General features: G+C 43.1%; 48 protein-coding genes and 1 pseudogene (1 of these 49 cut by a window edge). 25 read left to right on the forward strand and 24 right to left on the reverse strand.

The window, feature by feature from the left end:
- The 3 genes and pseudogenes from DWX33_RS02700 to DWX33_RS22695 all read right to left on the reverse strand — a co-directional run.
- A protein-coding gene (locus tag DWX33_RS02700; RefSeq protein ID WP_087343578.1) for a transcriptional regulator crosses the window boundary here: on the reverse strand, positions 1–76 show its 5' end (the start). 578 nt of this gene lie to the left of the window's left edge; 76 of the gene's 654 nt are visible here — the first part of the coding sequence; it begins with the start codon at positions 74–76; its stop codon lies beyond the left edge, outside the window.
- Between the two features lie 15 nt (positions 77–91).
- Positions 92–361, reverse strand: coding sequence for a hypothetical protein (locus DWX33_RS02705; RefSeq protein WP_005861164.1), 270 nt, complete (start codon positions 359–361; stop codon positions 92–94).
- Positions 362–1102: 741 nt separating this feature from the next.
- Positions 1103–1231: pseudogene (locus DWX33_RS22695) on the reverse strand (KilA-N domain-containing protein); the annotation flags it as partial.
- A gap of 143 nt (positions 1232–1374) precedes the next feature.
- Here DWX33_RS22695 and DWX33_RS02720 point away from each other — a divergent pair.
- From DWX33_RS02720 to DWX33_RS02740, 5 genes are all read left to right on the forward strand, one after another.
- A complete protein-coding gene (locus DWX33_RS02720; protein ID WP_121962008.1) occupies positions 1375–1602 on the forward strand; it encodes a helix-turn-helix transcriptional regulator in 228 nt (75 codons plus the stop codon).
- Positions 1603–1680: 78 nt separating this feature from the next.
- Positions 1681–2703, forward strand: a complete 1023-nt coding sequence (locus DWX33_RS02725; protein WP_122379797.1) for a virulence RhuM family protein — start codon at positions 1681–1683, stop codon at positions 2701–2703.
- 720 nt (positions 2704–3423) lie between these two features.
- A complete protein-coding gene (locus DWX33_RS02730) occupies positions 3424–4971 on the forward strand; it encodes an arylsulfatase (protein ID WP_122379798.1) in 1548 nt (515 codons plus the stop codon).
- Between the two features lie 311 nt (positions 4972–5282).
- On the forward strand, positions 5283–5942 hold the full coding sequence (locus tag DWX33_RS02735) for a LysE family translocator (protein WP_122379799.1): 660 nt from the start codon (positions 5283–5285) through the stop codon (positions 5940–5942).
- Between the two features lies 1 nt (position 5943).
- Entirely contained in the window at positions 5944–6585 is a 642-nt protein-coding gene (locus DWX33_RS02740) for a carbohydrate-binding family 9-like protein (protein ID WP_005861151.1), read from the forward strand.
- Between the two features lie 55 nt (positions 6586–6640).
- On the opposite strand, the gene DWX33_RS02745 is transcribed toward DWX33_RS02740, so the two are convergent.
- On the reverse strand, positions 6641–7048 hold the full coding sequence (locus DWX33_RS02745; RefSeq protein ID WP_022192544.1) for a DUF6249 domain-containing protein: 408 nt from the start codon (positions 7046–7048) through the stop codon (positions 6641–6643).
- Positions 7049–7197: 149 nt separating this feature from the next.
- Between DWX33_RS02745 and DWX33_RS02750 the strand changes: the two genes are divergently transcribed.
- Entirely contained in the window at positions 7198–7755 is a 558-nt protein-coding gene (locus tag DWX33_RS02750) for an RNA polymerase sigma factor (RefSeq protein WP_036615402.1), read from the forward strand.
- Positions 7748–8104, forward strand: a complete 357-nt coding sequence (locus tag DWX33_RS02755; protein WP_005866723.1) for a hypothetical protein — start codon at positions 7748–7750, stop codon at positions 8102–8104. The genes DWX33_RS02750 and DWX33_RS02755 overlap by 8 nt, the downstream gene beginning before the upstream one ends.
- Here the strand turns inward: DWX33_RS02755 and DWX33_RS02760 are convergent.
- Together DWX33_RS02760 and DWX33_RS22700 are read right to left on the reverse strand one after the other, a co-directional pair.
- Positions 8049–10190, reverse strand: coding sequence for a sensor histidine kinase KdpD (locus DWX33_RS02760; RefSeq protein ID WP_122379800.1), 2142 nt, complete (start codon positions 10188–10190; stop codon positions 8049–8051). The genes DWX33_RS02755 and DWX33_RS02760 overlap by 56 nt on opposite strands.
- Entirely contained in the window at positions 10187–12274 is a 2088-nt protein-coding gene (locus tag DWX33_RS22700) for a HAMP domain-containing sensor histidine kinase (RefSeq protein ID WP_233570105.1), read from the reverse strand. The genes DWX33_RS02760 and DWX33_RS22700 overlap by 4 nt, the downstream gene beginning before the upstream one ends.
- 217 nt (positions 12275–12491) lie before the next feature.
- Here DWX33_RS22700 and rpsA point away from each other — a divergent pair, with 217 nt between their 5' ends.
- Positions 12492–14282 (forward strand): 30S ribosomal protein S1, encoded by a 1791-nt coding sequence (gene rpsA, locus DWX33_RS02775; protein ID WP_005861137.1) that lies wholly within the window; start codon positions 12492–12494, stop codon positions 14280–14282.
- 82 nt (positions 14283–14364) lie between these two features.
- Here the strand turns inward: rpsA and DWX33_RS02780 are convergent, their stop codons facing one another.
- A complete protein-coding gene (locus DWX33_RS02780) occupies positions 14365–14607 on the reverse strand; it encodes a hypothetical protein (RefSeq protein WP_005861135.1) in 243 nt (80 codons plus the stop codon).
- A 178-nt stretch (positions 14608–14785) separates the two neighbouring features.
- Between DWX33_RS02780 and DWX33_RS02785 the strand changes: the two genes are divergently transcribed.
- The 3 genes from DWX33_RS02785 to DWX33_RS02795 all read left to right on the forward strand — a co-directional run bounded on the left by DWX33_RS02785 (position 14786) and on the right by DWX33_RS02795 (position 16971).
- Positions 14786–15433, forward strand: coding sequence for an HAD family hydrolase (locus tag DWX33_RS02785; protein WP_036615292.1), 648 nt, complete (start codon positions 14786–14788; stop codon positions 15431–15433).
- A 345-nt stretch (positions 15434–15778) separates the two neighbouring features.
- Positions 15779–16699 carry a helix-turn-helix domain-containing protein gene (locus DWX33_RS02790; RefSeq protein WP_005866714.1) on the forward strand — a complete coding sequence of 307 codons (921 nt, stop codon included), beginning with the start codon at positions 15779–15781 and terminating at the stop codon, positions 16697–16699.
- On the forward strand, positions 16696–16971 hold the full coding sequence (locus DWX33_RS02795) for an HU family DNA-binding protein (RefSeq protein ID WP_005866712.1): 276 nt from the start codon (positions 16696–16698) through the stop codon (positions 16969–16971). The genes DWX33_RS02790 and DWX33_RS02795 overlap by 4 nt, the downstream gene beginning before the upstream one ends.
- Before the next feature lie 80 nt (positions 16972–17051).
- Here the strand turns inward: DWX33_RS02795 and DWX33_RS02800 are convergent, their stop codons facing one another.
- A complete protein-coding gene (locus DWX33_RS02800; RefSeq protein ID WP_121962105.1) occupies positions 17052–18146 on the reverse strand; it encodes a sugar phosphate isomerase/epimerase in 1095 nt (364 codons plus the stop codon).
- Positions 18147–18644: 498 nt separating this feature from the next.
- The gene (locus DWX33_RS02805) at positions 18645–21335 is read right to left on the reverse strand and encodes a LamG-like jellyroll fold domain-containing protein (protein WP_057326073.1); all 2691 of its coding nucleotides are present in this window, start codon (positions 21333–21335) and stop codon (positions 18645–18647) included.
- Between the two features lie 71 nt (positions 21336–21406).
- Here DWX33_RS02805 and DWX33_RS02810 point away from each other — a divergent pair, with 71 nt between their 5' ends.
- Entirely contained in the window at positions 21407–21931 is a 525-nt protein-coding gene (locus DWX33_RS02810) for a GNAT family N-acetyltransferase (protein ID WP_048927923.1), read from the forward strand.
- 75 nt (positions 21932–22006) lie between these two features.
- On the opposite strand, the gene DWX33_RS02815 is transcribed toward DWX33_RS02810, so the two are convergent.
- The 6 genes from DWX33_RS02815 to DWX33_RS02840 form a co-directional block, all read right to left on the reverse strand.
- Positions 22007–22489 (reverse strand): hypothetical protein, encoded by a 483-nt coding sequence (locus DWX33_RS02815; protein ID WP_005861117.1) that lies wholly within the window; start codon positions 22487–22489, stop codon positions 22007–22009.
- Positions 22490–22495: 6 nt separating this feature from the next.
- Positions 22496–23191: a histidine phosphatase family protein gene (locus DWX33_RS02820; protein ID WP_121772845.1), complete on the reverse strand. Its 696-nt coding sequence runs from the start codon at positions 23189–23191 to the stop codon at positions 22496–22498.
- Positions 23167–23835, reverse strand: a complete 669-nt coding sequence (locus DWX33_RS02825; RefSeq protein WP_122378470.1) for an AAA family ATPase — start codon at positions 23833–23835, stop codon at positions 23167–23169. Before DWX33_RS02825 ends, DWX33_RS02820 begins: the two co-directional genes overlap by 25 nt.
- The gene (locus DWX33_RS02830) at positions 23813–24634 is read right to left on the reverse strand and encodes a manno-octulosonate cytidylyltransferase (RefSeq protein WP_034527660.1); all 822 of its coding nucleotides are present in this window, start codon (positions 24632–24634) and stop codon (positions 23813–23815) included. The genes DWX33_RS02825 and DWX33_RS02830 overlap by 23 nt, the downstream gene beginning before the upstream one ends.
- An 11-nt stretch (positions 24635–24645) precedes the next feature.
- Positions 24646–25905 carry a sialidase family protein gene (locus tag DWX33_RS02835; protein WP_122378502.1) on the reverse strand — a complete coding sequence of 420 codons (1260 nt, stop codon included), beginning with the start codon at positions 25903–25905 and terminating at the stop codon, positions 24646–24648.
- A gap of 223 nt (positions 25906–26128) precedes the next feature.
- The gene (locus DWX33_RS02840; protein ID WP_122379801.1) at positions 26129–29695 is read right to left on the reverse strand and encodes a DUF6383 domain-containing protein; all 3567 of its coding nucleotides are present in this window, start codon (positions 29693–29695) and stop codon (positions 26129–26131) included.
- A gap of 1020 nt (positions 29696–30715) precedes the next feature.
- Here DWX33_RS02840 and DWX33_RS02845 point away from each other — a divergent pair.
- The 7 genes from DWX33_RS02845 to DWX33_RS02875 all read left to right on the forward strand — a co-directional run bounded on the left by DWX33_RS02845 (position 30716) and on the right by DWX33_RS02875 (position 36845).
- Entirely contained in the window at positions 30716–31633 is a 918-nt protein-coding gene (locus DWX33_RS02845; protein WP_122379802.1) for an Rpn family recombination-promoting nuclease/putative transposase, read from the forward strand.
- Between the two features lie 125 nt (positions 31634–31758).
- Positions 31759–32526 carry a 5'/3'-nucleotidase SurE gene (gene surE, locus DWX33_RS02850; protein ID WP_122379803.1) on the forward strand — a complete coding sequence of 256 codons (768 nt, stop codon included), beginning with the start codon at positions 31759–31761 and terminating at the stop codon, positions 32524–32526.
- Between the two features lie 17 nt (positions 32527–32543).
- Positions 32544–33677 (forward strand): lipid-A-disaccharide synthase, encoded by a 1134-nt coding sequence (gene lpxB, locus DWX33_RS02855; RefSeq protein ID WP_121961253.1) that lies wholly within the window; start codon positions 32544–32546, stop codon positions 33675–33677.
- A gap of 94 nt (positions 33678–33771) precedes the next feature.
- Positions 33772–34533 carry a NigD-like protein gene (locus DWX33_RS02860; RefSeq protein ID WP_005866685.1) on the forward strand — a complete coding sequence of 254 codons (762 nt, stop codon included), beginning with the start codon at positions 33772–33774 and terminating at the stop codon, positions 34531–34533.
- 131 nt (positions 34534–34664) lie between these two features.
- Entirely contained in the window at positions 34665–35195 is a 531-nt protein-coding gene (locus DWX33_RS02865; RefSeq protein WP_005861098.1) for an RNA polymerase sigma factor, read from the forward strand.
- A 2-nt stretch (positions 35196–35197) separates the two neighbouring features.
- The gene (locus DWX33_RS02870) at positions 35198–35734 is read left to right on the forward strand and encodes a hypothetical protein (protein WP_009018380.1); all 537 of its coding nucleotides are present in this window, start codon (positions 35198–35200) and stop codon (positions 35732–35734) included.
- A gap of 25 nt (positions 35735–35759) precedes the next feature.
- Positions 35760–36845, forward strand: a complete 1086-nt coding sequence (locus DWX33_RS02875) for a DUF4097 family beta strand repeat-containing protein (protein ID WP_122379804.1) — start codon at positions 35760–35762, stop codon at positions 36843–36845.
- Between the two features lie 46 nt (positions 36846–36891).
- Here the strand turns inward: DWX33_RS02875 and DWX33_RS02880 are convergent, their stop codons facing one another.
- From DWX33_RS02880 to DWX33_RS02910, 7 genes are all read right to left on the reverse strand, one after another.
- On the reverse strand, positions 36892–37269 hold the full coding sequence (locus DWX33_RS02880) for a hypothetical protein (RefSeq protein WP_226769929.1): 378 nt from the start codon (positions 37267–37269) through the stop codon (positions 36892–36894).
- 2 nt (positions 37270–37271) lie between these two features.
- Positions 37272–37835 (reverse strand): RNA polymerase sigma factor, encoded by a 564-nt coding sequence (locus tag DWX33_RS02885; protein ID WP_122379805.1) that lies wholly within the window; start codon positions 37833–37835, stop codon positions 37272–37274.
- Positions 37836–37845: 10 nt separating this feature from the next.
- The gene (locus DWX33_RS02890; protein WP_008773927.1) at positions 37846–38253 is read right to left on the reverse strand and encodes a DUF6249 domain-containing protein; all 408 of its coding nucleotides are present in this window, start codon (positions 38251–38253) and stop codon (positions 37846–37848) included.
- Between the two features lie 177 nt (positions 38254–38430).
- On the reverse strand, positions 38431–40089 hold the full coding sequence (locus DWX33_RS02895; RefSeq protein ID WP_005861085.1) for a Gfo/Idh/MocA family protein: 1659 nt from the start codon (positions 40087–40089) through the stop codon (positions 38431–38433).
- Positions 40090–40094: 5 nt separating this feature from the next.
- Positions 40095–40601 (reverse strand): DoxX family membrane protein, encoded by a 507-nt coding sequence (locus tag DWX33_RS02900; protein WP_048927913.1) that lies wholly within the window; start codon positions 40599–40601, stop codon positions 40095–40097.
- 117 nt (positions 40602–40718) lie between these two features.
- Positions 40719–41573, reverse strand: coding sequence for a DUF1080 domain-containing protein (locus tag DWX33_RS02905; protein WP_005861081.1), 855 nt, complete (start codon positions 41571–41573; stop codon positions 40719–40721).
- Between the two features lie 22 nt (positions 41574–41595).
- Positions 41596–43086 (reverse strand): Gfo/Idh/MocA family protein, encoded by a 1491-nt coding sequence (locus DWX33_RS02910; protein ID WP_122379806.1) that lies wholly within the window; start codon positions 43084–43086, stop codon positions 41596–41598.
- A gap of 291 nt (positions 43087–43377) precedes the next feature.
- Here DWX33_RS02910 and DWX33_RS02915 point away from each other — a divergent pair, with 291 nt between their 5' ends.
- From DWX33_RS02915 to DWX33_RS02925, 3 genes are read left to right on the forward strand one after another with little or no spacing between them, the layout of a single operon-like run.
- Positions 43378–43605 carry a DUF4492 domain-containing protein gene (locus DWX33_RS02915; protein WP_005861078.1) on the forward strand — a complete coding sequence of 76 codons (228 nt, stop codon included), beginning with the start codon at positions 43378–43380 and terminating at the stop codon, positions 43603–43605.
- Positions 43606–43618: 13 nt separating this feature from the next.
- Positions 43619–45175 carry a cytochrome ubiquinol oxidase subunit I gene (locus DWX33_RS02920; RefSeq protein ID WP_048927911.1) on the forward strand — a complete coding sequence of 519 codons (1557 nt, stop codon included), beginning with the start codon at positions 43619–43621 and terminating at the stop codon, positions 45173–45175.
- Between the two features lie 40 nt (positions 45176–45215).
- The gene (locus DWX33_RS02925; RefSeq protein WP_005861074.1) at positions 45216–46367 is read left to right on the forward strand and encodes a cytochrome d ubiquinol oxidase subunit II; all 1152 of its coding nucleotides are present in this window, start codon (positions 45216–45218) and stop codon (positions 46365–46367) included.
- Between the two features lie 123 nt (positions 46368–46490).
- Here the strand turns inward: DWX33_RS02925 and DWX33_RS02930 are convergent, their stop codons facing one another.
- Complete coding sequence (locus DWX33_RS02930) at positions 46491–48086, reverse strand: M28 family peptidase (RefSeq protein WP_005866675.1); 1596 nt, start codon at positions 48084–48086, stop codon at positions 46491–46493.
- Between the two features lie 324 nt (positions 48087–48410).
- Between DWX33_RS02930 and DWX33_RS02935 the strand changes: the two genes are divergently transcribed.
- A complete protein-coding gene (locus DWX33_RS02935) occupies positions 48411–49325 on the forward strand; it encodes a ribonuclease Z (RefSeq protein ID WP_122379807.1) in 915 nt (304 codons plus the stop codon).
- 86 nt (positions 49326–49411) lie between these two features.
- Positions 49412–49732 (forward strand): T9SS type A sorting domain-containing protein, encoded by a 321-nt coding sequence (locus DWX33_RS02940; protein ID WP_005861068.1) that lies wholly within the window; start codon positions 49412–49414, stop codon positions 49730–49732.
- Between the two features lie 217 nt (positions 49733–49949).
- Here the strand turns inward: DWX33_RS02940 and DWX33_RS02945 are convergent, their stop codons facing one another.
- Positions 49950–52817 carry a DUF6383 domain-containing protein gene (locus tag DWX33_RS02945; protein ID WP_122379808.1) on the reverse strand — a complete coding sequence of 956 codons (2868 nt, stop codon included), beginning with the start codon at positions 52815–52817 and terminating at the stop codon, positions 49950–49952.
- Between the two features lie 900 nt (positions 52818–53717).
- Between DWX33_RS02945 and DWX33_RS22705 the strand changes: the two genes are divergently transcribed.
- Positions 53718–54006, forward strand: a 289-nt coding sequence (locus tag DWX33_RS22705) for an Rpn family recombination-promoting nuclease/putative transposase (protein WP_233570107.1), incomplete at its 3' end; no start/stop codon positions are given.

Raw genomic sequence — 54006 nt, forward strand, 5'->3', positions numbered from 1 at the left:
TTACCCAATCTTCAATCTCCTCGTACGGGAAACCGGTAATACGGGCGGCTTCTTCTATGGATATGAGTTCTGGCATAAGCATAAGATTGTATTACGAATAAAGTTGTTTTTGTTTAGTTAAAATGCGGAATTTGGAACCGACCAATAACGGTAAGTAGATCAGGTATTCTTTTCGCATCTCAATTAAGAAATAAGAGCCATCATGGGACACTCCCGTAATGTCACTATATCTCCGCACGATACCATGTATCTGGAATTCCCTCTCATTACAATAAAACCCTAACTCTGGAAAATACTTGCTGAAACAAGCGGAGTAGTAAATAAAGAGATTCTGGATCTCATCAATATTACAAGCGTCCATAAGCCATTCACTTTACATGATTAATTATTAGATTTACAAGATCCGGACATGTTTTAGAAAAGATGTCCTTCGTAAAGACGAGCGCTATATGGCTTTTGTTAAGTAGTGGTCCTTTCATTAAGATATAAGGAAAGGGCGCAGACTGAACATTTACATGATTGAAGGTTCGGCAAAGACCCAACTCCCAGTAAAGTCAGCCACACGCCCCCTTTATCTATATACAATAACATACCTCTACTACCTACGGCAGCATAGATAACACGTATAGTCGGTAAAGGGTTGCGGGGCCTTCTTTGTCCATTGGGAATTGTAAGAAAATTTTGCCGATTTTCAATCAATGGAACAAATATCACTCGCAACACGAGGCTCTTAACTTAAAAGCCTTTTCTTGTCGCAAATATACGTATTAATAATATTTCAACCTAAGATAATCCATATGTTTTTTAGTTTATCATTGTTTGATACCTATTATTTGCTTTGACTTATCCAGTCATGCAAATGTATAATATTTTATTTGATTTCCAACCCCCAATGCCTCACTTTCAAAGTAAGCTAGCTTCGTTGGCAAAGTAAGTTAACTTACTTCGGTATTTTAATTAACTTACTTTGCCAACGAAGTTAACTTACTTTTTTCGCCCAATTTTGTCTCCAGTTGTAGAGACGCAGCGTGCTGCGTCTCATCCCCTCAAAATGGTAACCATATAATCGTAAACCTTGTTTTGAACCATAATTCATCATCCTTCATTTCAGCAACTTTCGGTTCTTATTGCCACCGCTTTCCAATATGCTCATTTGGTGAATGGCTATTTGGTTGAGTTTGACAAGCCGCTCACCCTGCGGCATACCCTGTTCAATGAAAATAGCATTCAAAAAGACGGCAGTCCCGCACTTATTCTAAAGTGGTCAAATTCTACCACTTTGAAATTTAGATTGTGGATAACTGTATATAAGAACTAACTTATCTGTTTCTCACTAAAGATTGTGCCATTATCGGGAATAATCAATATCTTTGCATGAAATATCAAGTTAAATCAGTTAGAATGAAGCATATCAATAGATTAAAAGTCGTTTTAGTAGAGAAGCAAAAGACAGGAAAATGGCTTGCCGAACAATTGGGAAAAGATCCTGCTACAGTATCAAGATGGTGCTCCAATTCTATCCAACCATCCGTTGAAACTTTCGCTAAAATAGCTGATTTACTGAATGTTGATATAAAAGAATTGTTTAATAGTAGCAAGTAGGACACATTATGCAAAGTAAAGATATAGAATAAATAACAACCAAGGAATGAAGGGTAATTCCAATATTTAGAAGTATACATGGAACAACAAAATGAAATTATCATATATCAGTCTCAGGATGGTACGATAAAAGTCGATGTACTATTCTCGGAGGAGACGGTTTGGCTGACGCAGACACAGATTGGGTCTCTGTTTGGAAAGGCTAAATCTACTATAAGTGAGCATATCAAAAACATCTTCGAGGAAGGAGAGCTGAATGAGAATATGGTTGTTCGGAAATTCCGAACAACCACTCAGCATGGTGCGATTGAAGATAAGACACAGAGCCACGAGGTTAATTATTACAACTTGGATGTAATAATCTCAGTCGGCTACAGGGTGAAATCTATGCAAGGTACACAGTTCCGTATCTGGGCAACGCAACGTTTGAGGGATTATATCATCAAAGGATTTACTCTGAACGATGAGCGATTCAAGAGCGGCTCATCCATGAACTACTTCCGAGAACTGTTAGACAGGATTCGAGAGATTCGCTTGTCTGAACGGCTCTTCTATCAACAAATCAAGGATATTTACGCCACTAGTATTGATTATGACCCGTCCGATGAAATGACCCTTGCCTTTTACAAAGAGATACAAAACAAACTTCTTTGGGCGGTTAGTGGTAAAACTGCAGCGGAATTGATCTATTATCGGGCAAATGCCGCATTGCCGCAAATGGGACTGACATCAACATCTCTGCCTAACAAGGTTCGTAAAGCAGATGTGGAAATTGGGAAGAACTACCTGAATGAGGAGGAAATTGGGATTTTGAAATTAATCGTAGAACAATTCCTCGCTTATGCAGAGACTCAAGCAATACAACACAAACCAATGTATATGCGGGATTGGATTGAGAAACTGAAGCAGGTGCTTACGATGAATGACAAAAATATACTGGAACACGCTGGGTCCATTTCTCATAAATTGGCACTGCAAAAAGCCGCTGATGAGTATGACAAATACAAGGAGGTTCAAAAACAGTTGGAGCGATTGGAAAGCATCAAAGAGTTGGAGAAAGATATTCAAAAACTGAATACAAATAAGAGAAAAAAGAAATAGTCTAAATCTTAAATTATAGCAGAGACAGAAAAGGATTCTTGGTCTCTGTTATAATACTTCTGAATATTTTGGTTATTAACAAAATCTCTTCTATATTTGCATAGAGTGTGTTTGAATGTAAGCAAAGCATAGATTATTAGTGCAACTTGACTTTCACCAAATCATTACCAACAACTTATTACTTCTCAATTACAACCTGTCAGTCAAATAAATACAAGAAATTTTCTTATAGGTAGCAAAGATAGCTATAATCAATGAGATTATATCCTTTTTGATGAACCATTTACAAAGATGAAAAGCGGATTTTCTAATGAAAGAACACACTGTATTCCAAGACAAATTCAATACAATAAGTACATAAATGGAACGAATATATAAACAATTGAACATTAATGCTTTAAAAACGTGATTATCTTTTTCGCAAAACACGTACGTGTTTCTGTAAAAAGTCGTACATGTTTTTCGGGAAACACGTACGACTTTTTACAGCATCATACGATAAGGAGCAAGAGCGTACATGAAAATATACGATAAGCCCCCCTTTTAACCAGAACCAAAAAGCATTTCTTCCTAAGCTCCATCTCATAGATATTTTGGTGTGGTTACCCTTATTCTGAAATAATTTGGTTATTTTTGTATATAATTCAATTAATGTCCATAGAACATGCCATGAATAAGAAATCGCAGATACACAACAAGAACATCTAAATAATAAACAACATGAAATCAACACTTATCGTAGGGATCGGTGCCTCGCTTCTTACAGCCGGTATCGCAAAAGCCCAACAGAGACAAGACATTACACCTAGAACGCCAAACGTATTGTTCATCTACGCGGATGACTTGGGATATGGAGACTTGGAATGCTACGACGGCACACAAGTGAAAACCCCGAATATCAACCGGCTCGCCAAGAACGGTATCCGCTTCACCAACGCTCACGCGACCGCCTCTACCAGTACGCCCTCCCGATATTCCATGCTAACCGGAGAGTACGCATGGCGCCGCCCGGGAACGGACATCGCCGCGGGAAACGCCGGAATGATCATACGACCGGAGCGTTATACGATAGCCGATATGTTCAAGAACGCGGGATACGCCACGGCCGCTATCGGCAAATGGCACCTTGGCCTAGGAGACAAAGCGGGCGAGCAAGACTGGAACGCCCCACTCCCCACCGCCCTTGGCGATCTGGGATTTGATTATTCCTATATCATGGCGGCGACGGCAGACCGCGTACCCTGCGTATTCATCGAGAACGGGCAGGTGGCGAACTACGATCCGGATGCCCCGATCTATGTCAGTTACCAGAAGAACTTTCCCGGAGAGCCGACCGGAAAAGATAATCCGGAATTATTATACAACCAGAAGCCTAGTTTCGGGCACGACCAATCCATCGTAAACGGAATCAGCCGTATCGGTTACATGAAAGGTGGCGGCAAGGCGCTTTGGAAAGACGAGAATATCGCCGATTCTATCGTGACACACGCCATCGATTTTATTAAGGAGAATAAAGAGAAGCCTTTCTTCATGTATTTCGCCACGAACGACGTGCATGTACCCCGCTTCCCGCACGACCGTTTCCGGGGAAAGAACCCGATGGGCGTGAGGGGCGACGCTATCGAGCAATTCGACTGGAGCGTAGGCCAATTGATGAAAACATTGGATGAGATGGGATTGACGGAAAACACCTTGATCATCTTGTCAAGCGACAACGGACCTGTCGTAGACGATGGTTACGCGGACCGGGCCGTGGAGCTATTAGGCGATCATAAACCCGCCGGACCGCTTAGAGGTAATAAATACAGTGCCTTCGAAGGGGGAACGCGTATCTCGGCTATCGTACATTGGCCAAAGGAGATCAAGCAAGCCGCCGTATCAGATGCGCTAGTGAGCCAGATCGACTGGTTCGCCTCCCTTGCCTCACTGACGAATTCCCGTCTTCCGGAAGGAAGCGCGCCGGATAGCTATGATTATCTGGATACTTGGATCGGGAAAAGCAAGGAAGACCGCCCGTGGGTAATCGAGCAAGCGCTTAATAAGGCACTTTCCGTCCGTACGAAAGATTGGAAATATATCGAGCCGAGCGTAGGTTCCGCTATCATGGAATATGAGAAGATTGAGACCGGATATTCCCCCGAGCCTCAGTTATACGACATGACGAAGGTCTACGAGGAAGGAAACAAGGCCTTGCAACATCCGGAGATCGTTTTCCAATTGCAGGGAATCTTAAAAGGAGTTCGGGATCACACAATCAAGGCTAAATAATGGAAAGAAGAAACTTCATTAAGTCATCCCTCGGAATCGGTCTGGGTGCGACACTTCCGGGGATGACGCAGCCTATCAGAATAAGTTGTCCGAACTACGCGAGGCGATGGCAGAACACCTGTCCGAGCGAGGAGACTCATTCGTGAAAGACGGTAAATTGATGACTCTCGATACGACCCTATTGTACAGTCCCAATCTCCCGAAATAAGGGACGAGCGAGCCTCGTCCCTACAGTCTCTTACGTTTTTTACCTTTTTTTTATCGCAGAATGGATGTATCTTTGCCCGAGAAACTAGAAGAGACTCAACTTAATGCTAGGAATCGTTAGTAAAGGAATCATTATAGGCGTATTGGTTTCGGCCCCCATGGGCCCCATCGGTATGCTCTGTATACAAAGAACACTAAATAAAGGACGTTGGCACGGGTTCGTCACCGGATTAGGGGCCGCACTATCCGACGTGATTTATGCGGCACTGACTTGTCTGGGCATGGGAGTTGTGGTCAATTTCGTGGAAGCGAACCAAGCGCCCCTGCAATTGATCGGAAGTATCGTTCTCGGCATTTTCGGGTATTATATCTTCCAAAGCAACCCGGTACGGAACCTAAAGAAACAACGGGAAAAAAAATTATCCTTCACGCAAGACTTTATTACAGCTTTTCTACTTACCTTTAGCAACGTGTTAATCGTCTTGCTCTATATCGGATTATTCGCCCGGTTTGGTTTCGTGCTGCCTGAACATTCGTTTTGGCTGCTGGTATTGGGCATTGTTTGCATAGGGTTAGGGGCCGTTCTTTGGTGGTTCGGCATAACATATATTATTGGAAAACTGAGAAAATGGTTCAACGTTAGAGGCATTTGGTTACTGAACCGGATCGTGGGCTCTGTCATTATCGTATTGTCTATTATCGGTGCCCTATCGGTTTTATTGACCTCCTACTTACAATGGCCTTTACTTCAAATCTATAGTTAAAATGAAAAGACTGAAAGTTCCTGTTATCCCCGTTCTGGATGTACTCGATATAACATCCATAGAACCGATTCTTGAGGTGCAATCCCAACGTGAGTTCCTCACCCATGCCAATTGGCATGAGTATCCATATAAGCCGATCACCGCTTTTAATATAGCTCGGACAGAGAAAAATCTATATATACGATATAGCGTGCAGGGTAATTCGCTAAAGGCGTCTTATGAGATGGACAATTCCTCGGTCCATAAGGATAGTTGCGTGGAGTTTTTCATGAAAAAGGAAGGTGACTCGCATTATATGAATTTCGAGTTTAATTGTATCGGGACTTGCGATGCCGCCCGCCGTACCTCACGGGATATCAAGACGTCGCTTTCGCAAGAAGAGTATAAAAGCATCATAAGACTCCCATCCGTGAGAAGAAGGGCATTCGAGGAGATTAAAGGTATTCATACATGGAACTTGATCGTAGTCATACCACTCAAGTTGATGGGGTTAGATCCTAGTAATCTGCCGGAGAAAATACTAGGGAACTTCTATAAATGCGCCGATGAGACAATGAATCCGCATTTCGTAAGTTGGAGTCCGATCGACCTTCCCGAGCCTAATTTCCATTGTCCTGAATTCTTCGGGGAGATCTACCTGTAGTATAGACGTAGCGTGCTGCATGCAGCACGCTACGTCTATACAGGCAAGCCTATGGCTATTTATTATTCTTACCTAGTTTCAGCTCAATGACGAAGGCTATTATCAAGCCGATTCCCCCGAACAAAAGAACCGAAGCCCCATAAGCCGTACCCGCTACCTCATGCCTGTACCAACCATCATCATAATAAGAATTTGTCGCCATACACATATTAATAATAAAGCCTACCAACAAACCTAATCCGATTCCCGCCAAAAGGCACCCGGCCTTTAAGCTACTGAACGAGAAGTTTCGCATGTAGTTAGGCAGTCCCAATTTGCCATCGAAAGCAGAGGCATCCAGTTTATCACCGATCTTCTCGATAATCGCCAAACGTTCTCTCCTACGAACAAACAACTCAAATAATCCGTAAATACCTGCACAAACGATTCCGACAACTAGCGGAACAGAAATAAAATCCATCATAACTGTATAATTTTAATTGATTCATTCATCTTGTTTGCTAATTTGACGCAACAGTTTCCCATAGGTTACACCTCCGGGCTGAAAAATATTTTTTATTTTTGTTACCGCAAGTTGTAACCTATTTGCCCGGCTTGCGTCCATTAAGTACAATGGAATTGTATACCGATACATATTACATACAAAGGATACAAGCAGGGGACGTGGCATGTTTCGCTTGCCTTTTGGACAAGTATAGCCGTCCGATTCACTCGTTGATCCTCAAAGTGGTACGAAGCCAAGAGGAGGCTGAGGAGTTGGCGCAAGATACGTTTATGAAGGTATTCAAAAACCTAGCCTCATTCAAAGGGGATTGTAGTTTCTCCACATGGATTTACCGGATTGCCTATAACACGGCGATATCATCGGTCAGGAAGAAGAGATATGAGTTTCTAGCGATTGAGGAGACTACACTTGAAAACGTATCGGAGGAGGAGGTCACGAACCTGTTCGGACAAACCGAATCCACGGAACAGGTTCAAAGATTGGAAGTCGCCCTTGAACAACTTCTACCGGACGAACGGGCCTTGATCTTGCTCTTTTATTGGAAAGAAAAGACAATAGAAGAACTGGTCTCTATCACCGGCTTGACCGCCTCGAATATTAAAGTCAAGCTACATCGCATCCGAAAAAAATTGTTTGTATTATTAAAAGGAATGGATCATGAGTAAGATAAACACAAATAAGGAACAACCCGATTTATTGGGGGATTTATTCAAACGCATACCGGAGGAGGAGCTTCCCGCCTCGTTCCGTTCGAACGTAATGCGACAAATCATGCTTGAGTCCGCAAAGGCGAAGAAACGTGACGAACGGTTCAGCCTGTTAGCGGCGATCGTGGCCTCGCTTATCATGATTTCCCTTGCGATCGTATCTTTCGTATATATGGAGATACCCAAGATAGCCGTCCCCACGATAAGCACATCGGCCTTGGCTTTCTATTTATACATAGGGGCCATCACGCTCATACTTCTATTGGCGGATTATAAATTGAGGAATCTATTTCACAAGAAAGGATAAGCACGAAGCGAGCTCCGTCCGTATACGAGGAATCTATGGACAAGGAACCATTCAGCCGCTCGGCGATCAAAAGACAGATAGAAAGCCCTAAACCCGCACCGGGTTTGTAATCATCCAGCTTCTCAAAGCGATTGAATACCGCAGCTTGTTTTTCAAGGGGAATACCGGCACCCGTATCCGTAACGGCTATGCATACCTTTTCCCGATCCGGCGCAAGTTGGAACGATAGGTTAATCTCACCTTTCTCCGTAAATTTAGCGGCGTTTGTCAACAGGTTTGTCAACAGTTGTTGCAGGCGCAGATTATCTACATGTACCACGATTGGTTCCCCAGCGGGAGAAAAAGTCAATTTAACCCTATCCGGCATCCGGTAGCGCACACTCTCCAATGCCATTTGGCAACACTCCAAAAGCGGATAATCCTTGATATTGAAATGAAGGTCTCCGGTCTCCATCCGGGATAAATCCAATACGTCGTTTACCAGATTCAACATCAAATCCGTATTATTCCGGATGATAGACGAATATTCCTCCCGCTCTTTCGCATCGGTAGAAGGTTCCACCAGCAAACTGGAGAAACCTACGATCGCATTTAACGGGGTCCGGATCTCATGGCTCATATTAGCGAGAAAAGCACTTTTCATCAGGCTGGCCTCTTCCGCACGGGTTTTCTCCTTCATCAATCGTCTTTGGGATTCCAAAAGCAAGTCTTTCTCTCGCTGTAATTGGTTTTTCAAGGATCGTAGATGGCGGTAGTATAAAAACGAGATATAGAGGAGGATCGATAACACGACCGATATGGATAGGATAAAGATCAACAAATCTTGTTTCCGGGCGATACGTTGCCCGGCCTCCTCCAACTCTGTTTCTTTCAATTCCTTTTCGTGCAACTCATGCAAGGCCCGCAATTGATTTACCTGCCGAAGAAAAGAAGTTCCCCGCCTTTTCGTCAGCGTTCTATAAAGTTCATCATATAGAGCCATAACCTCCTCGAGTCGGCCCTGCTCCTTTAAGATATCCGCCTTGAACTGAATATCTTCGGGTAATCGCTCTGTCTCCAACACTTCATTTATATAACGCAGTGCCAACGGGATATCTCCAGCCGCCTTATAATAACGAGCCTTAACCGCTAGATAAGTATTGATCGCATAGTCCTCCTCTACCAAACTATTGCCGACATAGGAAGAGGCTTTATCCAACGCTTTCTTGGCATTTGCCAAATTTCCTTTCGAAAGATAAAAGCTCGTGTAAAAAGAATAAAGCAGCCAATACTCCCGCTCTAGTAGCAAAACATCACCTTTTTCTTGATTAATCTCATATTGCTCATCCAGCAGGGCTTTATATTGTTCCAAGATTCGTTCCGTCAACGTATATTGTTTCGTTCGGACACTACTTTCCAATTGATAAGAAGTTAACCGGATTTTAGTATCCATGATATCGGGAACATCTTTTATATCCTTCAATAAATCCAAACCTTCCTGAAAAGAGACTACGGCATCGCTATCCCTACGGATACGTTGGTAAATCAGCCCTAAAGTCTCCGAACAGCGAAGCAAGCCGTATTTATGATTCAGATTGCTCGCCAACCGATACAGATCCATCGCCTCACTCATTGCCAACTCATAATTCCCTAGCCAAAGGAGATCTTGACTGGAATAACTCTTCACCTCAAACAAGACATACGGATATTCATGGCGGGCCTTCGCCATAGAATCTACGATATTACAGCAATAGACCAAACTATCACGCTTAGACTGATTGTAATAATACTCGGCCATACCTTTCAATCCTCTATATGCGATAGATATGGAATCCACCGCCATTGCGTTCTCATAAAGACGTTGATAATAATCTTTCATTTTGGGCTCTTGCCGATAAAGCAAAGCCAACCGCTGCAATATGGGTAAAGTAGACGCTATCGTCGGGCAGCCCGGTAATACCTTCTCCAAGCTGTCGATCTCTGTTAAACGATCCTTGCCGGGAGGAGGCGTGGAAGATTTCATCGAGCCGCAAAATACAAGGGAGATCATAATAACCACCCCTATACGTATGGATATCCCGTTATCGAATAGATTCATCAGCCTCATATAGGGGTTTCAATTAAATTCGTTGGATGTATAAAGACAAACCGGGCACCGCCCTTATAAGAGACATCTACGGATAAAGAACCTTTAAGCTGTTCCGAGATGATCTGGCAAACAGAAAGTCCCAAACCGGTACCTTGAACAAAGTCGTCTAATTTCTCAAAACGCTCGAATATCTTCTTACACTTATCCTCAGGGATTCCACAGCCCGTATCCGTAACGAAGAAACGAACCTCACCTTTGCTCTCATCCACGGCAAATGAGAGATTAATCTCTCCCTCGGAAGTGAATTTAGCGGCATTCGACAACAAATTTGTCAACAACTGCTGCAAACGCAAGGCATCCGTATTCAAGGTATAAGATTCAAGCGAGGGAGTAAACGTCAATCGGACCCCGGGCTTCACCCGATGGCGAATCGAATCCAACGCCCTCTGGCAACAGGCGACCAGATCGTTTGGCTTCACGCTGAACTTGATCTTGCCGGATTCCAAACGGGATAAATCCAGGACATCGTTCACCAGATTCAATAGCAGCTCGGAACTATGGTTCACCTCCCCGGCAAACCGGATCTTCTCCTCCTCGCTATACTCGCTACTCGCCAATAATTCCGAGAACCCGACAATGGCGTTCAACGGCGTACGCACCTCATGGCTGATATTGGCGATAAAGGCGCTTTTCTTCTTGTTCGCCGCCTCCGCCTCTTTCGTCACGACCCGCAGTTGCTTCTCCGAAGCGATCAAGGAGTCTTTCTCCTGAAGCAACTCATTTCTCAACCTCTTAGTATGCATATAAATACGCCACAACATATAGAGTAGGCCCATCAAGACCAATAGAAGACCGATAGATACGACAATCTGCTTCTGCTTCAAAGCTTCTTGCTCCGATTTCAGCTTCAACTCCCGATCTTGCTTTTCCAGGTCATTCAAGTCATTCAATACACGGAGTTGCTCGATTTGCCGGTCGAAGGCATCCGTGTTGATCGTCTCCGTCTTATTGATGATCTCCTCATAGATAGTGACCGCCTCTTGCAATTGGCCGGATGATTGCAATATCGCTTTCTTCATCTCCAACTTATCCAGATCACGATTGATCTTTAAAGCCAGATTGACAGCGGACAACGCATGCCTATAATCTTTCTCCTTCCAATAATAAAATGATTTTGTCCGGAGATATTGAGCCTCCACCCTATTCCCAAAAGAACTATCCAAATAAGCGGTCGCCTGATCCAAATACGCCTGTGCCTTTCCCGAATTCCCTTTCATGGTATACAGCTCGCAATAATAGCAACTCATCAAGCAACGATGACGTTTTACCGGAAAAATCTTTCCCTCCCCATTATACTTCCTTTCCAAGGAATCCAATAAATGATCATACTGTTTCAAGAGCGCCTCCGACTCGGACAAACGTCCTAATAGCAGGGTAGATTCCAACATATTAGACAAATACATAATCCGGAAAGCAGGATTCGCCTTCTCCCCTTTCAATAAGTGCAGGCCTTTCCCGAAGATCTCTACCGCGTCACTGTCTTTCTTAATCCGCTGGTACACCATCCCTAGATCGCGATAAGCCCGTAGCAGGCCGTAATCGTTCTTACTTTCCCGGGCCAAATCCAGATATTGCATGGCCTTGTCCATAGCCAGCTCATAATTGCCGGACCATAGATAATCCTGACAAACCAAGCTACCGGATAAAAACAACCCTCTGGGACTCTCATGCCTTTTTGAGGCCAACGAATCCAATTGCCCCACCCAATATAATAGGCTATCCCTATTTTCTACATTATAATAATAACGACTCAAGCCAGCCATCGCATCGTATACGATCCCGATGGAATCCAAAGGCATCGCGATATCGATTATCTCTTTCAACGCTGGCACCTCCTCCGGCAATTGCCAGTACAAGCCGATTAATTCTTTAAGAAGGGGTATCTTACCCTGAGGTTTTTGGATACGTGATAAAGATTGGCGTATGCTATCCGCACGAAATTTACTCACGGCATTCTGCGCACTTGTGCCCACCGCAAACAAAATCCACACTATTCCTATAAAAGTATTGACGCTGGACTTTCTTAAAAATCCTCTACTCATTGATTTATCGCTTACAATTCGCAAACTTACAAAATAAATATCAATAAAAATCAACAGTTTTCCGTAATTACAGCCAACACGGCCCAAATGAATGTTTTTACCCCTCAAAACTCTTGTCAATCAGAAAAAAAGCATTACCTTTGCCCCGATTTTTGAGAGATGACAACATAAAGTCTAACTTACTAATTAAAACAAACTTAGTATTAACAATTAAAGAATGGAAAATTTAAAAAACATCCAGCCGGTTGAAGATTTCAACTGGGACGCTTTCGAGCAAGGCGAGACTTACACCGAAGTAAGCAAGGACGATCTTGTAAAAACGTATGACGAGACCCTGAACACGGTAAAAGACAAAGAAGTGGTTATGGGTACCGTTACTTCTATGAACAAACGTGAGGTTGTTGTAAACATCGGTTTCAAATCTGACGGTGTTGTTCCTATGTCCGAGTTCCGTTATAACCCGGATTTAAAGATTGGTGACGAGGTAGAGGTTTACATCGAGAGCCAAGAAGACAAAAAAGGACAATTGATCCTTTCACACAAGAAAGCACGCGCTACACGTTCTTGGGATCGTGTTAACGAGGCTCTTGAAAAAGACGAAATTATCAAAGGTTACATCAAATGTCGTACGAAGGGCGGTATGATTGTTGACGTATTCGGTATCGAAGCGTTCTTGCCGGGTTCTCAGATCGATGTGAAGCCGATCCGCGACTACGATGTATTTGTAGGTAAGACTATGGAATTCAAGATTGTTAAGATCAATCAAGAATTCAAGAATGTTGTTGTATCTCACAAGGCTCTTATCGAGGCTGAGTTGGAACAACAGAAGAAAGATATCATCTCCAAATTGGAGAAAGGACAGGTATTGGAAGGAACTGTCAAAAACATCACTTCTTACGGTGTATTCATCGACTTGGGTGGCGTAGACGGTTTGATCCACATCACAGACCTTTCTTGGGGACGTGTTTCTCATCCGGAAGAAATCGTTCAGCTTGACCAGAAGATCAATGTTGTTATCTTGGACTTCGACGACGAGAAGAAACGTATCGCTCTTGGCTTGAAGCAATTGACTCCGCACCCATGGGATGCTTTGGATACGAACTTGAAGGTTGGTGACAAGGTTAAGGGTAAAGTTGTCGTTATGGCTGACTATGGCGCATTCATCGAGATCGCTCCGGGCGTAGAAGGTTTGATCCACGTTTCAGAGATGTCTTGGACACAGCACTTGCGTTCCGCTCAAGACTTCATGAAGGTTGGTGACGAGATCGAGGCCGTAATCTTGACTTTGGATCGTGACGAGCGTAAGATGTCTCTTGGTATCAAGCAATTGAAGGCTGATCCTTGGGAAAACATCGAGGAGCGCTTCCCGGTAGGTTCTCGTCATGCGGCTAAGGTTCGTAACTTCACAAACTTCGGTGTATTCGTAGAAATCGAGGAAGGTGTTGACGGCTTGATCCACATCTCTGACTTGTCTTGGACGAAGAAGATCAAACATCCGTCTGAATTCACTCAGATCGGAGCAGAGATCGAGGTTCAAGTATTGGAAATCGATAAGGAAAACCGTCGCTTAAGCTTAGGCCACAAGCAATTGGAAGAGAATCCTTGGGATGTATTCGAGACAATCTTCACGGTTGGTTCTATCCACGAAGGTACAATCATCGAAGTATTGGATAAGGGTGCCGTTATCTCTTTGCCTTACGGCGTAGAAGGTTTCGCTACTCCGAAGCATCTTGTAAAAGAAGATGGTTCTCAAGCTCAAGTAGATGAGAAACTTTCATTCAAGGTAATCGAGTTCAACAAGGAAGCTAAACGTATCATCCTTTCTCACAGCCGCATCTTTGAAGATGAGCAAAAAGGCGCTAAGGCAACTTCTGAAAAGAAGGCATCCTCAAAACGTGGTGGTAAAAAAGAAGAGGAATCTGGAATGGTAACCGGTCCGGTTGAAAAGACTACATTAGGTGACATCGAGGAATTGGCTGCTTTGAAAGAAAAACTTTCTGGTAAGTAATTGATTCTTCTTTGAGATATAATAAAAGGAGATATCTGATTCAGGTATCTCCTTTTTCTATGTTATTCCTACTGCGGCTTATTTAAGAAAAGCATTCTTCCGTGACACGTGTCTCACATGGCTCGGAAATACCCAACAAATCATTGATCTCCTTTCTTTTCTCTAAATCCGTAAAATAAGCCTCTACAACTTTATAAATATCAAAACCTCCCGTAGAACCGGCTGCCAAGTTTAGTGACTCGACTAATTTACCTGTAGCTTTATGAATCTCAGCTTGTTTCAGCAAATGAAATTCATTCCCGTGAATTAATTGATTCTTTCCCATGATGTTCCAATTTTAGGTTATACAATATATTACAAAGGATTTCTATTCCTGTCCTAAAGATACAAATATCTTATATATGACCTAATACTTTTATCTATTTTTAAATCGGTTCATCTATTTTATCAGTCGAAAGAGAAAGTATATCTCTACATTCCATTAATTTTGCCAGAAAACTAAAATGAAAAAGTTAGTAATATTCGATCTTGACGGAACATTATTAAATACGATCGCGGATTTAGCCCATAGCACGAACCATGCGTTGCGGCAAAACGGCTTTCCGACACATGACGTAAAGGAGTATAACTTCTTCGTAGGAAACGGCATCAACAAATTATTCGAACGTGCGTTACCCGAAGGTGAAAAGACGGAAGAGAATATACTAAAGGTAAGGGAAGAGTTCTTGAAGCATTACGATCTGCATAACACAGATCGCAGCGTTCCCTACCCCGGTATCCCTGAGTTATTAGCCTTGTTGCAGGAAAGAGGGATAAAACTGGCGGTCGCTTCTAATAAATATCAAGCCGCTACCCGTAAGCTCATCGCCCATTTCTTCCCTTCCATACAATTTACGGAGGTTCTCGGACAGCGTGAAGGAGTAAAGGCGAAGCCAGATCCCAGTATCGTCAATGAGATCGTAGAACGAGCGAGCATATCCAAAGAGTACGCTCTTTATGTCGGTGACTCGGACGTAGACATGCAAACCGCCATCAACAGCAAAGTGACCTCCTGTGGGGTAACATGGGGCTTTCGCCCTCGTACGGAATTAGAGAAATACGCACCCGATCATATAGCGGAAAAGGCAGAAGATATACTCAAGTTTATCTAAAAGACGACCTAAGCCTGTCGTGCGAGGCAATCCTTCCCGTTCTTGTCTCGCACGCTTGTCCTTAACCTGAATTACTAATATTTCCTAACACATATTCCATCCAGCTCGCACAGCCCTGAGAATACAAGTTATCCCTAACATCACCTCAACCGTATTTGCAAAAAAGTATTAGACCTACAAACAAAAACATCCAATAGCGGTTATTTTTCAAGGTATCATTTAAACCAAACTTTAAAAAACGCCAAAACGAGACCTATATTTCTGTAATATTATACCAAACAACCACTAGATAAATATAGTAAAAGACGAAGTTATAATTTTACATAAGAAACATAGACAAAAAGAATGTCGGGAAATATTAAAAAAATAGTTGAGCCGAATAGTGGTATTGATTATTCTTTGGAGAAGGACTTCAAGATCTTTACACTTTCCAAAGAACTCCCTATTACCACTTACCCTTCTTATATAAGATTAGGGATTGTCATCTATTGTGTAAAAGGAAACGCTAAAATTGATATCTATTCCAACAAGCACATTATAACCCCTAAAGAGCTCATCATCATCTTGCCGGGGCAATTGGTCGCATTAACGGACGTTAGCGTAGATTTCCAAATCAGATATTTCACGATCACGGAATCCTTTTATACTGATATATTAAGCGGTATCAGTCGTTTCTCGCCACATTTCTTTTTCTATATGAGGCAACATTACTATTTCAAGATGGAAGACGTGGAAACTCTTTCCTTTGTAGACTTCTTTGAATTACTTATAAGAAAAGCCGTCGATCCGGAAAACCAGTATCGAAGAGAGTCGGTTATACTCTTACTTCGCATATTATTCCTTGATATATATAACCATTATAAAGTCAATTCTTTAGACAGTACGGCAACGATAGATGTACACAAGAAAGAACTGACCCACAAATTCTTTCAATTGGTCATGAGTAATTACAAAGTGAACAGAAGCGTGACGTTCTACGCGAACTCTCTATGCATCACCCCTAAATACTTGACCATGGTTGTTAAGGAGGTAAGCGGCAAATCCGCCAAAGATTGGATTACGGAATATATGATCCTAGAATTAAAAGGATTACTCACCAACTCTACCTTGAATATCCAAGAGATTGTTGAGAAGACGCAGTTCTCGAACCAATCCTCGTTGGGACGCTTCTTTCGGAGGCACACGGGCTTATCGCCTTTGCAATACAGGAAAAAATATTTAACAACAGAGCAAAGAACAAACTTCTCAAAAAATAATACGATATGAATAAAAGTCAGCTAATCGAGGAATTATCGAAAAGAGTCGGTAATGACAAAGAAGAAATCCGGTACATATTGGAAGAACTGAATAACATCATCTTAGAGAAAACGAGAGCCGGAGAAAAGGTATGTATACAGGGTTTCGGTGTTTATACTCCCCGCTTGCAGACAAGCAGGTTGGCTAGAAACCCGAAAAGCGGAGAGACTTTAATGTTGATCCCCAGAACCATTGTCCATTTTAAGTGCGCGCCCAATTTGGTAAAAGAGATCAATAAATGAAAAATAAAGGGTCGGCTCCATCAGGAACCGGCCCTTTCGTTATACCTATTAATGACATACCAAAGACAACATTCTATAATCTACATCAATATTTGTCGAGCATATTTCACGCAAGTGCCTACCTCTTTCACGGAGTCAGACCAAGGCTTGATATCATATTCCAGTTCTATATCGCAATAGATAGGCCATTTCTCTTGTTTGATCAACAAGAGCACGTCTTCCAACGGCATCTCCCCTTGTCCCCATACTTGATTCGTATTCGGCTGGTCCCCTGTCGTAGGCCCCGTCTTGTCTTTCAAGTGGATACTATAGATCCGATCATGATATTTCTTGATCATCTCATTCGGGTGGATACCTGTAGAGCCAAAGAAGTGGCCTGCGTCAAAATTCAACATAATAGAAGGAGAGACCGCTAAGATCGGATCGCAACTAAACCCTTCTTCGGCATATTGCATATGATTATGGAAAGCCATATACATCCCATGCTTCTCGGCAAATGGAGCGACTCTTTTCGCCGTCTCCAAATTAATCTCGTCCGTCACGGCTTTAGCGCCCATGGCCTTGGCTACCTTAAAGGCATAATCGATTTCCTCGTCCGAACCCATACGGGAAGGTTCCATCTTCACGATATGCGCCGATATTCCTGCTTCGTTCAATAACTTACGGGCACCTTCTACCTTTGATAGATCCAACCCGAGACGCCACGCTTTCACCGCTTCCTTATATTTATCGATCTCAGCCTGCTGCTCCGGAGTAAACTTCGGGGGACCCATCCGACGAGGAGCCGCAGGTTTCTCACCCGGTTTCGCCGCGGGTTGAGGAGCTTGCTGACGGAAGAATTTCATCATCGGATTCTCCGGAGCTCCTAAATAAGCTTCCAGATCACCTCCCATCAACTCGATGGAACTGATATTCGCCTCTTGGCAATACTTGATGATATTCTCCAATCCACCCGGCATGGAACGCCAACTATAAGTGATCGTGCCGATTTGCACGCCACCGAACTTCGAGTTAACCTTGCCTGCCTCCGCCGCCGTATCAACCGGAGCGGGAGCCGCCACACTCTTCCCCGTACAAGAGAAAGCACTCGGAAGGAAAGACGCGGCCGCCAAAGCAGCGACCGATCTTCCTAGAAACTCACGTCTGGACTGACCATTGTTCACATCTTTACTCATAACTATTCAGTTTATACATAAATATCAACTCTTAGAAGAAAGGCCCTTACAGACTTCAACCTTTACGATATTCATCGTAAGAAAAAATATATAGTAAAACACAACTTCGCGTCCTCGCTTCCTCGTGCGAAACAACGAGAGCGAATATAGGGAGGAGCAGTAAACCATGAGTTAACGAACGCTAAACAGGACATTAACCTAGGGCTAATTTAAGGCAAATTTCATATCCGCACAAAGCATAATTCACGCAATAACAGCGACATAAATAAATCAAGAAATATTTATAAAAATCTTCGATAAGTCAGAGGCATAGCACCTGCCTCCCTATTCGAAAGGATCGCTATCAGTGGGGTGCATACATTTGTCACTGTAATGCCAGAGGAGTGCCACACGGATGGCACAGGCATGCCATAACGGTGGCACGGTCTTGCCACAACGATGGCACAGGTGTGACAATAGCGATGGCACAGTCTGCCAATGAGCAGGCACACTATAATATTACTGGGGAGATTGCTGACTCATCAGCGAAGACGGTACGACCTGCTCAAAAGAAGAGGTGAAAGCCTCGCCATACATCTCTTGGTATAAAGCGCAAAAGCGGTCGTACACGTAACGGGCCAATTTGAAGTTGTTCTGGTAAATCAAGGCTTTGATCTTATAGAGCAAAGCCTCCTCGTTGCAAGGATCGTTCAGAAGGATCTGGTCTGCTATCTGGATCACCCGATCCGCCTCATCCTCGATCGAGTAAGTGTCGATAAAGCGAGACAAGACATCCACCGTACTATTACAGATATAACTTTTAAAATCATCCATCCAATCAAACGATTCCCCTTTGAACACTTCTCCTTTGCTGATAATATCATAGAAATATTCAAAGTCCGGCTGAGTCCGTACCCGTTTATCTTTCAGCCAATCCAAACAAGCCAAATAATCGCAATAGACATCTTCCGAAAGCTGGAGAATATATCGATTCGCGTTAAATAGGACCTCGACCGTATCGATACGTTCCAATATCTTCCGGAGTTTCAATATAGATACGCTTCGAAGGCTCTTCGTACTTTTCGAGGGGTTGTCATTCCCCCAAATCATCCGTGTCAAGTCCTTGCTCGATATTCCGAAACCTCCACGGGAAGAGTGAAGCATAATCAAGATAAACAGCTGTTTTAATTTGGGGGTAAATAGAGAGGTTATATCATTTCCATCCCGGTCCAACACATAGAACTCTCCAAACAATCGGATATAATTGCGCAGAACCGGAACCTTCTCGATCTCCTCCGGCATCTCTTGCGAAGAACGATCCGGCTCCTCGATTCCGTCCTCGATTCCCTCCTCCGCAACCGTTCCCGCATCAGCCTCATCCTGCCTTGGCTTTTCTTTCACCTTCCGATAGCCTAGATAAGCTATCGAGACCAGAACCATCAAAATCAACCCAATTCCAAGGACATCCAACCAAGTAATCGCATTCGATATATGTAAATCTAATAACTGGTTGCTCAATCCCAATATCTCCTTATCGCTCAACACACGAGACCAAATACAAAGATTATCCAGCACACCCACGAAGTTCGAGGACTGGCTGAAATTCACGAAACCGACATATAAGCTATCACTACCCAGATAAGCCGGACGATCAAAAGAGATCGCGTCCAGTTTTCCATTTACGAATATAGCCTGCTCCCCATTCCGCTTATTATACCGCCATACGACATTATACCATTTGCCCGGCTCGATCTCCGTGTTACCAACCAGATCGTTGTTAAAGAATCCCATATACGGTTTCCGATTCCGTATCAACAGATGCAACGCTTGTTGATAAGTACTGTTCTTAGCTCCCAGAATACAATAATCCTCCTTCTCCGGCAGGTACTTAGGTATTTTCAACCAAACGCCGACAGTGAAATCATGATCCCGCATATGAAGTTCCGAAGCGGTCGGCAAATCCACACGGGCCTGATTCTCCAAGGAAGCGACCTGCCCCCGTATAGGGTCCTGAATAAACTCGACATTCCTAGATACCGTGAGATTATGATTGGACGAACCATCTTTCTCATCGCCCTCAAACGGTAAATAAATCTCTATATCCTCGTCAATCCGCAAAGGTCTAGCCTTAAAATCGCCGGCGAAAGCCTTCCTTTGGGTACCGGAGACATAAACCGTAGCCGGCTCTATCCGATAGCCCGGAGAGATCGGCGAAAGCATCAACTCGGCTCCGGGCTCTAGCGGAAAGCAATATTTACCCGTCGTATAATTAGACATCCCATCCCAATTCACGTAGTTAAGCAACTCATTGTTATTCGTAACCACGCCGTAAATGATATCGAAATTCCGGAAAGTAACCAACGAGACATCCAACCATGCGTAATACTTATCTACCAAGACAAAATTAGGAACCCTTCCATCCCGGATCCACGCTCTTTTAAACGATTCTATTAAATAGGGTGTCTGCCGGGCTAAAGCCGAGATATCATTACTATTTCCCCGGGAAGTCTCCAAGAACTTATATCCGGTAAATAAAGACAAATTCTTTTTCAGCCGCTCATCAAAACTCTCAACCCCTTCCGGTTGGTTTCCCCAATCAGCGTCCGTATGCTCCACGAAATCCCTCATATTATGCAACCATGAAGGACTGTTCAAATGTTTCTGAACCTCGAAAACGACCAGTCGCTTTCCGGAACTCAACATATTTTTCAAGGATGGCCATCCGTTTTTCGTATCATATTCAAGCACATACTCCATCAAGCCTATTTCCTTAAAAGAGGATTCCAGCTCCGTCTCGACATAGAAATCAAGGAAAAGCGTCATAACCTTAGTGGAGTCCGCATCCAAGGCCGTCTTAATGGCTTCCAATGACTCACTAAAAGGGGTAAACGTACCATCAGGTTTCCTTAGTAGCAATACATTTGTCTCCGTATCCCGCTTCAAATAGAAATAAAAGCCTTCGATCTGCTTCCGCAGCAACTCGTCCAAAGAAAGTTTTTCCGGGGAATTGGAGGATAGACAAGAATAATTAGATAGGATATAGACGCTCTCGTTATATAAAAGACCAGCCTCTACATCCTCTTGACGTTGAGAAACCAGACGTTGTGCCGAAAGTAATTCCGGCAGGGTGATTATAAGGCTAACAATTAAACATATATAACGAAACCACGCTATCATCGTATACAATATCTTAATTATAAGATCATCCAAAAATAAAGCTTTAATATGACATGACAATGTTTTTAGATTATTATCTTCGCATCAAAATAAAGCGAAGTCATATGGACATACTAGAAATAACGCGAAAGCAAGATCCTCTCTATCCTACCTTTGAGCAAATATATACGGCAAGTTTCCCTCTATTTGAGCAGCGAACAGAAGAACAACAAGAACAGGCCTTCCAATCTCCCAACTATCATCTAGAGGTTTATCTGAAAGATAACCTCTTTATCGGCTTTATCTCATACTGGGATTTTAGCACCTATGTATATATCGAACATTTCGCCATTCATGAGAACTTCAGAGGACAAGGCTATGGCAGCTTATTACTGGAGGATTTTAATAAACGCCTGAATAAGATCATTTTATTAGAGATCGATCCTATCATGGACGAGGTATCAGCTAACCGGTTAAAGTTCTACAAGAAATGTGGTTTCTTTGAAAACAGTTACGACCACCTCCATCCTCCTTATAGAAACGCCTATCAAGGACATGCGTTAATCATCCTGACAACAGAGAGGCCAATTACTGAAGATGAGTATATCCAATTCTGTTCCGACTTGCGGAATATCGTCATGGCAAATTAAGATATAAATATCAAAGCCCCGATCGTTTCTTCGATCAGGACTTTATTTAATATCACCAGAAGCCGGAAACAGGAACTAAGGAGGACAACACCCTTCCTTTCGTAAATTTTCGCATACATCCCGAATAACCGCATATGGCTTTTTATCATAGCCACTGTCAAAAAATTTTTCCATGGCTTCGACTGTGTCCAGATAAAGCCATGCCCCTTTCTTCAAGCAAATCAATCTTACAAAACGAGCCTCTATTAGTTTCTCCAACTTCATATAGGCTAAAGTATCATAAAAATATTTCACCAAACGTCTCGCCTCGTCATACTCAAAGGCTTTCGGCAAATTATTTTTCATATCACTCTCCCATTGTTCCAACCGATATACCCCCCGCTTTATATCTTTCAATTTACGTAAAGCCAATTTCATGTCCTCCTTCGCATATTGCGAGATAAAGAACAGATACATATCCGAGGTATTTTTAGTGGTAGCCTGTCTTAAAGCATAAAGAGACAAAAGCACACTTAATACACTAACCACCAAAGCTGTTATATTCCATATATCTTCCATGATTTATCATTTAAAGAGTTTATAAGCCTTTATTCCCCAATCCGTACACCTCCAATGATCACCCTCGCAATCAAATATACAAACCCCGCCTGTCGGGACCTTAATATCATGTGTCGCACAGAAATCCTCATAATCTCCCAAAATATAGGGGGAGAAACGCATCACTCCATTGGAAGAGACCAGTAACCAAGTCTCACCATCAGGGATACTAGCCGCCAAATCCTGCCAACCGCTTATCAGTTTCTCTACATCTACGTTCCATCCTAACGGTACCACAGCCTTCTCATTCCATTGGGCGATCACGGAAAGTCCCCTTTCCACGATCCGATCTTCCGTTAGGTCTTTCCGGTCCATTCCCTCCTTTTCTAAATAGAGAGATCCCAAACGTTTTATTACATGATCTTCTACCATATTCTCATCCGGCCCATAATCAATCTCTTTAAGACGTAAGTCTTGAATGATAGGCAAATCCACATTCATTTCCTCCAAGATATAATTAGCGGTCTCCAATGTGCGTTTTAAGGGGGCCGAAATCACCTTGTCGATCACAATCCCCTTTTCACGTAAATAACGTCCCGCAGATCTAGCTCGTTCCTCCTCTACCAGAGGCAAATCAGTTCTAGCTCCAACCCGAGTCGGAGTCTCTCCCGCACGAAACGTATTACCATGCCGTACGATCACAAGTTTTCTACATTTTTCCATGGTTGTATTAATTTAAAGTCATCTACTATTTTTTGATATTCAGGTAACAAATCTATCAAGCAATCCCAACGTTTTTTCACTTGCTCCTCCGGGAAAAAACGATTCCTCCGAGCCAATCTTTTGATAACCATTTCTGGTGTCGCATCGATGCACACCATATGAATCCGATATCCAAGACTCTTTATCTTCTTATACAAATCCACATGTTCTCTCAACGCATTACTATGTTCAAATAAAATAGGCCACCCATTCCTCAATCCCAACAAAAGAAGACGGTAACCTAAAAAACGAGCAGGAAGTTCCCAACGTAAGAACGCTTTCTCCCTATCTAGCGAGTAATCCGCTTGATACCCGGATAATACCTCCATAATAGCGTCGAAAGCGATATGCAAACAAGGTCCATTCTCTGATAGCCATTCCTCCGCCCAATACGATTTACCGGATGCGGGTATACCACATATATTCAAGAGTAAGGGTGATTCCGATGTCCGCATATCCACCTTTTGGCTGTCTACCCAACAGTCAAAATCCATCCATACCGGACCAGCATCACAGCCAGAAGGTAGAACCTCCTCCAAAGTATGGTAGGGAGATAAAATAGAATCTACGATTCCATCTAAGTCACGAAAGATCGAACTCTCCATACTTCTCAAGTATTTCCTCAACCCGTTTGACATCTTCCGGGGAATCAACCCCGCTTGTTGTCTCACGTCCCCGATAATCGACGTCTACGACCCTCATTTTGATGCCATTCTCTAAGAAGCGCATCTGTTCCAATCCTTCTATATAAGAGCGTTCATACACAGACGGAGGTAATGAGAAATAAGACTCGAGGGCTCGACCGCTATACGCATATAAACCCACATGCCGCCTGACAGGGCTTTTAGGCAAAAGATCCCTAGCCTGATCCTCCTTACGGATAGCGGGTATGGTTTGTTTCGAAAAAGCTAAGGCATATCCCAGCCGATCCACCAATACCGTCGTGCCGGAATAAGGGGTTTCCTTTTTCATCGCCAGTAATTGATCGTATTCGCTCCATCCCAACAAGACCGAGGCGGTAAGGACATCCGCCTTCTCCTTTCTCCATGTATCAATCAGATCTTGCAAGATCCAAGGAGGACACGTGGGATTATCGCCTTGCAGATTTATTATCAGTCCGGGATTGGTGTCCTGTTTCCTTACCGCCTCATAGCAACGTTCCGTACCACTTTTACAATTCGTGGAAGTCATCATCACCGGAATCTCCCGGGATTCGCAAAACGAGACGATGCGCTCATCATCCGTAGCTACCAAATAAGAACAAGACTCATTTTTGCGACATACAAAATCCGCTATATCCGAGACCCGTTTTATCATCTCTATACCTTTAATCTTAACCAAAGGCTTACCCGGCAACCGGCTTGAATCATACCGAGCCGGTATTACAATCAGTACTTTTTCCATAATCACTTCATTTAATAGATTAACATTCTAAACCGTTTAATTTTATAATATGTAATACAATCAGAGTATTGAGGGTCCTTTGTATGATCATCCGCCGCACGGCAAACCACGTGCATATCCTCACCTACGATACATAACGAAGGATAATTTCTTGAATATAATTCATTCCCTTGGCAAGCGATCATCCCAGCCATACACCAGTCCACACAATTCTTCGAGAATAATAATTGTAAACGATGCCTCTCATTATTCGGGAGTCCATACCGGGAAGTCTCAGGTAATGAGCTTATCGTCCGCATAGAATCGAAAGATTGATTGGATGCCATCCAATACAACCGGGATATTTCATCATACACTATAAAGAATTTCAAATGGCCACCGGGAAAGGGCAAGAAAAGCAAGGTCTGTCCGGAAGGAGTCTCTTGAAAGCCGGTTACCATCTGGCCGTTCTTATCTTCCCTCACTTTTAATAAACAAGCGTATCCAATCCCTCCGGTATGCGCACGAAGAAACATATGGAACGTTTTCCCCTCCGGATCATACCAAATATGATGTTTATCCTTTATTTGAACCACTTGAGCCTCCAGCCATCCAGTGGGCGCATTAAAACGACCGGGAGCCAATTCCAGCGGCTTATTGGTCAATGACTCGTAAAAAGGAATGCCAACCCCTCCCGGGAAATGTACCTTATCCCTGAAAACAAAAGGATCGGAACTTCGCCAAGAAGACGCATCCAGTAAATCATCGTGAATAGAGCAAGATAGCAAGGTAGGGCTCAAACCCGCCACATTCCAGCCTTCTATCTCCGAGTTATAAAAACGCTGTTCCATCGCCAAGTAAACCCGCTCGTTAGCGAAAAGAACATTACAGGCAGAAGAATGCCATTTCTCACCTTGGGAGAGAAACGAGGGAACGCTCCACGTATTCCCATCATCTTCCGAGCATATAATACATAAATCGCCCGCGTTTCCTATGATATATATCTTTTCCCCTATACAAAAAGGGCGGGCATGCCAAAAATTAAAATCCGAGATAAAACACCAACTAGCGCCTTGGTCGTCCGATACAAAAATCTTACCGATACCTAACCGTCTTGTCCTTTCCGTGTACAGCTGCGAAGAAGCATAGATTTCTTTTACCCCCTTGCCGCCCAAGTCGAAAGTCACGACCAAGCGTCCCGTCGAAGTCACGGTGATTCCGGGAGTATAACAATAAATGTCTTCCGGACTAATTGATTTATAGATCAATGTTTCTTGAGTAGATATAAGCATAGCAAGAGATTTAAAAGTACAAAAAAAGGTCACGACATTTCTTCACAGAAGTTCTCGTGACCTGAGCTTTTAATTTATTACTTTAGTATTAATACTCCCGCATGTTCTACCATCGCGGTGTACTTGAAGAGTCTATCTCCACACGGGAATTTCAGAATTATAAATATCTTCTTAAAGGAAGAGATGGGGGAACCCCCATCTCTTGACCTATCTATTTGTTTAATTATTTAACAACCACTTTAACAGCTTCCTCACCATCAACAGCTACAGCTACGATACCGGCAGGTACGGCAATTGTTGCGTTATCAGATGTAAGAACTGTCTCAGCGACTACCTTACCTAAGATGTTAGAGATAACTACTGATTTACCAGCGGCACCTTGGATAGTTACAGTACCATTACCAGCTACTACAGATACACCCTCAACATTGTTGATGTTATCATTAGATGTAACCATATCTTCTTCATCCTTCTGAGCGACATTAAAGATTAATGCGCCATCACCATTGGTCTTTGCGGAAGAGAACTGTGAATTGATATCTGTCAGTACCAAACAACCATTATGCATTTTCAACCATGCGGCAGCATATGTCGGAGCGATAGCACGATCAGCGTCACCATTTACGGTTCTATAATTTTGATCTTTCTCGCCATAAACATTAGACTCGAACAAGAATGCGTTCTCTGCACCTTCTTCTGTTACGGCACCAGCCTTATCCGGGTTAATATAACGGAATGACCAAGTTACATTCTTATGTTTGTCACCAACCAAGTCTACGATGAAGTTTTCCAGCTTAGCTTTCTTATAGTTAGCGATGATTGTCGCCGTATCTAACTTAGCCGGTTCTACATTCTCGAAACCATTTGTCAATACGAACAAGCTGTCACCAGCATGGATAGCCTTAACAAAACCTACACGGGTATAGCTGCTATTAGCACTAGAATTCGTTGTGAACATATAAGGATTAACCTTAGCCTCTCTATCGATGAACGCTTGGGCAGAGTCTGAGAAGTTAACCAAGTATTTGCCATAAGCGAAGCCAGCACGACCATGTTGAGCATGAACACACTTAGAAGGATCTGTTGTAATGTTACCGTTAGCGTCAACGTGAGGACCAGCCTCTGTACAAGGAACTGTCTCAACACCCTCTTGGTCGTCACGAGCCACAGAGATCAAATATTGAGGTTTGATATTTCCAAGACCACGATTCAACCAAGCCGTATCAATACGGAACGCTAATTTACCCTCAGCCTTATCCTTATTCCAGATACCAGCGTAATCAACAGTTTCCGTAGTCAAGTTCGGGTTCCACTCATCCATTAAGTACTCATTACGAACGCTCTCAACGAATGTCAAGCTATCAGGACCGTCATTTACATTCTCACCAAGAGCGGCGTTGTTGAAGCGACGGTACAAAGGAGAATCATCCATTGCTACGGCGAAAGCAGATGTACGAACCTCGTCATAGCCATTGAATTTATCATTCAAAGAACCTTGAGTCAAATCCAAAGTGTTGTCATCAACAGAGACCTTTAATGAGGCATAAGCACGTGAATTCCACTGGGAATCCGCAACTTTAGCTAAAACAATTTTCCCCTCTGTATTAGCTTGATAGGTATAATAATCTACTTTACTATTATCAGCGACTAACACATTACCGTCTTTATCATATATAGGAACAGTAACGGCATATGAAGCTCCAGCATAAGGTAATAAATAACCAGATCCATCGTAAGAAGCGGAACCACCATCCGGTGTATACATTGCTTCAAATGTCTTAACACCTGTATCAGTGGTCTTCTTTCCAGCAAACGCCTTCGGATACCATGCCTGTGCCTGTGTTTGGTTCATAGAGGAAGAACGCAAATTAGCCTCAACCAAAGTATAATATTCTTTTCCTTCGATATCATTATTCTCTTTCAAGAAATAATCAGTAGGATAAGTCTTCATCATATACTTCTTCGTTGTCCCGTCATAAGTCAAATAACGGCCTTTTCCGTCCGTGATACGGTAAACATTTCTTACCAAACCATCGCCATAACCATACTTATCGTCTTTAACAACCACTTGTAAGCGGAAACTTGCTTTAGCTCCAGTCTCATCTACACGTACAATAGAATCCTTCCCTGACGGAACATTAAGATATTTATCTAATGCCAATCCATGCAAATAGTTAAACAGATAAGTTTGAACCTTAGCTTCATTTTCTGATACATACTTATATCCCAGTTTAGCATCCTTTACAAGATCCTCGTCAACTTTAATAAAGCTAACCGTATCCTTTTGGTTTCCATTAAAATAGAATACCTCATTAGCACTACCCTCTACTGCGAATAATTGCATATCAGAAGGAATTTGATAAGAAGTCTTATAGCTATCATCAGAGAACTCACGGTTCGTAATTGAGATCGGCGCAATAGAAGATGTACCTTTCTTTTCTACTACCCATTGAGCAGCCGGCATATGCTTGAACTCTTGGTTACGAGCTTGAGCAGCCCAACCGAAATAACCAGCCAAATTAGCGAATACATAAGAACCTACCTTTTCTGTATTGTAAGAACCACCAGCCTTATACTGGATCAAGTATACACCAGAAGGAATAGTTGTCAATGTCAAGTTAGTATAATCAGCGGTAGTCTTCACCGTGATATTCTGTGAAGCAGGAGTATTTCCATGAGAAGCTTCTGTCTTATCGGTATTTACGGTCAAAACATTCGTACCGTCCAACTTAGCCATGTAGATATACTTATTGCTTCTGGATATAACATCACTACCAGTCCAAGTGGAATTATTATTAGTCTTAACATATTCCTTGAACTGCTCATCTGTCTTAGCGGGGGTAAAAGATTCCTTTGTCAGTTGATCCACAACTTTTTCTACTTGGACATACAATTTATCATCCTTTACATTATAAGTAAATTTGAAATTGTAAGAGCCTGCCTCACGGCCATCCGCACCGAGTAAAGCATAGGTATACTTCAAGAGCTGTCCGCTAGTTTCCGTACCCTCATAATAGGCTGTATCGACAACAAGATAGGCTTTCTGATCCTTACCGTCCTTATCCTTAAGTTTCTTGTCTTTCGCCTGCAACTTCACGAATTGGCTACCTTGGATAGCTTCAGCATGAAGGCCTGTAGCGGTCAAATGGTTTACCTTACTTTTTGACACCTCAGGATTCATGTTCAAAGCGAAAAAATTATCGTCAGAATCCATGGAACACATCAAAGTGTTCAAATCCCTAGCAGTCAATGGTATCTCTCCGCTCAACACCGTACCTTCAACAACCAAAGCCGTAGAAGGAACTTTGGCAACCTTATCCTTAAATAACTTACCTGTTGAATTGAAATATACGACAGAGTCCTTAGCGAAATAAGAAATCATAACACCATTCTTATCGAATGTCCACTCTGAAACACTTCCGCTACCTAATGTTACTTTAGCATCACCATTCACCAAGGTACCATCTTCTTTTGTATAAGAAGCGGAAGCTGGATCCACCGACAGTGACATGCCAGTTACTTTGTTTACGAAAGAATAAACAACAGCACCAGAAGTTGTTTTTGTAGAGACTTTCCAAGTTGCAGCAACAACGTCACTCAAAGTTTGAGTGCTAATACCATCATACTCCAACTTTCCATAATCAGAAGATTGCTTATCTGTATTTGCATACAAGTAGTCTGTACCTGCTTTCAGCAAATAAGATTTGCCATTCTCCATAGGCACAGCGCCTGCGGAGAACGCAGATGCCAGCATTACACCGGCAAGAAGCGTAGAAATCTTTTTGTTCATAATAAATAAATTAATATTAATACTAGTGTTTATTAAGATAATCAACCTGTTAGACTAATTGAAAATCGTCGTTTGCCATTAAAAACGACTAGTCTAAACGATCGTCTAAATCTTGCGTTTTTTGAGCGTCGAAACGGGAGGTTCGTTGAAGGAATCGCTTGTTTCGTGAAGGATAACCTATCCTATTGATAAGAAAGAGAATAAGCGATAAAAAAATCGTCTGGAAGGGTTGCATGTATCGAAGAAACGCGTACCTTTGCAAATGACTAAAAGAATCGATCGTTTAAACTAGTCGTTTCTATACTAGAAAAATATTTATTAATCATATAAACTTTACTCTCCTATACTAATGTACACACGTACATTTATATCTATATCAAAATATAACACTTTGACATCTTGTATTCTTAACTCCCGGAGAATCGAATTTTTTAGGCTCACCCGATAAATCGTGGGGATAATCTCGCAATGTACTTTTATCTACACTTCAATTTGTTTATCGCACGTTTCACGTCAGCCAACTTGCTTTATGTCAGTGATATGTTGTGAAGGATGTGAAAGGGAGCGCAGAGATGCCTACGAAGAGTTGTTACCGTTGAGCCTTTCTATTGAATACAAACATTATCGGCAGTAGCTTGCTCTATCTGCCCATGAAATCGTTTCACGGTTGTGATACAATCTTTTCACCTATGCGAAACGATTGTATCACGTAGGTGAAAAGATCTCTTCACGAATGTGAAATGATCAGATCATGTAGTGCCTGGCCATACTATCCCTTGGTGGAATATACATTCAGGAAAATTATCCCCACGATTTATCGGCTGATCCGGTATTTGAAGTAGTTACATTATGCCTCTCAAAAAACACGTACGAGTTTTTCGAAAAAACTCGTACGTGTTTTCTTAAAAGCTAAAACGATGCCTATCCTATTAAAAAAGTAGTATCTTTACAACCGGAAGACAGGGTGCCCCGTCTTATTATACTATTATTCATTATTAATCACTGAAACCTATAAACACTATGGGAAAATTTATCAATCCCTTCACCGATTTCGGCTTCAAGCACATATTCGGTAGGGAAATGGACAAGGACATACTAATCGAGTTCCTGAACGACCTCCTCGAAGGGGAGCATACGATCATGGACTTGAGAATCATGAACAATGAGCGATTGCCCGAGACAGAGCAAGGAAGGAAAGTCATCTTTGACATTCATTGCGAGACCGACAAGGGCGAACGGATCATAATCGAGATGCAGAACAGGGAACAGCCCCACTTCAAGGACAGGGCCTTGTATTACCTCTCGCACTCGGTGGTGGAACAGGGGATAAAGGGAACATGGGACTATGAGCTGACGGCCGTGTACGGTGTTTTTTTCTTGAACTTCACGCTAGACGAGGAGAACAGGCCAAACAATAACAGGAACGAAGGAAAGTTCCGAAGGGACATCGTGCTGGCGGACCGAGAGAACGGACAGGTATTCAACCCCAAGTTCCGCCAGATCTATATTGAGCTTCCCCGATTCAACAAAGAGGAGGAAGAATGCGAGACCGATTTTGAACGTTGGATTTATGTACTAAAGCATATGGACACATTAGACAGAATGCCATTCAAGGCACGCAAGGCCATATTCGAGCGGTTGGAACGCATCGGATCCATGGCGAACCTAACACCCAAGCAACGGAAGCAGTACGAGGCGGAGTGGAAGATGTATAATGATTATTATAACACCTTGGACTTCGCCGTCGAGAAAGGCATGAAAAAAGGGATGGAAGAAGGCATGGAAAAAGGATTGCAAAAAGGAAAAGCCGAAGGAAAAGCTGAAGGACGACAGGAAGAGAAACACTCCATAGCACTTAATCTTAAGAAATTAGGAGTTAGTATAGAGCAAATCGCCTTTGCCACCGGCCTCTCCATAGAAGAAATAGAGAAACTATAATAATCTGAGACCTTTCGCCTGATCAACAACTGATTAGGCGAAAGGACAACTCCCATCCCTCACGCCCCAACCATTGTTCGCAAATTATTGTTACCTTTGTACGACAACTATAAGGATAAAACGATATGACAAACGAGAGACCGTTGATTCTGATCACGAATGATGATGGCGTATGGGCCAAAGGTATTAACGAATTGATTGAGTGCCTGAAAGATCTAGGCGATTTGGTGGTATTCGCTCCCGATGGACCTCGTTCCGGGATGGGTAGTGCCATTACATCTTTAGTTCCTATCAAGTATACCTTGTTGAAAAAGGAGGAAGGACTTACCATCTATAGTTGCACCGGGACACCGGTTGATTGCGTTAAATTAGCGATTAATGAGGTTTTGGAGCGCAAGCCCGATCTGTTAGTCTCCGGTATCAACCACGGGGGGAATATGGCTATCTGCGTAAATTATTCCGGAACGATGGGTGCCGCCGCCGAGGGCTGTATTTTCAACGTCCCTTCCATGGGTGTATCCTTACTGGACCATGCGGCCGATGCCGACTTCTCCGAATGCTGCCGTCTTGGACGTATGCTGGCACGCCGGGTATTAAAAGAAGGCTTACCGCACGGAACCTACTTAAACCTCAACGTGCCGAAGCTACCGCAAGTGAAAGGATTGAAAGTTTGTCGCCAAGCTGACGGTCGTTGGGTACGTGAATTCAAGCGTTCCGAGAACGCCAGCGGAGAGCCCGTATTCTGGTTGACAGGAGCTTTCGAAAGCGCCAAACCCATCCACCCGGACAATGATATGCTTGCGCTGGACAGCGGATACGCCTCCCTAGTCCCCTGCAAGATCGACGTTACGGACTACGACTTCATGGCCACCCTAAACAACTGGACCTTTTAATTTTCAATTCTCAATTCATGAAGTATTACCTGATAGCCGGAGAAGCCTCCGGAGACCTGCACGCCTCGAATTTGATGGCAGCCTTGAAAGAGAATGACCCGAAGGCCGAGTTCCGCTTTCTGGGCGGCGATCTGATGAGAGCCGTCGGAGGAACTCTTGTCAAACATTACCGGGAGATGGCGTTCATGGGCTTTATCCCGGTATTGCTGAACTTGCGCACCATCTTAAATAACATGAGGACGTGCCAAGAGGATATCCGCCGCTATCAGCCAGATGTCGTCATTTTAATTGACTATCCGGGATTCAACCTGAAGATCGCCAAATACGTGAAAACCCAGTTGGGACTCCCGGTATATTACTATATATCCCCCAAGATATGGGCCTGGAAACAATACCGCATCAGGGACTTCCGGCGTTATGTAGATCGTATGTTCTGCATCCTGCCGTTCGAGACCGAGTTTTTCCGGAAGCTTAATTATTCGGTAGATTACGTAGGAAATCCTTCTGTAGACTCCGTCGCCTATTACAAGGAGCATCAAGCGATTCCCAAAGATGCATTTATCAAAGAGGAAGGATTGGCCGACAAGCCTATCCTCGCCTTGCTATCCGGTAGCCGCAAACAAGAGATCAAGGATAATTTACCGACCATGCTGAAAGTAGCCTCCGCATATCCCGACTACCAGCCGGTAATAGCCGGAGCGCCGGGCATCGATCCCGCCTACTATCAAGAATACATAGGCTCTTATCCCGCCAAGATCGTGTTCGGTAAAACCTATCCCTTGCTACAACATAGCGCCGCCGCCTTGGTAACCTCCGGCACGGCAACCTTGGAAACCGCCCTGTTCCGGGTTCCGCAAGTCGTTTGCTACTATGTCGTGGCCGGACAGTTGGCCAGCTTTATTTTCAAGCATTTCTTCCATACGAAATACATATCCCTCGTGAACCTGATCGGGGGACGGGAGATCGTACAGGAACTATTTGGAGCCCGCTTCTCCGAATCGCAAATACAAGACGAGCTAGGACGTATCCTACAAGATCCAGCCTATCGAAAACGAATGCTAGACGGATACGACGAGATTATCCATACGCTAGGAATGCCCGGGGCTTCAAAGCGTACGGCACGGCTAATCGTTGAATCCCTTGGTTCTTAACATCTTTTATTAACGTCTTTTGCAGCATTTCACCCCGAACTTACATCTTTCCTCATAGAACGATGAAATGTGAACTTTTTAAGAAACAAAAGGAATGAAGACGTTGAGAGCTTTTTTATTGGTTATCGGGATCGCTTTAGTATCCCTTACCCTACCCTCTTGCTTAGATGACGATGACTCGTATTCTTTAGGTGATATCTGGATAGCGGTCGCTACCGTAGTACCGGAAGGCAATAACGTATATTACTTACGGCTGGACGACGGAGATAAGCTATGGCCCGCCGCCACGAACTATCCGAACTATCAGCCGAAGCCTAACCAACGTGCCTTGGTGAACTTCACGATATTGGCGGATTCCACCCAAAGTAATCTAGGAGGTTTCTCCCATTATGTCAAGGTTAACGCGATCCATAACATCCTTACGAAATCCATCGCTAAGAACGAGGGAGCGGCTAATGATTCGATCTATGGTACGGACCCGGTAAGTATTTATGAGAATAACATGTGGATCGGAGACGGATATTTGAATATCTATTTCGAGACACTCTGGGGAGGCAAGACCGCCCACTTTATCAACCTGATCCAACCGGATGCCGAGAATGATCCTTATACGCTGGAGTTTAGGCATAACGCTTACGATGATCCCCAATATACGATCGGGGCCGGACGTGTGGCGTTCAATTTGTCTTCCTTGCCGGATACCAAAGGAGAGACGGTCGATCTTGTCGTAAACTATTGGACTTCCGAAGGGAAACAGGCTTATAAATTAAAATATAATTCGGATAAGACCAAAATGGAGGATACTTCGCAAGGCTATACGAACGATAGTATCTCCAATATAACGGACATGAAATAAACCTTCCCACATAACTTTTATTTTTATCATTTAGTTCAGGAGGAGAGGCGTCGAGATGATGCCTTTCTTTTTTTGTATTTTTACGCTACAAGATGCAACGGTCAAGGCATCACTCTCGTTTATATAAACAAATGGACAAAGTAACCGAACATCTGATCGAGGGTTGCCGCCGGGGAGACCGGAGCTCGCAACTGAAGTTGTACAAACAATACGCACAGCGATTGTATATAGCCTGCTTGCGTATCGTAGGCAACTCATCCGAGGCGGAAGAAGCCATGCAGGACTCGTTCCTCAAGATCTTCACACGCTTGGACCAATATCATGACGGGCAATGCTTTGAGGCATGGATGCATCGCATCGCCATCCATACGGCTATCGATTATGTACGCCGCCAAGCACCGGACCAAGAGGAGCTTTCCGACAATCTGGCCGAACCGGAAACGGACGGACCGGACGAGGAAGAAATCCAATATTCCGTGGCACAGATAAAGGAAGCTACCAAGAAGTTGCCGGCAGGCTACCGCATAATCCTCTCGCTTTACCTCTTTGAGGGATATGATATGGAAGAGATCGCCTCTATCCTGAAAATTCAACCGCCAAGCGTCCGTAGCCAGTACCTACGCGCCAAGCGGAAATTGTTAGACATTATAGCAGCCAATTAAACATGGATAAACTAAAGAATTTCATAGACGCAAACCGTGACGCATTCGAGGAAGATGAGATGCTTCCCGAAGGTCACTTCGAACGTTTCGAGCAAAAACTGCCGAAGCCACGGAAAAACCGTGCGGCCCTATACAGCCTATCGGCCTTTGTCATAGCTGCCTCTATCGCTTTGTTGCTCTTATTCCGCTTGCCGGGAGGGACCGGTCTGCCGGAACCCGCGCAAAAGACCACGGCCCAGACCTGCGAGGCCCAAGAAGAGATCGAGGAACTACGTCTATATTACAATATGCAAATGAACGACGTATTGACGCAGATGAAGAAGTTGTATAAACAGGACCGGACACCGGGAGCGGAAGAGTTATTGCAAGAGAGCAAACGGATCCTCACGGATAATTATATGTTCGAGGAAACGATACTCCCTACCTTGCCTTGTTCCAACGACGGTCTCTTCGCCATGACCCAGCATTACAGCAATAGCTTGGAGGGCCTCACGCTGATGCTTAAGCAAATGGAACAAGTCACGGATAACCAGAAATAGTAATAACAATTAATACATATCAATCATGAACACGACACACGTAAAATTGAGTCCCGCCGTATTGCTGACTTTCGTATTGCTGCTATGCAATCTATCGGCAATAGCTAGGCCACAAGAGAAGATCAAGAAAAAAGAGATATCCCAATCCTACAGCGTGAGTTCCAACGATCGCCTCCAAGTAGAAAACCGTTATGGAAACATCACCGTTACCCACTGGAATCAGAATACGGTAGCTATACGGGTTGAGGTAGAATGTAAGGCTCGCAGCGAGGAACGTGCTCAAGAGAACTTGGACCGTATCCAAATCGAGACCAAGAAGATAGGTGGTATTGTCTCAGCGGTCACTACGATAAAGAAGGAGATGAATAGCAATTCGAATAATGAGTCCATGACGATCAATTATTATATCCAGATGCCTCCTAAGCTCGCCGCAGACTTGAACCAGAAATATGGAAATATCAACTTGCCAAGCGATAATAACGGCAACATGGATATCCATGTAAAATACGGCAACCTGAATGCGGGTAATTTCACAGCCAACGCAATGATAGAGGCCAAATATGGTAACATCGAGGTAGGAAATCTGCAGGACGCCCAACTGGATCTGGGCTACGTAGGAACCGCCAAGATTCGCAACGCTAAAGATTTAACGATAGACAGCAAATATTCCAATCTGGATATACAGGATATACAATCTTTACGCATGGAAATTAAATATGGTAATCTCACCATTGAAAGCGTAAGCAGACTAGACATGGAGATTAAGTACAGCGACGCTAAAATCGGGATCCTTAAAGATGCCTTGAATGTAAGTAGCCTTAGCTATAGTAACTTAAAGATACGAAACTTGTCTCCCTCTTTCTCGAAGGTGAACGTAGAATCTCATTATGGGAATTTAGAGGTAGCGCTTCCCGCAAAAACTTCTTTCCGGATAGTAGCGGAGAACATGAAGTATTCAAGCTGCGACGTGAACGGTTTCAATATCACCCGCAAGCATTTTGACGATGAGGATCGTGACAAGAATTACACCTATGAGATTAATGGTGGAAAGCAACCGACGATTCACTTCGAAGGAAATCGATATGGAAATCTAAAAGTCAAGGCCAATTAATCGGTTGTAGAGACGGGGCGTGCCCCGTCTCTACAACCGGATATTTTTATTTTGAGGTGTTTTGCCGGCGTATCTCTTCTCTCTTCAACCAGTTATCGAGTTGTGTAAACAGGAAGAAACAAGAGATCCCGGAAGCAATCGTTAAAACAATCGGGAAATAGGCTCGCAAAGAGCCTAAAACCGTTTCCGCCCCGCCCGGAGAAAGCTTAACCAAATACAAGATGCCTACTAACACAAGCATATAAGCGACAAATATGCTAAAAATGCCTACAGGTGTAAACCGTTTCTTGATATAGTACTTATATACCCGCTTCTTCTCTTGTATAATCAATGCCATAATACGGGAGTTTAATGAGGCCGAAGGTTGTTCCGCCGTCCCTCGCATCAACTTACGTGTCAAATGATCGATATCTTTCTCATTCATATTCATAACAAATCAGCTGTCTCTAATTTCATTTTATCTTGCAATACTTCATAAAACCGTTTCCGCCCACGAAATAGTTTTACTTTCACATTAGAAGCGCTCAATTCAGTGATCTGACAGATCTCTTCCACCGAGCATTCCTCCAAATAATAAAGAGTAAGCAACAAGGCCTCATCAGCCGGAAGCTTTTTCAGCGTACGTGCGATCATCTCTTTCCGGTCCTCACGCTCTAATAAAGCCGTAGCCGATTCAACCTCGTCATTCGAAAGGTCTACAGGGCCCGCCTCCTCATAACTCACGAACATACGCTGTTGTCTCAAGGCCGTCAACGCCGTACGATACACGATCCTATAAAACCATGTTGAGAACTTACTATCGAAATGAAAATCGGAAAGAGCACGATACATCTTCACGAACGCATCCTGTACAGCCTCTTCTGCCTCCTCGCGATTTTCCAAGATACGAAGAGCGATGGTATAAGCCATCTTCTCATACTTCGCGACAAGGCAGGAGAAACTTTGCATGTCCCCTGCCAAAATACGTTCTATCCACTTTCGCTCATCCATCCGGTATCGTTTATTCTTCCAGACGCATTTTCTTCTCATCCTCCAATCTCTCCTTCTCCATTAAAGAACGGGAAAGAAAGAAATAAATTATAAAAGCTACTCCACCGAACATAATCGTAATAGCCGGAACTAACAAAAAGAACCAATCGCTATCGTAAGTGAAAGCAGAGTCGACCATCATACCGACAATCACACCCAATGACAAACCGATCATAAAAATACCGTTACGCAGGGTATTATAACGATTAGGCCTTCTCTCGGGCCGCATAGCCTCTTCCAGCACAATTCCTTTCTCAATCATCGCCATCTTTTCCTCATGCTTACTTTTAATGGTCATGTAACTAGCGATAATACCTAACAATACCGGCATACCTACCGCACAAATAACACCTAAAATAGGAATCCACAACTCGTTCATATCTTTTATTCTTTAAAGGTTTAATAAATTATTCGCTTTTATCAATAAGACATGAGTAATCACAAATTGGTTACAAAAAAGAGAAGAAATTTTATACATGCACAAATAAAAGAAGCGAACTCCATCCATTTATGAAGTTCGCTTCTTGGGAAAGTTATTTATCGTCTTTTTAGATACTTACGCAAGTTCACCTCTTACGATCTCTTCTTTGTCCTTATCCCAGTACATCGTACGTCCTTCCAGATAAGCACGCGTACCCATGTGGGCAGTCATAGCTTCTTGGAAAGCAGCGTCGATATTACAGCTAGGAGTCTTGCCTTGACGGATACATTCCAGCCACTCACGGATATGCAAGTGAGTCGTATCATAACGTTTACCATTTACATACGTATACAGCAAACCACGTTTAGCGAAATACAACTCCGTAGGAGATGTAACGGAATCCGAGCTATTTTGTCCCGGTACATAGGTATAGAACGGAGTATCTGTAGGAATAATACCTTCCTTGATCTTATCCGCATAACGAGTGGAATCTTGGTCAACCGTAATAGCCAAGATATTGGAAACCTCCATAGAAGCATCATGCCCCATGAACACCTTGCCACGGTTACGGCTACTTGCCAATGTAGCGCTATACAACATCGTCAAGTCACGATCCGGCCACTCGAAAGTAGTCTGCAATACATCAGGTACCGTACGTCCGTCCTTGAAGAAATAAACACCGCCGGATGAAGTAGCGGAATGAGGTATACCCACATGCATGATCTGGTTGACAGCGTCATACTCATGTGTCAACAAGTCACCGGAAAGGCCTGTACTATAATCCCACCAGCAACGCCAGCGGAAGAAACGTTCCAGACTGAACTTGCTACGCTCGTCCGGACCGATATATCTTTCAAGCTTGTTGGATGTCATATAATCCATATATTCCTTAATACGCTCAGGATCACCCTCGAACTGCTTCCAATCAATCGTATTCGGATTAGAGCCTTCGATAATATCATATACCCAAGCACCATTTGGAGAGTTACGGTTCGTACAAACCTCGATCAAGTTAACAGGGCCTAATAATCCGTTACCGATAATCTCCTCGGCCTTCTGATAACAGTCGGTCTGACGCCCTTGGTGACCTAACTGAAATACAACGCCGGTCTCTTTGATCACTTGGCGAACCATATACGTCTCAGGAACCGTCCATGATAACGGTTTCTCGCAATATACATGCTTTCCGGCACGTGCCGCAGCCATAGCGATCGTGCTATGCCAGTGGTCCGGACCAGCGATAATAACGGCATCCACATCCGGAGCCGTTACCAACTCTTGATAAGTCCGGTAACGTTTCGGAGCAGGCCCGAACTTACCGCCGCTACCCTCACGATGGATATTGGAACCGGTCAATACAGCGGCCTCACCATATACATCAAATATATCACAAACCGCGGTTATCTCAATATTCAGATCATCTTGCTCCATATATTGCTGATAACGCGTGTCTTTCTTATTCAACTTATTAGCTTCTTTCATCTTATCGATCCAAGAAGGCTCAGCGAAACCTGCGGCACGCATCAATTGCTTTCCACGAATACCGAAGCCGACCAAACCGATACGGATCTTCTTGCCATCGCCTTGCGGCTCCAAATAGGAGGCCTGTCTGTTACTTACCTGAAATACATCTGATATGTTACGGCCTCTTAAAGCGTCTTTCCTTTTTTGGTAAACGCCATATGCCAAAGCACCTAAGATAGGCACTGTAGCCAATGTCTTCAATGTGTCCCGACGTCCTTTATCGGGCATTTGCTCCTGAGAAGGAGTATTCTTTGCATCTTCTGTTGCCATGGGTATCAAATAAATTTAAGTTTATGCAATATCGGACACACACGTCCTAACACACGATCGAATCCTATGATTTGTGATGTAGGGAATACGCACATCAAACCTAAGGCGGCGAACTCCACAAGGTTCTTGTCAATCCATAAATAAGAGCCTTCAAACGGCATCATATAGCTCGCTCCCACAAAAGAGGGGTGGGATAACGTGTACATAGCGAGAAGAATCATACCTCCAACAGAAGATAAACGATACAAACAGCCTAAAGTCAAGCCTAGGCCGATCAATAACAGAGCCCACTCATTCAAGAGGTTGATAGTTGTCATCAAACTGTCGTCTTGAGTCAATTTGATAAAAAATGAAGCAGCGGGACCCTTTGAATCGAGTAGATAGGGTAGAGATGTCCATTTTGGGTTCATGATTTTTACTAGGCCTTCATACATAAAGTGCCAACCTATAAAAAGACGCAGCATCATCAGCCAAGTCATCTGCGCTTTCGTGTAACCTTGTTCTATTTTCATTTCTTGGTCCTAAAAAATTGGTTTAGAAAAAGTCGATTATTAAAAACACAACACCCGAAGCTAAAATCATAGATTTAGGCCTCGGGCGTTATTTATGCTAAAATGTGCTTGATACGATTAATCCAAAACTTTAACAGTAATGTTACGGAACCAAACATCATCCCCGTGGTCTTGAAATCCGATGAAACCTTCTTTGTTAGCGCCACCGCAATTCAACAACAACTCATAAGCCAACGGCCATTTGTCTTTGCTAAATTTGCTATTATCCAACATTTCTTTCCATTGCGGAGTCCACAAGTGATACTCAACAACAGGTTCATCGCTATTCAAATAGTGAACAACTGTACCCTTATAGCACATGATCTTACCCTTGTTCCACTCACCGAACGGTTTAGCGTTCTGCGGTTTAGCAGGAATCATGTCATACAAAGAAGAAGATTTACGGTTGCCATCCTTACCTAACTTAGCGTCCGGATGGTTCTCGTTATCCAATACTTGGTACTCAGGAGCAGAGATGTAAGAAGGTTGTCCTTCTACCTCTTGAATCATGATGAATACACCAGAGTTAGATCCTTTACCTACTTTCCATTCGAACTCAAGCTCGAAGTTACCCAACTTATGAGCGAAGATCAAGTCCCCACCGTTGGAAGCACCAGCCTCACCAGCACCAGAGCCATTGATTTTGATCGCTCCGTCCTCGATTGTCCAAGCACCCGGAACGTCAGCACGGTCATAACCTCTCCAGCCATTGAATGTCTTACCATCGAAGATCACATATCTACCCTCTTTATCTTTCGGGAAAGTCGTGATATCTACAGTAGGAAGATCTGTCATGAGCTTGTACTCAGGAGCTGCGGCTTCTGTTGTAGTCTCAGCAGCTGCAGGAGCTTCTTCTGTTTTCTTTCCACCACCACAAGAAGTGAAATAACACATCATGATAGCGGCACTTGCTAATAATACTGACTTTTTCATTTTATTTATTGAGTTAAAACTATTATCTCGGCATATCTACCAACTTCCAGCCTTCACGGTAGTTGTGCTTGATCAAGCCTGCGGCAAATTCTTGAGCATTAATTGGATCCGTCCACTCTGTCTTGAATTTCGGGTCACCATCGATAACCTCGAATGTATCTTTCTTGATGATCTTGATTGTCTCATTCGGATCGATATTCGTAAATCTCATGTTAGGGCCATCCCACAACAATTCTTTATTCAATCTTTGCAAACGAACAGCCAATACACCCATTACAACCATTTCATTGAACGGACCAGCCTCCAAGAAGTTAGACTTCGTCTGAACACGGCTGCCTGCGCTTTCCTTACAAGCACGGATCCAGTCTTGTTCGTGACCACCCTTCATAGCGTCTTTCACGCGGCGCAATGTTTGAGGAACGTTCGGTTTACGACCAGATAACAACCATGGGTTAACACCGTAGCAACCGCAGATCAATGTATCTTTCGTACCATGGAAGATACACAATCCACCACCTTCACCCATCAATTCCTTACCTTGAGGGAATCCTTCTGGACGATCCGGCATCATACCACCATCATACCAGTGAACTTCAACCTCCGGCATAGCTACCTTCGGCATATTATCACGAGCCGGGAATACCAACTTAACATGCTGAGCGTTAGGAGCACAGTCTTGTAATAACAATGTAGAAGAACCTTGAACTCTTGTCGGATAGCCTAAATTCAAGCCTTTGAATACCGGATGTAAGATGTGGCAAGCCATATCACCCAACGCACCTGTACCATAATCCCACCATCCGCGCCAGTTCCAAGGATGATATGTCTTATTAAACGGTCTCAATTTAGCAGGACCCGTAAACAAATCCCAATTCAATGTAGAAGGAATCTTATCAACTTTCTCAGGAGCGTTCAAACCTTGCGGCCAGATAGGACGGTTGGTAGCGCATTCTACTTTAGTAACCTCACCGATCTCACCATTCCAAATCCATTCACAGATCAAATCTACACCTTCAGCCAATGAAGAACCTTGGTTACCCATCTGAGTAGCTACGTCATACTTCTTAGCCAAGTTCGTAAGCAAACGGGACTCATAAACAGAGTGAGTCAACGGTTTCTGAGTGTATACGTGTTTGCCAAGCGTCATAGCGTCAGCCGTGATCATGGCATGAGTATGGTCGGCGGTAGCTACCAACACAGCGTCGATAGATTTACCCATCTCATCATACATCTTACGATAATCCCAGTATTTCTTAGCTTGAGGATGACGGTCGAATACCGGTTTCGCATACTTCCAGTCAATATCACAAAGAGCTACGATATTCTCGGTAGTCTCCATGTTCTTTAAGTTAGCGTTACCCATACCTCCGATACCTACACCGGCAATATTCAATTTATCAGTTGGAGCGATATGACCATGGGTTTTACCTAGGACCGCACTCGGAACAATAGTCAAAGCTGCTGCGGCAGCCGTACCTTTTTGAAGAAAAGATCTTCTAGTAATGTTTGACATAGTAATAATTTTTTATAGATTAGCACTTAACAATGATATTTCATGTGTCTTTACACCTTTACAGGCAACAAATTGTCGCAAATATAGCCAATGCTGTATTATTGACAAGATCAAAAGACCGCTTTCTTATTTAAAATAGTTTTTTTTAACAGACAGGATAGATCTTATTTATAATTTCATAAATATTATCTATAGGATTGGGGGTATTTTATTAACGCAGTTTGGATATATTTGTAAAAACATGAAAACATATTCATATTAACAACTGTTATCTTAAATGAGAACAACTATATGAAAAAAGAATCTGCATTCATACGAATATATCGCTTTTATCTGGAAGGATTCCGGGAGATGAAGCTGGGCAAGACTCTTTGGCTAATCATTCTAGTCAAATTGTTTATCATGTTTTTTATCCTGAGATTATTCTTCTTTCCTAATTATCTCGGGCAATTCGATAGCGATAGTGAGAAGGAGAACCACGTATCGAACGAACTCATACAACGGGCAATAAATCCTTAAAACATTAATAAATATGATTGAAAACATTGACACTTCATTGATCGATTGGTCGAGGGCCCAATTTGCCCTTACGGCCATGTATCATTGGCTCTTCGTGCCACTAACACTAGGACTTGGCGTTATCCAAGCTATTATGGAGACGATTTATTATCGGACAGGTAATGAGGCATGGAAAAAGACCGCCCAATTTTGGATGAAATTATTCGGTATCAATTTCGCTATCGGTGTCGCTACGGGATTGATCCTCGAGTTCGAGTTCGGAACCAACTGGTCTAACTATAGTTGGTTTGTCGGGGATATCTTCGGGGCACCTTTGGCTATCGAGGGAATTCTCGCCTTCTTTATGGAAGCTACCTTTATCGCTGTTATGTTTTTTGGTTGGGACAAGGTTAGCAAACGCTTCCATCTCGCCTCCACTTGGCTGACGATTATCGGCGCTACTCTTTCCGCTCTCTGGATCTTGATCGCTAACGCATGGATGCAATATCCGGTCGGTATGCATTTCAATCCGGATACGGTCCGTAACGAGATGTTCGATTTCTGGGCCGTAGCTTTATCGCCTGTCGCCATTAATAAGTTTTTCCATACGGTATTGTCCGGTTGGATCGTAGGCGCCTTGTTCGTACTAGGAATCAGCTGCTGGTATTTATTAAAGAAACGGAATACCGAATTCGCTTTGTCAAGTATCAAGGTCAGCGCTATATTCGGGTTGGTAGCCTCCATCCTTATTATCTGGACGGGTGATGGCTCCGCTTACCAAGTCGCTCAAAAGCAGCCGATGAAACTAGCCGCCATGGAAGGTCTTTATGAGGGTGGCAACGGAGTAGGACTCGTAGGTATCGGCATCTTAAATCCGGCAAAGACGAGTTATCTGGATAACCAGAACGCATTTATTTTTGACATTAAGTTCCCCAAACTCCTCTCCTTCTTAGCAGAACGTGACATCAACGCATACGTTCCGGGTATCGTAAACTTGATAGAGGGAGGCTATACGACCAATAAAGGAACGGTAGCGCTCTCCGCCAAAGAAAAAATAGAGAAAGGTAAAACCGCTATCAAAGCGTTAGCAGATTATCGTAAAGCGGTCAAAGATAAAGATACCGCAGCCGCCGAGCAATACAGGGTAACTTTGGAAGAGAATTTCCCCTATTTCGGATATGGTTATATTAAGGATCCGGCAGAGTTAATCCCACATGTAGGATTGACATTCTATTCTTTCCGTGTGATGGTGATCCTTGGTTGTTTCTTCATCTTACTATTCATTATTACGTTGATATGGGATAAAAAAGGGAAAATCGCTAATACACGTTGGTTGCAATACGTGGGCCTATGGTCTATACCTTTAGGATATATAGCGGGACAAGCCGGTTGGATCGTAGCGGAGGTAGGACGTCAGCCTTGGGCTATACAGGATATCTTGCCGACCAGCGCTTCGATATCCAAGTTAAACCCATCCTCGGTACAGACCACTTTCTACCTGTTCCTTATCTTATTCACGATCCTGCTGATCGCAGAGATCGGAATCATGGTTAAGGCCATCAAGAAAGGGCCGGAAGCTGCCGCCCACTAATTTTTAATTTTCAAATATCAATTCTTAAATAGAAAGTCCTATGGATAGTACATATATATTGTTACAACATTACTGGTGGTTTCTGGTATCTCTACTCGGAGCGCTATTAGTATTCCTTCTTTTTGTACAAGGAGGCCAATCTCTACTCTTCACTATCGGCAAGACGGAGATACAGCAAAAAATGTTATTGAACTCGACCGGGCGTAAGTGGGAGTTTACTTTCACTACGTTGGTCACTTTCGGAGGTGCTTTCTTCGCCTCTTTCCCTTTATTTTATTCCACAAGCTTCGGCGGAGCCTATTGGGTATGGATGCTGATCTTGCTTTGCTTCGTGATACAAGCTGTATCTTACGAGTATCAAGCGAAAAAAGGCAACTTACTCGGGAAAAAGACGTATCAAGTATTTCTTATGATCAATGGTATAGCAGGTCCGATCTTACTCGGAACCGCTGTAGCGACCTTCTTTAACGGCGCCGAATTTATTGTTAACAAAGAACAGTTGACTGATGTAGCCATGCCCGTCATTTCCACGTGGGCCAATCCTTGGCATGGATTAGAGGCGGCTTTGGTATTTTGGAATTTGTGCCTAGGACTGGCAGTTTTCTTCTTGGCACGAGCTCTGGCCCTACTCTATTTTATCAACAATATCGATGATCCGGAGATTGTCGCTAAAAGCCGGAAACAATTGATACCGGAGACAATCTTGTTCCTCGTCTTTTTCTTGACATTCTTGATCCGTTTATTGTTGGTGGACGGTTTTGCCGTAAATCCGGATACCGGAGAAGTATTTATGCAACCGTATAAGTATTTTATGAACCTGATCGAGATGCCAATCGTGTTAGCCGTATTATTGATTGGCGTGGTTGGCGTGCTATTCGGCATAGGGAAAACGATATTCTCGAAGACTTGGAGAAAAGGCATCTGGTTCGCGGGAGCAGGGACTGTCTTGACCGTATTAGCTTTATTACTTTGCGCAGGATGGAATAATACGGCTTACTACCCATCTTTGGCGGATCTACAAAGTTCATTGACGATCCAGAATAGTTGCTCAAGCCCATTCACGTTGAAAGTAATGAGCTATGTATCTATTCTCGTCCCATTCGTATTAGCCTACATTTTCTATGCTTGGAGAGCGCTTGATCTACATAAGATCAATAGTAAGGAAATGCAAGAAGGAGGTCATACCTATTAAATAATGTGCAAATTAAATAATATGCTAATGTGCCAATATGCCAATGTGCCAGTGAGAATGCAAGTGATAGTATCTTAATTGACACATTAGCATATTGGCATATTGCTACATTGGCACATTAATTTATTGCCTTTGGAAGTCCGCCTCTTTTGTCCACTTAGGCATCTCATCATTGTTGGCGATGACTAAACCGATACTAAACATTAAGTTCATATCTTCCATAGCCCCATCAAAATCCCACCAAGATTCATCATACTCATCATTCGGTTGGTGATACCGGTAAACTTTCGGTTTAGCCTCATGGCGTGCTTTATCCACGTAATCCTTACCGCCACCAACTAAAATCGTAGGTACGCCTTTTTTCACGAAATTAAAATGATCGGAACGGAAATAACCACCCGCAGGATCTTCGGTGATAACCTTCACGGTCCGCCCTTGTGCCGAGGCCATAGCGATCACCAAGGCATCTGTATCCGTCTTGCCCGCTGCCCGGAGAGAAACATCATGGGTACGCTCACGCGGAGCAGTGCCGTCAAAATTCAAGTTAATAGCTGTTTTAGATAACGGGAACAAAGGATGCTCACAATAGTACTGAGAACCTAATAAGCCACATTCCTCGGAAGTCACCGCCACGAATACGATAGAGCGACGAGGACGAACAGGCAATGATTGATATTTCTTAGCTAATAGCATTAAGGTAGCCACACCCGAAGCATTATCACTAGCGCCATTATAGATACTATCCCCATCTATCGGAGTACCGATCCCAAAATGATCCCAATGAGCGGTAAAAACCAAGTATTCATCTTTCAAGTCCGTGCCCGGTAAAACAGCCGCCACATTATGAGACTCGCCTACGGTCATCTTTACATTTAATATAACCTTACTCTTCGCCTTCATCGTAAAACTCTTGAAACCCGGTTTCTTCGCCGCGGCAATCGTCTCATCAAAATTCAATCCGCTAAGGGCGAACATTTTCTTGCAAGCCTCCTCCGAGAGCCATCCCTTCATGCCCAAAGCTTCCGCATTCATTGTCTCCGAGCAAAGAGCGATATTTGTCTGCACGTGAGAAGCCTGACAGACCTTCCAACCATACGAAGCGGCCGCCTCGTTATGAAGAACCAATAAACCTGCAGCACCTTGGCGTTGCGCCTCCTCGAACTTATAAGTCCAACGACCATAATAGGTCATGTTCTTTCCGCGAAACAAAGACGTATCATAAAAACCGGGATCATTCACCATAGCGATAACGATTTTCCCCTTCACGTCTACATTCGCATAATCGTTCCAACCATATTCCGGCGCATTAATACCAAACCCACAGAACACATAATCCGTAGTAGGAATAACTACCTTTTCAGTCCCCCGGTTCGTCCAAACGACAATATCATCCGAGAACTTCAAATCCATAGAGCCTTTCGCGCATTTCACCGTGATCTTATTCTTTACCGGACGGGTAAAAGTAGATATTTCCTTCACCGGCTGGAAATAACTATCGCCATTAGCAGGCTGAAGACCTAGTTTCTTAAATTCATCAGCGATGTAATGGATTGTTTTCGTCTCATACTCGGTCAAAGGCTTACGCCCTCCGAACTCATCCGAGCCTAAAGTCTTTACTCGTTCCTTGAAAAAAGCCAAATCTTCCTCATAACTCTGGGCCATAACAGATACGCCCATAGCGAGCATCAGAAGAAAAACAGAGATAAAATTCTTGTTCATAATCGTAGATTGTTAAATGACATAATTTATTAGATATAGGTATTTAGATTTCAAATTAACAATAAAAAAAGGAAACGGCGAAGCTCACGCTTGGCCGTTTCTACATTTAACCGTTTTAAACAAAAAGAAAAAGTTAGTTAAGGCTTAGAAAAAAATATCTTAAGTCTATTTACCGACTGTATATTCGCTTTCCCGAAGGACAGCAAACAAATATATGGAATCCACCTCATCCTGCATACATTACACTTTGTTTTTTTGTTATTTTTCACAGAACAGAAATGCTTTTGTATTATCTTTGCACTCAATTATTCCCATAGACAACAAATGGCTGATTTTGATATAAACATATTGGGATGCGGTTCCGCATTGCCCACGACACGCCATCTGGCGACTTCTCAAATAGTAGATTTACGAGATAAACTATACATGATCGACTGCGGGGAAGGCACGCAAGTGCAAATGCGTCGTATGCGTATAAAATTCAGCCGTTTAAATCATATCTTCATCTCCCACCTACACGGAGATCATTGCTTCGGGCTACCGGGATTGATCTCTACATTAGGTATGCTGGGGCGTAATGGAGAACTTGTTATTCATGGGCCGAAAGACATCGAGAGCTATATGCGTCCGGTACTTGATATCTTTTGCAAAGGGTTGCCTTATGAGATCCGTTTTAACTTAATCGACCCGACAACTCATTCGTTGGTTATGGAAGATCGCTCCTTAAGCGTTTATTCCATTCCGTTAAAGCACCGTATACCCTGTTGTGGCTATTTATTCGCCGAGAAAGCCAAAGAAGCGCATATCATCCGGGAGATGACGGATTTCTATCAAGTTCCCGTCCGTATGATGCAAGAGATCAAAAGGGGCGCTGATTTCGTCACCCCGGAAGGAGAGGTAATCCCGAATGCCCGCTTAACCCGCCCTGCCGTCGCTCCCAAACGGTATGCTTATTGCTCGGATACAGCTTTTCACCCATCTATAATCCCCATCATTGAAGGGGTGGATTTATTATACCACGAGGCGACTTTCGCTGAATGTGACGCCGCACGTGCGAAAGAGACCTTCCACTCTACCGCCCGCCAAGCGGCCGAGATTGCTTATAAAGCCCAAGTGAAGCGATTGGTTATCGGTCATTACTCGGCTCGTTACGAGGATATGGCACCGTTAAAGAAAGAAGCAGACAAGATATTTCCCGGCACGATCTTAGGAGAGGAAGGTATGAGGCTTAGCGTATAATCATACATCCGTTTTACGAAATAAAGCTAATTACTTTCTAATATGCAGAAAACTTTCTACATTTGTACGAATTTAGGGACAAGTAAATGAAGCTTATACATATCATCGCTTTGGCACTTGCATTCTCCGCAAGTTATCCGGTTTACGCGCAAGCTAATAAATCGGGAGTCAAGACATTTGCTTCTAGGCAAGAAGATCCCTCTCCTATCGAAATCACGGCCTACGAGAATCGCATCAAGGTAGAGAACGCTCCTGTCGGGAGTATCTTGGAAATCTACAGTGTCGTAGGCATCAAGGTGAAAGAAATCGAAGTCAAGCAGTCCACCGCCGAATATGTCGTAGATATCGCAAAGGGATATTATATCATCCGCATTGGCGATACGGTACGCAAGGTGGCGATACGGTAAATAAAAGCCCCATAGGATAATCCTACGGGGCTTGTTTTTTGATCCGCTTTCTCTTCTCACGAGGATACCTGCGGAAGAACTTTTAATTACTTTAGTATTAATATGCCACGTGTTCACCCGTCACGGGATACTTCTTTATTGCGGCATAGTTATTTAATTATATATCACATAAAGGCGGGTTTCCCCGCCTCTATTATTTTAAGCGATACGGCTTATCTTATTTAACAACTGTCTTAACAGCTTCCTCACCGTCAACAGCTACAGCTATGATACCAGCAGGTACGGAAATTGTAGCGTTATCGGATGTAAGAACTGTTTCTGCGACAACCTTACCTAAGATGTTAGTGATCACTACGGACTTACCGGCAGCGCCTTGGATAGTAACCTTACCAGCCTCTCCAATTACAGAGATAGCAGATGTACCTTCCGCAACATTTCCGTTGGATGTCGGGTGTAATTCTGTAGCAGCAACGTTAAACAAGTGAGCGTCATCCTTAGCCGGAGACCAAACTAAAACATTATTGATTACTTTCAAGAAATATGAACGATTATAGAACTGTTGTTCCTCTTCGTCATTCTGTCCATTGAATGCTTTAATCGTATTCTCAACAATCAAATTAGTAGTACCATCCGTAGCGGCAGTTGTCATGAAAGCCATGGCAGCCGGATTGATACTCATATCTTTCAAGGTATCCGCAGCTGTCGGTTCCTCACGAGCGATAGTCAAAGAATCCGCACCATAAACCTTAGCCTTAACGAAAGCAGCCTTAGCATAAGACATATAGTCATGATCCTTGAATGTATATTTGCTAGCCTCTTTGGCCTCTTCCCAACCATTTTCATCAGCAACAAATACAGAATCATACGGATTTACCAGATAATTCATATAACCAGCTTCGCGATCCGCAGCAGAAAGGCCATTACCTGTAGTCACATAATACAATGGTTTAGCGATATCTTTCACACAAGCTGTATCAATCCATAAACCGAACAAGCTATCAATATACGGAGTTTGTTCTGCAGTCTTAACCTCAGCGAACAAAGTAGCAGGATTCATAGAAAGAGCCTTGCCGTCACCTTCCGAAGAAGATAACATCATGTGATGAGCATCACCCAAATTAGCGTAAGTAGGTGCCGGAGCAGCTACCAAATTGAAATAGTTCACTACCTCATCGCTAGACTGATTCAAATATTCCAATTCCGCCGTTTTCACGTTGAATGACATTCTATAGCTATTCGTTGTCATCAAATATTCGCCTTCTTCTTCACCAGCAATGAATGTAAACCATTTTGCAGTACGATAAGAAGCACCCTCTACTTGGCCTCCGAATGTCTGCTTTGTATATTTCAACTTTCCATAATCAGAATAAATATACCACTCATCACCATCTTTAAACCAATATCCCATATCATTCGTCAAATACTTATCGCCATATTGCTCTTTCAATTGATAACTAGCAGCAGATAATGTATCTTTCAAAGACTGAGCACCACCATTATTATAATAAGGAAGACCATTTTCATAACTCGGCTGTACTAACTTGAACAATGTAGCATTCTCTATATCGGTAGATTGAATCTGGATCAAGGAGTCTTTCGCATAAGCATATAAGTTCTCTACTCCCGGAGTCTTAGAGATCAAGTTCAAAGCGAAAGCCTCATTTCCGATTTCTTCCGGAGTGAAATATTTATAACCCAAGAAACGATCCTTAGCCTCGGTAACTTCTTTAGCATAGATAAACTCAATTGTATCTTTACCATTGAATGTAAATACGTTATCAGAGATCTTATAGATTTCCTCATAAACAGCAGTCTTACCTGTAGCTCCAGCATTCAATGTATATCCGTTAATATTAGCACTGCCTTGGTTACGGCTAACTACCGCATATTTACCATCCTTCTCAGCTACCATATATTGGCCAGCACGTTTGAAGTTTGAGACAGCGTCAATACGAGCAGATGTAGTAATACCATAATACTTATTGTAATTCTCATTCTTTGCCGTACCATTCGCTTTATGCGTATTCTTATCCTTCAAGAAATAAACACCTGCGCCATTAGGTAAGCTGGCAGGAGTCCCTACCTTTTGAGTAAACGTCAAAGAATTACCGTAATTTTGACTGATTCCATCAGTTTTCAAAGAACTGACGGTTAACACTTTTGAAGTTCCAACTTGGGCATAAACCAACTTCACATTTTCACCATTCAACACTTTCGCAAATTTACCATCTGCACCAAACTTAGGAGAATCTTTCACATAAAGAGTTAGCTTATCATTCTTCAACGTGCGAACAACCTTGAACTGTTGGAGATCAGCATTTGATACAGAATGAATCGCACTTGCCTCATAAGTTGAGTCCGCAACCAATTTAACACCAAACTCATTCACTTGATTATGGATGACTGTACGTGCCGTATCGAGACCGATGAAGAAATCTTTTTTACCAACGACAGCGAAAGTAACGAATTCCGAACCTTCCACTTGAGTCGCCTTAATTTCCGTATCCTTGAAAGGATTACCCTCCAATGCCTCACTTGCTACCAACTCAAAGACAGAGAATGTTGATATTTCATTTGCTTTCAACACCTTAGCACCTGCATCTATAATTTGGAACGCAACAGCAGATGTACCACTCTTTACGGCTAAATCCGTAGTTCCACCCAAAGCCAATGACTCAGAAGCGGAAACGGCAGTTTTGATAGTATAACCATTTGTCTCATCGCCAGTCAAAAGCCATTGATTCACGCCATCCATCACTTTAGGAGTCGCATTCTTGTCCTTCTTAAAAGACAAAGCCACACCTGTCTTAGACGTAATCTTGTACAATTGTTTTTGATCAGCAGAATAATCGGACTTTACGATTGTCCACATAGGCGCTTTAGTCACATCAGACTCATAGATAATAGAGTCGGCCTTTTCATCAGCTGTTTTTGTGATAGCCAAATAATTACTACCACTCTTCAAGTAGAAGTAATCACCCGCTGTTTTAACCGCATCAGCAATTGTTATCGAAGTTTCTGCGGCATTTACCCCAAAAGCACTCAACAACAAGCCCAAAGCTAGAGTAGAAAACTTTTTGTTCATAATTCTAAAATTAATATTAATACTAGTGTTTATTAAGATAATCAAGCTCTTATAATATCCCATCGTTCGCATTTCCGCATAAAAACGGTTAGTCTAAACGATCGTTTTTAACAGTCGTTTTTCCACCCTAATTTATTATCATCATTATATTAATGTACACATGTACATTAAATATATTAACATATTAAGAATTGATTCACAACAAATGACATTCTGACATTTTGCATATTAAACTCACGGAGAATCAAGTTTTGCGGAGAATGTACAGTCTATTCTTAAATATGCGATAAAAAAACAGCAATCCACTAGCTGACAGACAGATGACAGAAAAATAGCCTTTCATTCTAGCGAAATTAATTCATCATAATTCATATCTCATCCAGTATTGGGGCATTTTGTGGGGTTACAACAGGGCTATAACAGCGCTAGAATACCCATTCACGACTACCTATAACCTTATTCTTGACTACTCACGATGCCCAACGACACTAACGGCGTTGTCCGACACCACTCGTCGCGCAGCCTTTCGGTACCTATCGCGCATGGATAACTGGCTTTTCGTATGAAAAAGTGCCCTTTATTACCATCCCTTAGCCGCTAGATGGAGAACCTAACGAAAAGCAACCGTCACAATATACGGCATATATCAAGCAAAAAGCCAACAAAACACCCATTCACATGACAGACAGATCTTCCAAGACCACTCCTATAACGACCGCATCATACCCCTCTGAAAACACGTACGTCTTTTTACAAAAACATGTACGTGCTTCCGAAAAAAGACGTACGTGTTTTTTTAAAGCCTAAATGAATGCCCCATATAATAAAAATCGTATCTTTATCGCCAAAGATGGAAAAGAGCCATCTATATCCTATTAATCACTAAAACCTATAAACACTATGGGAAAATTTATCAACCCCTTCACCGATTTCGGCTTCAAGCACATATTCGGTAGGGAAATGGACAAGGACATTTTAATCGAGTTCCTGAATGACCTCCTCGAAGGGGAGCATACGATCACGGACCTGAGGATCATGAACAATGAGCGATTGCCCGAGACAGAGCAAGGAAGGAAAGTCATCTTCGATATCCATTGCGAGACCGACAAGGGCGAACGGATCATAATCGAGATGCAGAACAGGGAACAGCCCCACTTCAAGGACAGGGCCTTATACTACCTCTCGCACT

The sequence above is a fragment of the Parabacteroides sp. AF19-14 genome (genome assembly GCF_003635485.1).
GTDB lineage: Bacteria > Bacteroidota > Bacteroidia > Bacteroidales > Tannerellaceae > Parabacteroides > Parabacteroides distasonis.

Coding starts and splice junctions, on each gene's coding strand:
- DWX33_RS02790 (WP_005866714.1), top strand. CDS start 15,779: ATGTCGGGAAATATTAAAAAAATAGTTGAGCCGAATAGTGGTATTGAT.
- DWX33_RS02875 (WP_122379804.1), top strand. CDS start 35,760: ATGAACACGACACACGTAAAATTGAGTCCCGCCGTATTGCTGACTTTC.
- DWX33_RS02810 (WP_048927923.1), top strand. CDS start 21,407: ATGGACATACTAGAAATAACGCGAAAGCAAGATCCTCTCTATCCTACC.
- DWX33_RS02860 (WP_005866685.1), top strand. CDS start 33,772: ATGAAGACGTTGAGAGCTTTTTTATTGGTTATCGGGATCGCTTTAGTA.
- DWX33_RS02745 (WP_022192544.1), bottom strand. CDS start 7,048: ATGATGGATTTTATTTCTGTTCCGCTAGTTGTCGGAATCGTTTGTGCA.
- DWX33_RS02740 (WP_005861151.1), top strand. CDS start 5,944: ATGAAAAGACTGAAAGTTCCTGTTATCCCCGTTCTGGATGTACTCGAT.
- DWX33_RS02815 (WP_005861117.1), bottom strand. CDS start 22,489: ATGGAAGATATATGGAATATAACAGCTTTGGTGGTTAGTGTATTAAGT.
- DWX33_RS02830 (WP_034527660.1), bottom strand. CDS start 24,634: ATGGAAAAAGTACTGATTGTAATACCGGCTCGGTATGATTCAAGCCGG.
- DWX33_RS02910 (WP_122379806.1), bottom strand. CDS start 43,086: ATGTCAAACATTACTAGAAGATCTTTTCTTCAAAAAGGTACGGCTGCC.
- DWX33_RS02890 (WP_008773927.1), bottom strand. CDS start 38,253: ATGAACGAGTTGTGGATTCCTATTTTAGGTGTTATTTGTGCGGTAGGT.
- lpxB (WP_121961253.1), top strand. CDS start 32,544: ATGAAGTATTACCTGATAGCCGGAGAAGCCTCCGGAGACCTGCACGCC.
- surE (WP_122379803.1), top strand. CDS start 31,759: ATGACAAACGAGAGACCGTTGATTCTGATCACGAATGATGATGGCGTA.
- rpsA (WP_005861137.1), top strand. CDS start 12,492: ATGGAAAATTTAAAAAACATCCAGCCGGTTGAAGATTTCAACTGGGAC.
- DWX33_RS02725 (WP_122379797.1), top strand. CDS start 1,681: ATGGAACAACAAAATGAAATTATCATATATCAGTCTCAGGATGGTACG.
- DWX33_RS02705 (WP_005861164.1), bottom strand. CDS start 361: ATGGACGCTTGTAATATTGATGAGATCCAGAATCTCTTTATTTACTAC.
- DWX33_RS02895 (WP_005861085.1), bottom strand. CDS start 40,089: ATGGCAACAGAAGATGCAAAGAATACTCCTTCTCAGGAGCAAATGCCC.
- DWX33_RS02900 (WP_048927913.1), bottom strand. CDS start 40,601: ATGAAAATAGAACAAGGTTACACGAAAGCGCAGATGACTTGGCTGATG.
- DWX33_RS02780 (WP_005861135.1), bottom strand. CDS start 14,607: ATGGGAAAGAATCAATTAATTCACGGGAATGAATTTCATTTGCTGAAA.
- DWX33_RS02825 (WP_122378470.1), bottom strand. CDS start 23,835: ATGGAGAGTTCGATCTTTCGTGACTTAGATGGAATCGTAGATTCTATT.
- DWX33_RS02840 (WP_122379801.1), bottom strand. CDS start 29,695: ATGAACAAAAAGATTTCTACGCTTCTTGCCGGTGTAATGCTGGCATCT.
- DWX33_RS02885 (WP_122379805.1), bottom strand. CDS start 37,835: ATGGATGAGCGAAAGTGGATAGAACGTATTTTGGCAGGGGACATGCAA.
- DWX33_RS02940 (WP_005861068.1), top strand. CDS start 49,412: ATGAAGCTTATACATATCATCGCTTTGGCACTTGCATTCTCCGCAAGT.
- DWX33_RS02720 (WP_121962008.1), top strand. CDS start 1,375: ATGAAATATCAAGTTAAATCAGTTAGAATGAAGCATATCAATAGATTA.
- DWX33_RS02755 (WP_005866723.1), top strand. CDS start 7,748: ATGAGTAAGATAAACACAAATAAGGAACAACCCGATTTATTGGGGGAT.
- DWX33_RS02925 (WP_005861074.1), top strand. CDS start 45,216: ATGGATAGTACATATATATTGTTACAACATTACTGGTGGTTTCTGGTA.
- DWX33_RS02800 (WP_121962105.1), bottom strand. CDS start 18,146: ATGAGTAAAGATGTGAACAATGGTCAGTCCAGACGTGAGTTTCTAGGA.
- DWX33_RS02915 (WP_005861078.1), top strand. CDS start 43,378: ATGAAAAAAGAATCTGCATTCATACGAATATATCGCTTTTATCTGGAA.
- DWX33_RS02930 (WP_005866675.1), bottom strand. CDS start 48,086: ATGAACAAGAATTTTATCTCTGTTTTTCTTCTGATGCTCGCTATGGGC.
- DWX33_RS02945 (WP_122379808.1), bottom strand. CDS start 52,817: ATGAACAAAAAGTTTTCTACTCTAGCTTTGGGCTTGTTGTTGAGTGCT.
- DWX33_RS02845 (WP_122379802.1), top strand. CDS start 30,716: ATGGGAAAATTTATCAATCCCTTCACCGATTTCGGCTTCAAGCACATA.
- DWX33_RS02880 (WP_226769929.1), bottom strand. CDS start 37,269: ATGAATGAGAAAGATATCGATCATTTGACACGTAAGTTGATGCGAGGG.
- DWX33_RS02735 (WP_122379799.1), top strand. CDS start 5,283: ATGCTAGGAATCGTTAGTAAAGGAATCATTATAGGCGTATTGGTTTCG.
- DWX33_RS02795 (WP_005866712.1), top strand. CDS start 16,696: ATGAATAAAAGTCAGCTAATCGAGGAATTATCGAAAAGAGTCGGTAAT.
- DWX33_RS02920 (WP_048927911.1), top strand. CDS start 43,619: ATGATTGAAAACATTGACACTTCATTGATCGATTGGTCGAGGGCCCAA.
- DWX33_RS02785 (WP_036615292.1), top strand. CDS start 14,786: ATGAAAAAGTTAGTAATATTCGATCTTGACGGAACATTATTAAATACG.
- DWX33_RS02750 (WP_036615402.1), top strand. CDS start 7,198: ATGGAATTGTATACCGATACATATTACATACAAAGGATACAAGCAGGG.
- DWX33_RS02905 (WP_005861081.1), bottom strand. CDS start 41,573: ATGAAAAAGTCAGTATTATTAGCAAGTGCCGCTATCATGATGTGTTAT.
- DWX33_RS02835 (WP_122378502.1), bottom strand. CDS start 25,905: ATGCTTATATCTACTCAAGAAACATTGATCTATAAATCAATTAGTCCG.
- DWX33_RS02870 (WP_009018380.1), top strand. CDS start 35,198: ATGGATAAACTAAAGAATTTCATAGACGCAAACCGTGACGCATTCGAG.
- DWX33_RS02730 (WP_122379798.1), top strand. CDS start 3,424: ATGAAATCAACACTTATCGTAGGGATCGGTGCCTCGCTTCTTACAGCC.
- DWX33_RS02865 (WP_005861098.1), top strand. CDS start 34,665: ATGGACAAAGTAACCGAACATCTGATCGAGGGTTGCCGCCGGGGAGAC.
- DWX33_RS02935 (WP_122379807.1), top strand. CDS start 48,411: ATGGCTGATTTTGATATAAACATATTGGGATGCGGTTCCGCATTGCCC.
- DWX33_RS02820 (WP_121772845.1), bottom strand. CDS start 23,191: ATGGAAAAATGTAGAAAACTTGTGATCGTACGGCATGGTAATACGTTT.
- DWX33_RS02760 (WP_122379800.1), bottom strand. CDS start 10,190: ATGAGGCTGATGAATCTATTCGATAACGGGATATCCATACGTATAGGG.
- DWX33_RS22700 (WP_233570105.1), bottom strand. CDS start 12,274: ATGAGTAGAGGATTTTTAAGAAAGTCCAGCGTCAATACTTTTATAGGA.